Raw genomic sequence first — 54,537 nt, 5'->3', positions numbered from 1 at the left:
CCCGTCGTCGGTCCAGGCGGTAATTTCCAGACACGCCGGCAGGCTGTCGCGTTCAATCGCGAGCGAGTGATAGCGGGTGCAGGTGAGGGGGTTGGGCAAGCCGCGGAACACGCCGACGTCCTTGTGATGCACCGGCGAGGTCTTGCCGTGCATGAGCTTCTGCGCATGCACGATGCGCCCGCCGAAGGCCGCACCGATGCTCTGGTGGCCGAGGCAGACACCGAGGATGGGGAGCTTGCCGGCGAACGCCTTGATGGCCGGCACCGAGATGCCGGCCTCCGCCGGAGAGCACGGCCCGGGCGAGATGACGAGCTGGTCGGGCTTCATCGCCTCGATCTGTTCGAGGGTGATCTCGTCGTTGCGATACACCTTCACCGTGGCGCCCAGTTCACCGAAGTACTGCACCAGGTTGTAGGTGAAGCTGTCGTAGTTGTCGATCATCAGCAGCATGTCATCGCCCTCACTTCACCTCGGTGTCCAGGCCACCTTCGGCCATCTCGGCGGCACGCAGCATGGCGCGCGCCTTGCTCTGGGTTTCCTGCCATTCGGCATCGGGGTCGGAATCGGCAACGATGCCGGCGCCCGCTTGCACATGGATCTGGCCATCCTTGATGACCGCGGTGCGGATCGCGATCGCGAGGTCCATGTCGCCGTGGAAACCCAGGTAGCCGACCGCGCCGGCGTAGATGCCGCGCTTGACCGGCTCGAGCTCGTCGATGATCTCCATCGCCCGCACCTTGGGCGCGCCCGACACCGTGCCCGCCGGGAAGGTGGCGCGCAGCACGGCCAGCGCGTTGAGGCCGTCCTTGAGCTTGCCCTCGACATTGGAGACGATGTGCATCACATGCGAATAGCGCTCGATGGTGAAGCGCTCGGTGACCCTCACCGTACCGGTCTGCGACACGCGGCCGGCATCGTTGCGGCCGAGGTCGAGCAACTGGACGTGCTCCGCAATCTCCTTCGCATCGGCCAGCAGGTCCTTCTCCAGCGCCACGTCCTCGGCCACCGTGGCGCCCCGCTTGCGCGTGCCTGCGATCGGACGCACGGTGACGACGTCGTCCTCGAGCCGCGTCAGGATCTCGGGCGAGGCGCCGACGACGTGGAAATCCTCAAAGTTGAAATAGAACATGTAGGGCGAGGGATTCAGCGAGCGGATCGCGCGGTACAGCGCCATCGGGCTCGCCGCGTAGGGCTTGCTCATGCGCTGCGACAGCACGACCTGCATCACGTCGCCATCGACGATGTACTGCTTGGCACGGCGCACGGCGTCCTTGAACGCATCCTCGCCGAAGCTCGATACCGCAGTCGCGGGCTCGGCGCGCGAATCCTCGGGCACCTGCACCGGCGCACGCAGGCGGGCCAGCAGCTCGCGAAGGCGCTTCTGCGCACGCTTGAAGGCGCCAGGGACCTCCGGCTCGGCATACACGACCAGGGTCAGCTTGCCGCTGAGGTTGTCGACGATGGCGACTTCCTCGGACAGCAGCAGCAGGATGTCGGGCGTGCCGACGGGGTCGGGCTTGTCGGTCTTGGCCAGCTTGGGCTCGATGTAGCGCACCGTGTCGTAGCCGAAGCAGCCGACCAGGCCGCCGGCGAAGCGCGGCAGGTGCTCGCGCGGCGGCACCTTGATGCGGTTCATGAACTCGGCGACGAAGTTGAGCGGATCACCGTAGTCGCGGCGCTCGACCAGGCGGTTGCCGGTGAGCAGCAGCGCCGAGCGGTCATAGACCTCGATGCGGGTCGGCGACGACAGGCCGATGAAGGAATAGCGGCCGAAGCGTTCGCCGCCCTGCACCGACTCGAGAAGATAGGTGTAGGGCTCGTTGGCAAGCTTCAGGTAGATGGACAGCGGCGTGTCGAGATCGGCAAAGGTCTCGAGCGTGACCGGAATGCGGTTGTAGCCCTCGGCGGCCAGGGCATTGAATTCTTGTTCGAGCATGGAGGCTCCACGTGAGTCGGTTCGAGCGGACGGTGCTGCAGCGGGCGGGATGGCCGGCGCGCCTTGGCGCACGGGACCCCGCTGGGGGGAATCGCGTTCAGTGGCCCAAAGGCCAACGCCAGCCACCGTGCCAGCCGGGCTGGACGGTGGAGAGGGCGGTGAGGAAGCGATCCCGGGGTGCGAGCATCACGATGTCGATCTGTAGTGGAGTATGCCGACAGACCCGCACTTATGCGGTAACGATATGATCGAGGGCCTGAAGTGCGTTCGATAGTAGCCCATCGCATTCGATGGTGTCCACCGGCACGCCTTCGCTGTAACCATAGGTGACCAGCAGCACCGGCATGCCTGCACCCTGCGCCGCCAGCGCGTCGTTGGCGGAGTCGCCGATCATCAGCGCTTCGGTCGGCGCCACGCCAAGTCGCTCGCACGCCAGGCGCACGGTCGCCGGATCCGGCTTCTTCACCGGCAGCGTGTCACCGCTGACGACGGTGTCGAAATGCGTGGCGATACCCATGCGCTCGAGCAGTGGCAACGTGAAGGCCTCGGCCTTGTTGGTGACGACCGCCAGCCGGATGTCGCGCCCGCGCAAGGCCTGCAGGGTTTCGATCACGCCGGGGTAGATCGCGGTGCGCGCGCCATTGACCACCGCATAGTGGCGGCGGAAGACCGCCACCGCGGTCTCGATCTCGGCCTCGGTCGCACGCGTGCCCTCGGTCATGCAGCGCCGCACGAGATTGGGAATGCCTTTGCCGACGAAGCTGTGGACCTCTTCCTGGCTGCGTGCCGGCCGGCCGAGTTCGGCCAGCATGAGGTTGGCGGCGTCGGCCAGGTCGGCGATGGTGTCGAGCAAGGTGCCGTCGAGGTCGAACAACACGGCCCGCGGCGCGAAGCGCGCGCTGGCGCTCATGCCGCCACCCTGGCCAGCTCGCCCCGCAGCGCGCCGATGATGGAATCGTAGCGGTTGGGATCGCTGTCCTTGCCAGCGCCGAACACCGCCGAGCCGGCGACGAAGGTGTCTGCGCCGGCGCGGGCGATCTCGGCGATGTTGTCGGTCTTCACCCCGCCGTCGATCTCGAGCAGGATGCGCCGCCCGGTGCGCGCCGCGTAGGCGTCGAGCTTCTCGCGCGCCAGACGCAGCTTGTTGAGCGTCTCGGGGATGAACTTCTGCCCGCCGAAACCGGGGTTCACACTCATCAGCAGCACCACGTCGAGCTTGTCCATGACGTGGTCCATGTGGTGCAGCGGCGTGGCCGGATTGAACACCAGCCCGGCCTGGCAGCCGGCATCGCGGATCAGGCCCAGGCTGCGGTCGATGTGCTCCGAGGCCTCGGGGTGAAAGGTGATGACGTTGGCGCCGGCCTTGGCGAAGTCGGGAATGATGCGGTCGACCGGCTTCACCATCAGATGCACGTCGATGGGCGCGGTGGTGTGCGGCCGGATCGCCTCGCACACCAGGGGGCCGATGGTGAGATTGGGGACGTAGTGGTTGTCCATCACGTCGAAGTGGATCCAGTCGGCGCCTGCGGCGATGACGTTGCGCACTTCCTCGCCGAGACGGGCGAAGTCGGCGGACAGCAGGCTGGGGGCGATGCGGTACATGGGCAGTCTCCGGAAGGCGGGGTCAGCACCGGATTCTAACCGCCTGACGCGCCTGCGCGGGCAAGCGTGGCAGGCGGACGCAGTTCAGCGCACGCAGACCTTGCGCACCTGCTTCATGTCGGTGATGCCGGCCAGCACCTTCTCCATGCCGTCCTGGCGCAAGGTGCGCATGCCTTCGGCAAGTGCCTCGCCGAGGATCTGGTCGACGCGCCCGCGCTCCTGGATCAGGCGCTTGATCTGTGCCGAGCCGAGCATCAGCTCGTGCAGGCCCACCCGCCCCTTGTAGCCGTGGTTGCACTCGCCGCAGCCGACCGGGCGGTAGAGCGTGAAATGCCCGGCCTGATCCGCGAAGCTCTTGCGCCAGCGTTGCAGGACCTCGGCACGCGCCGCGGCAGGGTCGGCCTGGAAGCGGGGCGTCAGGTGCATGTCCTCGCAGTACTCCTCGAGCAGCAGACGCACCTCGTCGTCGTCGGGACGATAGGCCTCACGGCATTTCAGGCACAGGCGCTTGGCCAGGCGCTGGGCAAGCACGCCGATCAGCGCGTCGGCGAAGTTGAACGGGTCCATGCCCATGTCGAGCAGACGCACGACGGACTCGGGGGCACTGTTGGTGTGCAGGGTCGAGAACACCAGGTGGCCGGTGAGCGAAGCTTCGATGCCGACCGCCACCGTCTCGTGGTCGCGCATCTCGCCCACCATGATCACGTCCGGGTCGGCACGCAGGAAGGCGCGCATCATGGTCGCGAAGTCGATGCCCGCCTTGCGGTTGACCTGCACCTGACGCAGGCCGCGCTGCGTGATCTCGACCGGGTCTTCGACGGTCCAGATCTTGGTGTCGGGCGTGTTGATGTAGCTGAGGATCGAGTGCAGGGTCGTCGTCTTGCCCGAGCCGGTGGGGCCGCAGACGAAGAAGATGCCGTAGGGCTTGTTGATCGCTTCCTTGAGCCGTTCGAGGTTGAACGACATCAGCCCGAGCTGATCCATCGGAATCGGCTCATTGCTCGCGAGGAGGCGCATCACGACATCTTCGAGCCCGCCCTGCGTGGGCAGCGTCGCCACGCGCAGCTCGATGTCGAGCGGCGCGAACTTGCGGAACTTGATCTTGCCGTCCTGGGGCTTTCGCCGCTCGGAGATGTCGAGATCGCACATGATCTTGATGCGCGTCACGAGCGGATTGCGGTAGCTGGCCGGCACCTCGATGTAGGGCACGAGCGAGCCGTCCTTGCGGAAGCGGATCAGCGTCTTCTCCCTGCCCGGCCGCGGCTCGATGTGGATGTCCGAAGCCCCCTGGCGGTAAGCCTCGATGATGATGCGATTGACCAGCTTGACGAGCTCGTTGTCGGCCGCGGCCGAGACGTCGTCGCCGACCGCGCCCGGCTCGTCGTCACGTTCGTCCATGTCGGACAGGATGTCGCTGACCGAACCGTCGTCGATCGACTCACCGAAGTACTGCTCCACCGTCTGCGCGAACTCGCGCGCCGAGGTCACCCTGTAGCTGAGCCGCTTCTTCGACAACACGTTCTGTGCCACGCACGAACTGCGCACCTGCTCGGGATCGACGCACAGGATCACGACCCCGTCACCGTTCTCCTCGTAGGGAAGCCACAGGCTCTGCTGGACGTAGTCACGCTTGATGTTGCGCAGCAGGTCCATCGGCTTGACGTGATTGGGCAGGAAGGGCTGGTAGGGCACACCGAAGTAGCGGGCCGCGGCCTCGCCAAGCTCGGCCACGCTCAGGCCGAGCACGTCGATGAGGATCGTCTCGGTATTGAGGTCGCCGGTGCGCGCTTCGCGGATGACCTGCCGCAGTTCCTCGGCCGTGATACGCCCGTCGGCCACCAGCGCATCGAAGCGCGACCGCAGGCGCGCCGGTTTCTCGGCATGGCGCGCGAACGCGACGCCGAGCGTCTGCGTCAGGCCCAGCAGCCCCTCTTCGGCCACGTTGCTGAACGCGCCTCCGCTCTGGCTGTTGATGAGCTGGATGACGCCGATGACGCGCTCGCTGTCCGGGTCTCGGATCGGCGCCACGAGCATCTGGCGGGAGCGAAAACCGGTACTGGCGTCCACCTCGCGCTTGAAGTGAAGACTGGGCGAGATGGCGGCCAGCTCGGCCTGGTCATACACGTCGGCAATGTTGACCGGCCTGCCGGTCAGGGCGACAAAGCCGGCGATGCTGCTGTCGGCCACCGGGAGACGAATGCTCTGCACCGAGTCCAGGCCCGTCTTGACGCGCGTGACGATCGTCGTGCCCTTGTCCTCCAGGGTGTAGATCGTCAGCCGCTGCGCCTCGAACAGGGCACACAGATCTGCGGACAGTTCGAGGATGATCTCGTCGACGTCGTTGCTGGCATGGATGCGATTGGTGACGACCTGCAGCCCCTTGAAGAAGGCCAGGCGACGTGACACCGCACTACCTTGCTGCAGCTTGCCAATGGTCGCCGCCAACGGACCGGTAGCCTCCTGGGCAGCTTTCGCCTGCGCGGCGGATTGCTGCGGATCGTCGTGCAACTGCGTCATTCGCGAAGTCCCGAATCAGAAATAGAGCTCCTGCCCCATTTGCAGGCGCCTGGGCTTGAGCCGTGGAGCCCCCGCCTCGATCTGCGCAATGATACGCAGGTCCGCGCCAGGTTTCAGGTGGGTGATGTGGACTTCGGGCGTGACGTGCACTTCCTCGAGCATGGCCAGCAACATGCTCGGGCACAGATGACGGCTCGCGACCGCGAGACCGTGCTGCTCGTCGGCGAACGCCGTTTCGACGATGAGATGACGCAGCGCCGGTTGGGCGTTTATCGCGGCGATCAGTTCGGGACAATAGGCGGTATCACCGGAGAACACGAGCTGCCCGTCGCCGCTGTCGAGGGCATAGGCGACGGCGGGCACCGTGTGCTGCGCGGGCAGCGCCTTGATCACGCGCCCACCCAACGAGATGCTCTCACCCAGCTTCATCGGCTGGAAGCGCATGAAGGGGTGATGACGGTCCGGAATCGCTGAGAAATCCGGCCACACGAGCCAGTTGAACACATGCGAGTGCAGGATGCGGATCGTCTCCGGCGTCGCATGCACCGTGACCGGAAGGCTGCGCGCATCGCCGACCGAGTCAATCAGCAAGGGCAGGCAGGCGATGTGATCGAGATGCGCATGGGTCAGGAAGACGTGGTCGATGCGTCTCATCGCGTCGAGCGAAAGCTCGCCCGCACCTGTCCCGCAGTCGATGAGGATGTCCTCGTCGACGAGGAACGACGTGGTGCGCGCCTGCGCCCCGCCGATTCCGCCGCTGCACCCCAACACCTTCAGTTTCATGAGCTGTCGCCGCGAAACGACCCTGCTGGATCGCGCGGCATTGGTTCCCCGTTACGTCTGCGGGAAACTTATCACCCCAGCCCCTGTGCCGGTAGGCAAAAAATCACGCTGCGGGCGGCACGCGCCGGTCATTTTCAGGCCCGCAGGAAGAATTCCATCTTGACTCCCGCGAGCTCGATGATGTCGTGATCCTTGAGCAGGCAGGCCTGGGCATCGATTGGCGCGCCGTTTACGAGCGGAAAGCTGGCACCTTCGACGTGCGTGATGAAGTAGCCATGGGGGCGCCGCGTGATGACCGCGACCTGCTTGCCCGGTTTGCCGAGGGTCGTCAGCGACTTCGTCAGTTCGAGCTCGCGGCCGGCATTGGCCCCACTGAGCACCTGGATGATCCCTAGGCGCTCGCCGGCTGCAGCAAGCGCCTTTTCGGCACGCTCGAGCGCGCCCGCGGCCACCACCTGCGTGTCACTCCCCTTCTCGCCCGCGGGGCGCGCACCGACATCGGTAGCCGTCAGCGGCAACTCGAAGGGCTTGATCGCGGCCGTCTCGATCATTTCTGAAGCGGCGAGGCCTGGCTGCGTGACATCGACGATGTACTTCAAACGGTACTTGCCGAGCTCGATGACATCGTTGTGGTGAAGGACATGCTTCTTGACGGGCTGACCATTCACGTAGGTGCCGTTCGTGCTGTTCTGATCTTCCAGAAAAGCGTCCTTGAGGATGCAGGTAATCACGGCGTGCTGTCCGCTGATGGCCAGATTGTCGATCTGGATATCGTTGTTCGGCTTGCGCCCGATCGAGGTCCGCTCCTTGTTGAGCTCGATTTCCTTGAGGACGAGACCGTCCATGCTGAGGATCAACTTCGGCATTGCCCCTACCCGTCGATTTGGTTTGCCGCAGATGCTGCGGAATTCTCACGACATTCTAACGCGGCGCCTCCACTTGGCGGGAGGCGAAAAAAAAGCGCCGGATGCACCGGCGCTTTCTCGGGTCGAGAAGGACTCGAAGGGTCAGAGCATTGCCTTGAGCAGCTTGCCCATTTCCGACGGGTTGCGCGTCACCTTGAAGCCGCACTCTTCCATGATGGCGAGCTTGGCATCGGCAGTGTCGGCGCCACCGGAGATCAGTGCGCCGGCGTGACCCATGCGCTTGCCGGCCGGCGCGGTGACACCGGCGATGAAGCCGACGATCGGCTTCTTCATGTTGGCCTTGCACCACATCGCGGCTTCGGCTTCGTCCGGACCGCCGATCTCGCCGATCATGATCACCGCATCGGTGTCCGGATCGTCGTTGAACATGCGCATCACGTCGATGTGCTTCAGACCGTTGATGGGGTCGCCGCCGATGCCGACCGCCGAGGACTGGCCGAGGCCGATCTCGGTGAGCTGCGCCACGGCTTCATAGGTCAGCGTACCGGAACGCGACACCACGCCGATGCGGCCCTTGCGGTGGATGTGGCCGGGCATGATGCCGATCTTGATCTCGTCGGGCGTGATCAGGCCGGGGCAGTTCGGGCCGAGCAGCAGGGTTTCCTTGCCGCCCTTGGCGACCTTCTGCTTCATCTTGTTGCGCACCATCAGCATGTCGCGGACGGGGATGCCTTCGGTGATGCAGATCGCCAGATCGAGATCGGCTTCGCAGGCCTCCCAGATGGCGTCGGCAGCGCCCGCCGGCGGCACGTAGATGACCGACACGGTGGCGCCGGTTTCAGCAGCGGCTTCCTTGACCGAGGCGTAGATGGGGATGTCGAAGATCTTCTCGCCCGCCTTCTTCGGGTTCACACCGGCGACGAAGCAGTTCTTGCCGTTCGCGTACTCCTGGCACTTCTCGGTGTGGAACTGACCGGTCTTGCCAGTGATGCCCTGGGTGATGACCTTGGTGTCTTTGTTGATCAGGATGGACATTCAAACTCTCCTTACTTGACCGCAGCGACGATCTTGGTCGCAGCTTCCGCCATGGTGTCGGCGGTGATGATCGGCAGGCCCGATTCGGCGAGGATCTTCTTGCCGAGCTCTTCGTTGGTGCCCTTCATGCGCACCACGAGCGGGACGGAGAGGTGAACTTCCTTGGCCGCCGCGACCACGCCGGTAGCGATGGTGTCGCAACGCATGATGCCGCCGAAGATGTTGACCAGGATGCCCTTGACCTTGGGGTTCTTGAGCATGATCTTGAAGGCTTCGGTGACCTTCTCGGTGGTCGCGCCACCGCCGACGTCGAGGAAGTTGGCCGGCTCGGCGCCGAACAGCTTGATCGTGTCCATGGTGGCCATCGCCAGACCGGCGCCGTTGACCAGGCAGCCGATGTTGCCGTCGAGGCTGATGTAGGCGAGGTCGAACTTGGAGGCTTCGATCTCGTCGGCGTCCTCTTCGTCGAAGTCGCGGAAGTCGACGATCTCCGGGTGGCGGTAGAGGGCGTTGGAGTCGAAGTTGAACTTGGCGTCCAGGGCCTTGATGTTGCCGTTGCCTTCGAGGATCAGCGGGTTGATTTCCGCCAGCGAGGCATCGGTTTCCATGTAGCAGGTGTACAGGCGCTTGAGCGTATCGACCGCCTTGGCCACCGACGCCTCGGGCACGCCGATGCCGCGGGCCAGGGTCTCGGCCTGCGCGTCGGTCAGGCCGACGAGCGGATCGACGAACTCCTTGAGGATCTTCTCGGGGGTGCTGTGGGCGACCTCCTCGATGTCCATGCCGCCCTCGGAAGAGGCCATGATGGCGACTTTCTGCGTGGCGCGGTCGGTCAGTGCGGCGACGTAATATTCCTTCTGGATGTCGGCGCCTTCCTCGATCAGGAGGTTGCGGACCTTCTGGCCTTCGGGGCCAGTCTGGTGGGTGACCAGTTGCATGCCGAGGATGTCGTTGGCGTACTGGCGCACTTCATCCAGGGAGCGGGCCAGCTTGACGCCACCACCCTTGCCGCGACCACCCGCGTGAATCTGGGCCTTCACCACCCAGATCTTGCCGCCAAGCTCTTCGGCCGCCTTGACCGCCGCATCGACGGAAACGCAATGGAAGCCGCGCGGCGTGACGACGCCATACTTCCTCAGTAGTTCTTTTGCCTGATACTCATGAATCTTCATGGTTGCCCTTCGATCGAAGCCGCGACGGCGAGCCCGTCGCGAACAGGTTGATGGCATGCTTAGGAGCGCAGATGCTCAGCGACAGGCGTCGTCTCCCTCGACCGCCACCCACCGCCGCCGACAGGAAAGCCGGCCTGAACTTCCGGCTGGCACGCACGAGTACGTGTTTACCGCAAGACTCCATAATTATAACCAGTTTTGCGCAGTGCACAGTGCCCGCTCAACGGGCCGCTCAGGCGGTCTCGTCCTGCCCGCGGTACCACTTCGGGTAGTAGCGCCGCACGGCTTCACCCGCGGTGTCGAGCGCATGACAGCGGTCGAGTTGTGGCGGCTTGCCGGCGCTGTCATCCGTGTCGCGGCTGAAGGTGGCCACAGTCTGGATGGCGGCAGTGGGCAGCGACTGCAGCATCTCGGTCATGTGCGAGCAGCCCAGCGTTTCGCCGAACATCTCATTGACCGTGCGGCGGAACCCACGCACGAGATTGAGCCCCACCAGCCTCGCGTAACGCGGCCCGATCGTGTCGCAGTTGCCCGGATAGGGCACCTCGTCCGAACAGGCGACCGCCTCGACGATGTTGAAGGCCGCATCGAAAGTAACGCGCACCCGCATCAGATGCACGGGCACGCCCGCCGGGCGCATACCCGAGGCGATCGGATAATCGACGTCCTTGACGTCCGTCAGCGACGCCTCGAGGTCGTAGAGACCATCCTCTCGCAGGAAGCCCTCGACCTCGATGCGACGAGTGTGAAAGCGCCGACGAGGCGCCGTGGGAACAGGTAGCGGCATCTTCGTTTCGCGTACGGTGGCGTATGGGGCAGTTGATCTTAACCGATTGCAGACACCTTAAGGAATGTCGAAGCCCCCTTGCAAATCCCCGGCGCAGCACACCATAGTTCACGCCGCGCGTGGCGCGCGGCACACAAGCCTGCCGCATATGCTGGAAGCCACGACCGGACTCTGCTAAAAGCAAGCTATCGCATCCAGACCGCCGGAAGTGCGGACAATGAGAACAACACCGATACGCACCGCAGTGGCGCTAGCCACCACCCTCATGTTTTCATCGCCCAGCGTCCTCGCGTCGGTGTTGGGCGACGTCGTGTCGCTGTCGCCCATCGGCGAGCCACTACGCGCCGAGATCCGCATCGTCGGCGGGTTCGACCAAGAGACCGCAAATTGCCTGCGCATTGGCGCCGCCGGGGATGACGCGGGCGACCTGCCCTGGGTCGCCGGCGCGCGACTGTCCGTGATTGGCGGCGCCAGTCCGCGTGTCGCGGTGACCACTTCCCGCGCCATCAACGAGCCCGTCGTGCGCGTGGCCTTGGAGGACGTGTGCGAGAACCGCCTGCGGCGCGAGTACACCCTGCTCCTGCCCTATCCGGTCTCGACGCCGGCAGCGCCCGCTTCACCCGTACAACAAACCTCGAGGCCAGCCCCGGCGAAGAACCCCCCAGGCACCGGGCGCACCTGGACCACCGCGCCGGGAGAATCGCTCGACTCGCTCGCACATTCGCTGTATCCCGACGATGCCGCGGCCCGGCGTCGTTTCATGCGCGCAACGGCGGCGGCCAACCCTGGCCTGTTCGAGCAAGCCGGCTCGCAAGCCCTTCCCCTTCCGGCTGGCACCACACTGGCGGTACCCGACTTGCGCACCCTTTCCAGCGGTGCGCCAGCAAAGCGGACGGACAAACCGCGCGCCGCACAAGCGCAGACGCCCGCCGCCTCCAGGCCACCCGGCCCAGCAGCGGGAACGCCTGCTGTCGCAGCGGCACAACCGCCGCGGAGCGACACCCGCGACCGCGTCATCGTCGAGAGCGACAAACCGACAGCCGCTCCCGCCGGGGCGGCAGCAACGGCATCCGGCGAAGCGCCCGGCTCCAGGGCGTCGGAACTGCTCGAACGCGAGCGCAAGCTCGCTGCGGCGATCGATCGCAGCATCATCGCCGAGATGGAGTTGCTGGCACGCATCAAGGAACTGGAAGAGGCTCGCGATCGGCTGCAGGCCCGCATCGAGGCACTTGACCAGGCCGCGATGCAAGCAAGCGCGCCAGCAGTCCCCGCTGCCACATCGCCGGGCACTCCAGAAGACGCGCCCGCGAGCAGCCCGGATCATCGCGACACGTATCTGATTGCAGGGCTGGCCATAGCAGCCCTCGCGCTTGCCATGGCGCTGCGCCGTCGCCGTCCGACATCACCGGGACTCGCGACCGCGACCGCGCCCACGGCTCGCGACGATCAGCCGCCAGCGCCCGCCCAGCCTGCCAGCCCTGTACACGAACGCAACGCTGTCGCCGTCGACGCGCCAACACCACAAGCCTCGCCCCGGCGCTACGACGAAGGCATCGACTGGAGCACTTCGACCCTCCTCCCCATCGGAGGTTACGCAGTCGACCACCCCTCGGACGACGCAGGCGAGGAGCACCGGTCAGCCGTGGAACTTGCCGAGATCATGGTGAGCTTCGGCCGACTGCACGGTGCTGCGGACACGCTCGCCGAATTCATTCGCGGCAACCCGAAGCAAGCCGTCACCCCCTGGCTGAAACTGCTCGAAGTCTATCGAGCCGCAGGTTTGCGGGAGGACTTCGGTGCCGTCGCACGCGAGCTGAACAAGACCTTCAACGTCCTCGCCGTAACCTGGGACAACTACGACGCCATCAGACACAACGCGATCCAGCTCGAAGACATACCGCACATCGCCACACGCGTGCAGCAGCTGTGGGGCACCCGCGAGTGCCAGGCCTACCTGCAGCACCTGCTGCGCGACAATCGTGACGGTTCCCGTGCCGGGTTCCCGTTCACGGTCATCGACGACATCCTGATGCTGTCGGCCGTGCTCGAGCAGGAGCTGGGCACCTACCGCGCAGCGCCGACCCAAGCCTGAGGCAGGCCGGCGCTGCGCGCTCACACCGGATTCGGCAGATCGATGAAGTCGGCCGCGAGACCGAGGCTGTCGCCGAGATAAGCCGCGATCGCGCGAGCACCATAGCGCTCGGTCGCATGATGACCGGCCGCGATGTAGGGCACGCCTGACTCACGGGCAAGATGAACGGTCTGCTCCGAGATCTCGCCCGACACGTAGAGATCCGCACCGGCCGCAATGGCCTGCTCGAAGAAGCCCTGGGCGCCGCCGGTGCACCACGCCACCCGTCTCACCTTGCGCGCGCCGTCACCGACGAGCAGCGGGTCACGCCCCAGCCGCGCCGCGATCGAGCGCCCAAGTTGCTCGGCCGACTCTGGCGCGTCCGATTCGGCGGGCCGACCGATCCAGCCCAGCTCCTGATCGGCGAAGCGGCCGTCCGGCCGCCATCCCATCAAGCGCCCCAGCTGCGCGTTGTTACCGAGTTCCGGATGCAGATCGAGCGGCAGATGATAGGCAATCAGGCTGATGTCATTGGCGAGCAAGGTCTTGAGCCGCTGGCGCCGGATGCCATTGACCCGCCCATCTTCGCCTTTCCAGAAGTAGCCGTGATGCACGAACACCGCGTCATATCCGCCGGCAACGGCATGATCGAGCAAGTGCTGGCTCGCCGTCACACCGCACAGCACGCGGCGCACCTCGCCCCGTCCTTCCACTTGCAAACCGTTTGGGCAATAATCCTTCACGCGTGAAGCGTCGAGCAGGGCGTCGAGACGCTCGATGAGCTCGATGAGTTGCATGCTCCCTCCATTCCCTTCCGGGGTCCGACGGGCATCCTTGCGACGGAGGCCCGGACACCCTCAGCCATTCGAGTTCATCATTATGCGCCGTCTGTGGCTCATCTTCGCCCAGGCCGTGACCATCAGCGTCGCGGGGCTCTTCGTCCTGAGTACACTCAAACCCGAGTGGCTCCGCGACACGGCACCCGCATCGGTAGTGGCCATCCTCGAAGCCCCGAGCGCAGACGGAGAACGACCTCCCGCAGCAGGCTCCTATGCGGCGGCAGCGCAGCGCTCGATGCCGGCGGTCGTGCACATTTTCACCAGCAAGGCCGGCGTCGCCCCGGGCCACCCGCTACTCGACGATCCGGTGTTCCGGCACTTCTTCGGCGAACGGCCGAACAACGGCCCCAGCCAGCGCCAGTCCGGACTGGGATCGGGCGTGATCGTGAGCCCGGACGGCTACATCATCACCAACAACCACGTCATCGAGACGGCCGACCAGATTGAGATCGCGCTCAACGACGGGCGCAAGTTCGGCGCTCGGCTGATCGGACGCGACCCGGAAACCGACCTCGCGGTGCTCAAGATCGACACCGATGGCCAATTGCCGGTGATCACGCTTGCAGCGAGCGATGCGCTGAGCGTCGGCGACGTCGTCCTGGCGATCGGCAACCCCTTCGGCGTTGGCCAGACCGTCACGATGGGCATCGTCTCGGCGCTTGGCCGCAGCCAGCTCGGGATCAATACGTTCGAGAATTACATCCAGACCGACGCGGCAATCAACCCGGGCAACTCGGGCGGCGCCCTCGTCGACAACGGCGGCAACCTGGTGGGGATCAATACGGCGATCTATTCGCGCTCGGGCGGCTCGCTCGGCATCGGCTTCGCCATTCCCGTGTCGATCGCGCGCAACGTGCTCGAGCAGATCGTCGCCACCGGCGAGGTCACGCGTGGCTGGGTCGGGGTGGAAATTCAGGACATCACGCCGGAACTGGCGGAGTCGTTCGGCCTTGCCGACACCCGCGGCGCGCTGATTGCAGGCGTGCTGCGCGCCAGCCCGGCAGACCGCGCCGGCATCAAGCCGGGCGACGTGCTGATCGCCGTCGGCGGCGAAACCGTGCGCGACCCCAAGGCCATGCTGGATCTGGTGGCAGCCCTGCCGCCGGGACGCCGCGCAAGCTTCCTCGTGCGCCGCGGCGATCGGGAGGTTGAACTGACGGTGGAAGTGGGCCGACGCCCAACGCCGGCGCCCAGCCGCTGAGCCCTTTCCCGGGAAGCGCGATCAACCCTTGTCGCTACGCTCGCTGGCTTCGATCCGGTCGAGTTCGCGGTCCATGTCCTCGATGGACGGCGCGACGTAGGCGCTTTCGGCTGCAGCAGGCACAGGCTTCGACATCCAGCCCGCCAGGATGATGCCCAGTTCGTACAGCAGACACATCGGGATTGCGAGCATGAGCTGCGAGATCACGTCGGGCGGCGTCACGATCGCTGCAATCACGAACGCACCGACGATGACGTAGGGACGAACCTCCTTGAGCTTGGCGACATCGACGATGCCCGCCTTGACGAGCAGGATGACCGCCACCGGCACCTCGAAGGTCACGCCGAAAGCGATGAACATCGACATCACGAAGGACAGGTATTGCTCGATATCCGGCGCTGGCACGATGCTCTTCGGCGCGAATTCGGCGATGAACTTGAATACCATGCCGAACACGAAGAAGTAGCAGAAGGCCATGCCGATGATGAAGAGCAGTGTGCTACCCGCGACCAGCGGGAGCGCCATGCGCTTCTCGTGTGCATACAGGCCTGGGGCGATGAAGGCCCAGGCCTGAAAGAGCACCCAGGGCAGCGCCAGCACGAAGGCGACCATCATGGTGACCTTCACCGGCACGAAGAAGGGCGTCACGACGCCCGTGGCGATCATGTGCGTACCCTCGGGCAAGGTGTCCATCATCGGCTTGGCGAGGATGTCGTAAATGTCTCCCGCCCAGGGCATCAGGCAGACGAAGACAACCACCACGACCAACAATGCACGGATCAGGCGATCGCGCAGCTCGACCAGGTGGGAGATAAAGGTTTCCTGTTGAGTGCTCATGCCTTGGTCTTGTCAGCCGCCCCTGCCGCAGCAGCCTGACCGGCTGCCGGATCGAGTCCGAGTTCGAGTTGCGCATCGGCCGGCCCAGCCGGCGCGGACGCCGTCTGCCCGAGCAGCTGCGACGCGGCTACCGCACCGGCCGCCGACGCCGGCGCGTCGGGCAGCATCGAGCGAACCTCGCTTGCCGTGCGATTCACCTCGGACTCGACACCGGCCGCTCCCGCGCGCACCGACGACTCGAGTTCCTGCGCCTGCTGCTTGACCTGTTCCTGCAGCTTCTTCAGTTCTTCGAGCTGCATTTCGCGCTGGATGTCCGACTTCACGTCGGACACATAGCGCTGGACGCGCCCGAGGAGATGACCGGCCGTGCGTGCGACCTTGGGCAGCCGCTCGGGGCCGACCACGACGAGCATCACCACGCCGATGACGATGAGTTCCGAAAAGCCGAAGTCGAACATGTTCTGCCGCTTGAGATGCGGTCACGCCGCAGCATGCCGCACGAAAACGAAGGGGCGCTCCAGTCAGGGCGCCCCTCCTACTTCGAGACGCGAAGCTCAGGAAGCGGTCTTGTCGACCTTCTCCCGCGCCTCACCCTCGATCGTCTGACCGCCCGCAATCTTCTGCTGGGAGGCATCGGCGGCATTCTCGCCTTCCTTCATGCCGTCCTTGAAACCCTTGACCGCACCACCGAGGTCCGAACCGATGTTGCGCAGCTTCTTCGTTCCGAACACCAGCAGGACGATGACCAGAACGATCAGCCAGTGCCAGATGCTGAATGAACCCATACCGCTCTCCTTAACGCTTCAACATGGGCGGCAGGGGATTGGGGCCACCCACAATGTGAAGGTGCAGATGATACACCTCCTGCAACCCAACCCTTCCGGTATTCACGATGGTCCGGAAGCCATCCGTACACCCCTGTTCGCGCGCGATCCTGCCCGCTGCAACCATGAGACGCCCCATGGCCGCCTCGTCTTCCTCATCGAGGTGTGCCATCGAGTCGACATGCACCTTCGGGACCACCAGCACGTGCACCGGCGCAACCGGATTGATGTCATGGAAGGCGAAGACATGCTCGTCCTCGTAGACCTTCTTCGACGGGATCTCGCCGCGGACGATGCGACAAAAGATGCAGTCGCTCATGAGTCCGCCTGCTGTGCCGTACGCGACTTCTTCTCGTCGATGCCCGACACGCCCTCGCGGCGGCGGAACTCGGCCAGCACGTCCTCGACCGACAGCCCGTGATGCGCCAACAGCACCATCGAGTGGAACCACAGGTCCGTGACCTCCCAGACCAGGTGCAGCATGTCCTTGTCCTTGGCGGCCATGATCGTCTCGGCGGCCTCTTCCGCCACCTTCTTGCAGATGGTGTCGGTACCCTTGGCGTACAGGCTGGAGACATAGGAAGAATCGGGGTCGGCCTTCTTGCGCGCGACCAGTGTATCGGACACGCGACGCAGCACTTCGATATCGATCACTTGTAGATCTCCTGCGGGTCTTTCAAAACCGGTTCGACAGCCTCCCAGCGGCCATCGTCGAAATACTTCTGGAAGAAGCAGCTGTGGCGCCCGGTATGGCAGGCGATGCCGCCGACCTGCTCGATCTTGAGCAAGACCACGTCGTTGTCGCAGTCGATGCGGATGTCGAGCACCTTTTGCACATGGCCGGACTCCTCGCCCTTGTGCCAAAGCTTACGCCGCGAACGTGACCAGTAGATGGCTTCGCCCGTCTCGGCGGTGCGCTGCAGCGCCTCACGGTTCATCCACGCGAACATCAGCACATCGCCACTCGACGCTTCCTGCGCGACCACCGGCACCAGGCCATGCTCGTCCCACTTGACCTCGTTCAGCCAGCGCGTGTCCTCGCTCACAGTCTCACCTCGATGCCGCGCGCGCGCATCAACTCCTTCGCCTCACGCACCGTGTGCTGCCCAAAATGGAAGATGCTTGCGGCCAGCACCGCGTCCGCACGCCCCTCGGAGACGCCCTCGGCCAGATGCTCGAGGGTACCGACACCACCACTGGCGATGACCGGAATGCGCACGGCGTCCGACACTGCGCGCGTCAGCGCGAGATCGAAGCCGCTCTTGGTGCCGTCGCGATCCATGCTGGTCAGCAGGATCTCGCCCGCACCCAGCGATTCAACCTTGCGTGCCCAGTCGATGGCATCGAGACCGGTATTCTTGCGACCGCCATGAGTGAATACCTCCCACTTGCCCGGCGCCGTCTGCTTGGCGTCGATCGCCACGACGATGCATTGGCTGCCAACCTTGCTCGAGGCATCGTGCACCAGTTGCGGGTTATTGACCGCCGCGGTGTTCATGCTGACCTTGTCCGCGCCGGCATTCAGCAGCCTGCGCACGTCGTCGACCACGCGCACGCCGCCACCCACGGTGAGGGGAATGAACACCTGCTCGGCGACCTGCTCGACGACATGCAGGATGATGTCGCGATCGTCGGAACTCGCCGTGATGTCGAGGAAGGTCAGTTCGTCGGCGCCCTGCTCGTCGTAGCGGCGGGCGATCTCGACCGGGTCACCCGCGTCCCGCAGCTCGACGAAATTGACACCCTTGACGACGCGCCCGGCACTCACGTCCAGGCAGGGAATGATACGTTTGGCCAGCATCAGCAGCGCTCGGCGGCGAGGTTCATTCGGACACCCCGTTGAGTTCGTCGGCACGAGCCTGGGCCGCGGCGAAATCGAGCGTACCCTCGTAGATGGCGCGCCCGGTGATTGCCCCCATCACGCCCTCGTCCTCGACTGCGCAGAGCGCGTCGATGTCGCGCAGGTCGGTGATGCCGCCACTGGCGATGACCGGGATGCGGAGCGCGCGCGCCAGACGTACCGTGGCTTCGATGTTCACGCCGGACAGCATGCCGTCGCGCCCGATATCGGTGTAGATCACCGACTCGACGCCGTAGTCCTCGAACTTCTTCGCCAGATCGACGACGTCGTGGCCGGTGAGTTTGGACCAGCCATCGACCGCGACCTTCCCGTCCTTGGCATCGAGGCCCACGATGATGTGCCCGGGGAAGGCGCCACAGGCGTCATGCAGGAAGCCCGGATTCTTCACCGCGGCAGTGCCGATGATCACGTAGCTGATGCCGTTGTCCAGGTAATGCTCGATGGTGTCGAGGTCGCGGATGCCCCCACCCAACTGCACCGGGATGTCGTCGCCGACCACGTCGGTGATCGCGCGGATGGCCGCACCGTTCTTGGGCTTTCCGGCGAAGGCGCCGTTCAGGTCCACCAGGTGCAGGCGACGGGCGCCAGCGTCGATCCAGTGGCGCGCCATGGCACCGGGATCTTCGGAAAACACCGTAGCGTCCTCCATTTCGCCTTGCTTGAGGCGAACACACTGACCGTCCTTGAGGTCGATGGCGGGAATGAGCAGCATACCGGTATCTGAAGTAGTGGAACGGGGATGTGGGGCGGCAGCGCTCAGGGCTGCCAGCGGATGAAGTTGGCCAGCAGCCGGAGTCCGGCAGCCGCGCTCTTTTCGGGGTGGAACTGGGCCGCGAAGATATTAGCCCGCGCTACCGCACTGGTAAAGCGAACGCCATAATCGGTCTCGGCCGCGGTCAGCGCCGGATCGGCCGGCGCAACGAAATAGCTGTGCACGAAGTAGAAGCGCTCACCGTCCGGGATGCCGTCCCACATCGGGTGCGCACCCCGCTGCCAGACCTCGTTCCAGCCCATGTGCGGCACCTTCAGCCGGCCGCCATCGGCCGCCCGCATCTTCGCCTCGGGAAAGCGTACGACATCGCCGGACAGGATGCCCAATCCGGGGACGTCGCCTTCGGCACTGTGCTCGAACAGCATCTGCTGGCCGATGCAGATGCCCAGAAAGGGCTTGCCCGCAGCGGCATCCACAACGGCCTGGCGCAGGCCGCGTGCATCGAGTTCGCGCATGCAGTCGGGCATGGCGCCCTGACCGGGGAACACGACCCGCTCCGCAGCCGCAACGCGCGCCGGCTCGGAGGTGATGAAGACGTCGTGGCCGGGTGCCACATGCTCGATCGCCTTGGCGACCGAGCGCAGGTTGCCCATGCCGTAATCGATGATGGCCACGGTGGTCATCGGCTTGACTCGCTATCGAACAGGAGGGCGGCCGTCGAATACGGCCGCGAGGAAAAGTCGCTCAGAGCGCGCCCTTCGTGGAGGGGATGGTGCCGGCTGCGCGCTCGTCGGCCTCGGCAGCCATGCGCAGCGCGCGTGCGAATGCCTTGAACACCGTCTCGCACTGATGATGCGCATTTTCACCGCGCAGGTTGTCGATGTGGAGCGTGACACCGGCGTGATTGACGAAACCCTGAAAGAACTCGCGCGCCAGGTCGACATCGAAATTGCCGATGCGGGCCCGCGTGTAGGCGACGAAGTAATGCAGCCCCGGCCGACCGGAAAAGTCCACCACCACGCGCGACAGTGCCTCGTCCAGCGGCACATAGGCATGACCGTAACGGCGCAGGCCCTTCTTGTCGCCGATTGCCTTGGCAAAGGCCTGGCCCAGCGCAATGCCGACATCCTCGACAGTGTGATGGTCGTCGATATGCGTGTCGCCCTCGCAGTGGATGTCGAGGTCGATCAGGCCATGGCGGACGATCTGATCGAGCATGTGGTCGAAAAAGGGAACGCCCGTATCGAGCTTGCCCTTGCCCGTGCCATCGAGATTGATGCGCACTGAGATCTTCGTCTCGAGGGTATTGCGAGTGACTTCGGCTTGCCGCATGACTGGCTGATGGCTCCAGGGTGACAGGTGCCGGGCATGATAACATCGCCCGGCAAATTGACTGCAACGCACGGACTCTGGCGTAGACCAGCGCCACGCCATTGCGTTGCCGACCTGCCACCCGATCCCCTGCTCGCCTTCCTTTTGCAGACGAAATCATGAGCCGCTTCTGGAGCGCCGTCGTACACGGCCTGACCCCCTACGTCCCGGGCGAACAGCCCAAGCTCGACAACCTGGTCAAGCTCAACACCAACGAGCACCCCTATGGCCCCTCGCCCAAGGCGCTTGAGGCGATCCGGGCGGCGACGGGTGATTCCCTGCGCCTCTATCCCGACCCGAACGCGGACGCCCTCAAGGCCGCGCTCGCCAGACGCCACGGCCTTCAGCCAAAAAAGATCTTCGTTGGCAACGGCTCCGACGAGGTGCTCGCGCACGCATTCATGGCGCTGCTCAAACAGGATCGTCCGCTGTGGTTCCCCGACATCAGCTACAGCTTCTACCCGGTCTACTGCGGGCTGTACGACATCGCACACCGCATGATCCCGCTGGCGGAGGACTTCTCGATCCGGGCCGATGACTATCTTCCGCAGGGGGGCGAACGCCCGGGCGCGATCATTTTCCCGAACCCCAACGCGCCGACCGGCCGCCTGCTGCCGCTGGCCGCGGTCGAGTGCATCGTCGCCGGCAACCCGGACGCGGTGGTGCTGGTGGACGAGGCCTATGTGGACTTTGGCGGCGAGAGCGCGATCGGTCTGATCGACAGGTATCCGAACCTGCTCGTGGTGCATACCTTCTCGAAGAGCCGCTCGCTCGCTGGCCTGCGAGTCGGTTTTGCCGCGGGGCATGCGGACCTGATCGAGGCGCTGGAGCGGGTCAAGAACAGCTTCAATTCCTACCCGCTCGACCGGCTGGCGATTGCGGGCGCGGTGGCGTCGGTCGAGGATGAGGCGTTCTTCCAGGAGAGTTGCCGCAAGGTCATCGCAACGCGCGAGAAGCTGGTGGCCGACATGCGGGCGCTGGGCTTCGAGGTGCTGCCCTCGGCAGCAAACTTCATCTTCGCCCGCCATCCGCAGCGCGATGGGGCCGAGCTCACTGCCGAGTTGCGCAAGCGCGCGATCATCGTGCGCCACTTCAAGGCGGCGCGGATCGATCAGTTCATGCGGATCACGATCGGCACCGACGAGCAGTGCGGCATTCTGGTCGGGGCACTGAAGGACATTCTCGGCCGCTGAGACACCTCGGCGCGTCTCGGCGGCTTGGCTCCAACCCGCCGGACGTGCCTGGGGCATCCGTTCTGCCGGCTGCGGAACTCGCCTTCGCTGCGCTCGGCTCAGACAGTCCTCGCCGGCGCCACGGATACCCCATTCACACCCGGCTCATCGCCACGCGGGCGTCGAGCCCGTCGACTTCAGACCTTCAGCCGCATCTCGGCGGAGCGGGCGTGCGCCTGCAAGCCCTCGCCGTGCGCGAGGATCGAAGCGACCTTGCCGAGGTGCTGGGCACCGGCTTGCGAGATATTCACGATGCTGGTGCGCTTCTGGAAGTCGTAGGTGCCCAGCGGCGACGAGAAGCGCGCGCTGCGCATGGTCGGCAGCACGTGGTTGGGGCCGGCGCAATAGTCACCCAGCGCTTCCACTGCCCAATGGCCAACAAAGATCGCGCCGGCATGGCGGATGTGGTCGATCCAGGATTCGGCATCATCCAGCGACAACTCGAGGTGCTCGGGCGCGATGCGGTTGGCGAGCGCGCAGGCTTGCTCGAGGCTGTCGACATGGATCAGGGCGCCGCGGTTGGCGAGCGATTTGGCGATGGTCTCGCGGCGCGGCATGGTCGGCAGCAGGCGGTCGATCGCCGCATGCACCGCGTCGATGAAACCCGCGTCGGTGCACAGCAGGATGGATTGAGCCAGCTCGTCGTGCTCGGCCTGGGCGAAGAGATCCATCGCAACCCAGTCGGCATGACCGGAGCCGTCGGAGATGATCAGCACTTCCGACGGGCCGGCGACCATGTCGATGCCGACAGTGCCGAACACACGGCGCTTGGCCTCGGCGACGTAGGCGTTGCCGGGACCGACGATCTTGTCCACCTGCGGAATGGTCTGCGTGCCATAGGCAAGTGCTGCAACCGCCTGCGCACCGCCGATGGTGAACACGCGGTCGACACCCGTGATTGCCGCGGCCGCCAGCACCAGGGGATTCTTCTCGCCGCGCGGCGTCGGCACGACCATGATCAACTCGCCGACGCCGGCGACCTTGGCCGGGATGGCGTTCATCAGCACCGAACTGGGATACGAGGCGCGTCCGCCCGGCACATAGAGTCCGACGCGATCGAGCGGCGTGACCTTCTGCCCTAGCCGCGTGCCATCGGCCTCGGTGAACTCCCAGGACTCGCCCTTCTGCCGCTCGTGGTAGACACGCACACGGTCCGCGGCGATGGTCAGCGCCTCGCGCTGCTCCGACGACAGGCTGTCGAGCGCAGAGTGAAGCTCGGCTTTGGGCAGTTCCAGCGCACCCATCGAATGCACATCCAGACCGTCGAAGCGGCGGGTGAACTCGACCACGGCGGCGTCGCCTGTGGTGCGCACCGCGCGAAGAATTTCGGTCACCGCGGTATCGATGCGCTCGTCCGCCTCGGACTCGAAGGCAAGCAACGCATCCAGAGTGGAAAGGAATTCGGGTTCGCGCGCATCGAGGCGGCGGATGGGCGTCTGGCTCATGAAAAAATCCTTACGGTTTGACCGCACCGGCAAAGGCGTCGAGCACCGGCTGCAGCAGTTCGCGCTTGAGCTTGAGCGAGGCCTGATTGACGATCAGACGCGAGCTGATCGGCATGATTTCCTCGACCTCTTCCAGATTGTTCGCACGCAGCGTCCCTCCGGTCGACACCAGATCGACGATGGCATCGGCCAGCCCGACCAGGGGCGCCAGTTCCATGGAGCCGTAGAGCTTGATCAGATCCACATGCATGCCCTTGCCGGCGAAGTGCGCCTTGGCCGCGCTGATGTACTTGGTGGCGACGCGGATGCGTCCGCCCGGTCGCGTCGCAGCGGCGTAATCAAAGCCTTTCTGCACCGCAACACAAAGGCGGCACTTCGCGATCTCGAGGTCCAGCGGCTGGTACAGGCCGGCGCCACCATGCTCGACGAGCACATCCCTGCCGGCTATGCCGAGGTCGGCCGCACCGTATTGCACGTAAGTCGGCGTGTCGCTGGCACGCACGATGACCAGGCGCACGTCGGGCCGGTTGGTACTGATGATCAGTTTGCGCGAGGTCTCGGGGTTGTCGGTAGGCACGATGCCCGCGGCAGCGAGCAACGGCAGCGTCTCTTCGAAGATGCGCCCCTTGGACAGGGCAAGCGTGATGCTGGACACGTGAAAAGCCTTGAGCTGAGTGAGCCATCATTGTAACCCGGCGCTGCTTCTGTTAACCTTCGGCCTATCTGGCTGAACCGCAGGTGGCGGTTCGGCCTTTTCTTTTGTTTCGCCGCAGCGTCGGCGTGCACCTCAAGCAGGAAACCCGCACCATGAAACCGTCGATCATCGTCTCCAGCAGCGACCTCGAGCGCCTCGAGGGTCTGCTCACCCTCCCCGCCTTCCGCAGCCGCGGCGACCTCGACGGCCTGCGCGAGGAACTCGAGCGCGCCGACGTGCGCGAGCCCGAGGACATGCCGGCCGACGTCATCACGATGAACAGCCGTGCCCGCTTCGTCGAGGAAGGCACGGGCCGTGAATACGAACTGACGCTGGCCTATCCCAAGGACGCCAACGCCGAGGCTCATCGGGTGTCGATCTTCTCGCCCGCGGGCAGCGCCCTGCTGGGTCTCTCGGCAGGCCAGTCGATCGACTGGGGAGGCATGGACGGGAAGTCAATCCGTCTCAAGGTGATCGAGGTCACCTGGCAACCTGAGGCGAACGGTCAGTTCGAACTCTGAGCCTGAGCCGGGCTGGAGCAAGCGCACGCCGCATCGCAGCCCGGCGCTAAGGCCCCGTACCGCAGCGGACGAGCCCGACGATCGGGCTCTTCAGCAGAAGTGGCAGCGGCAGTTGCGTCCGCCCGCCACCACCCGCGTCTTCGCACTTCAGACCAGGCGCCACACAGGGCGCCCGGCTTTCACGTCAGACGCCTGACCTTGGCGCCGAGCGCAGCGAGCTTGTCCTCCAGGCGTTCGTAGCCGCGATCGAGGTGATAGATGCGCTCGATCGTCGTTTCGCCTTCGGCCACCAGGCCGGCCACGACCAGGCTCGCCGAAGCACGCAGGTCGGTCGCCATCACCGTCGCCCCTTCCAGTCTCGCAACCCCCTGCACCACCGCCGTGTTGCCATCGATGCGGATATCGGCGCCCAGGCGCTGCAGTTCGACCGCATGCATGAAGCGGTTTTCGAAGATGGTCTCGCGGATCATTGCCACGCCATTGGCCACGCAGTTGATCGCCATGAACTGCGCCTGCATGTCTGTCGGGAAGGCCGGGTAAGGCGCGGTGCGCAGGCTGACGGCATTGAGCCGCGCAGGCGCCGACAGGCTGATCGCGTCGCGCTCGGACACCACCTCGCAGCCGGCATCCATCAGCTTGTCGATCACCGCGTCCAGATAGCAGGACGAAGTGCCGGTCAGGCGTACCGAACCACCCGTGACGGCCGCCGCACACAGGTAGGTGCCGGTCTCGATGCGGTCGGGCATGATGCGATGGGTCGCGCCATGCAGGCGCTCGACACCGCGGATACGAATCACGTCGCTGCCGGCACCGGAGATCTGCGCGCCCATCGCCACCAGGCAGTTGGCCAGATCGACCACCTCCGGCTCGCGCGCGGCATTCTCGATCACCGTCTCGCCATCGGCGAGGACAGCGGCCATCATCAGGTTCTCCGTACCGGTCACCGTCACCATGTCGGTGAACAGGCGTGCGCCCTTCAGGCGTGGCACGGTGGCATGCACATAGCCATGCTCGACGCGAACCTCTGCACCCATTGCCTGCAGGCCCTTGATGTGCTGATCCACAGGTCGCGCTCCGATCGCGCAGCCACCGGGAAGCGACACCCGCGCCTCGCCGCAGCGCGCCACAAGCGGGCCGAGCACCAGGATGGAGGCGCGCATCGTCTTGACCATCTCATAGGGCGCGACCGGGTTGTTCAACCCCGATGCATCCAGCGTGACGGTATCGCCCGCACGCTCGACCTTGACGCCCATCTGACCGAGCAGCGCCAGCAAGGTGCCGATGTCCTTCAGTTGCGGCACATTGGTGAAGATCACCGGTTCAGCCGTCAGCAGGGCGGCACACAGGATGGGCAACGCAGCATTCTTGGCGCCGGAAATGGCGACTTCGCCCGACAGTCGGGCGCCGCCTTCGATCAGCAATTTATCCATGAAACGCTCACATCCCCAGTTCGCCGCGACCCTCTTCCCACTGCGCGGGGGTGAAGGTCTGCAACTGCAGCGCGTGGATCTCGTTGCCCATCAGGCGGCCGAGCGTGGCATACACCGCCTGGTGCTGGCGCACGCGCGGCTTGCCCTCGAAGGTGGCACTGACGACGACGCCGGTGAAATGCACACCGTCCTCCCCCTCGATGGCAACGAATTCGCAGGGCAGGCCCTGCTCGATCAGACGCTTGATCTCACTTGCTTCAAACATGATTCATCCTTTTACGCCCGCAGCTTGTAGCCCCGCGCGAGCATCGCGAGGGTCAGCGCAGCGAGCGACACGAAACACAGCGACACGACCCCGAGCGAGAGCCAGGGCGAGGTGTCGGATTGGCCGAAGAAACCGTAGCGGAACCCGTCGATCATGAAGAAGAACGGGTTGAAATGCGACACGTCCTGCCAGACCTGCGGCAGCGAGTGGATGGAGTAGAAGACGCCCGACAGCATGGTCAGCGGCATGATCAGGAAATTCTGGAACGCGGCGAGCTGATCGAACTTGTCCGCCCAGATGCCCGCAATCACACCAAACGATCCCAGGATCACGCCGCCCATCACTGCGAACGTCAGCACCCACAACGGCTTGGCGATGCTCAGGTCCACGAAGGGCATCGCCACCAGCAGCACGCCAGCGCCGACGAAGAGCCCGCGCAGAGTCGAGGCAACCACATAGGCCGCATAAAACTCACGATAGGACAGCGGCGGCAGCAGCACAAAGATGATGTTGCCGGTGATCTTGCTCTGGATCAGCGAAGACGAGCTGTTGGCAAAGGCATTCTGCAGCACCGACATCATGACCAGGCCCGGCACCAGGAAACTGGTGTAGGCCACGTCGCCGTAGACGGTGACATGGCGGTCGAGCACATGCGAGAAGATCAGCAGGAACAGCAGGGCATTGAGCACCGGCGCCGCGACGGTCTGGAAGCTGACCTTCCAGAAACGCAGCACCTCCTTGTACAACAGCGTGCGAAAACCGGTCAGCGGCGAATCGACCGGCATCGGCTCGATACGGGGCGCCGGCCTGCCAGGCGCGGACTTGTGCGTCTCAGGCACGATGCATGACCTCCACGAACACCCGCTCGAGATCGGGCTCTCCCAGCTGCATTTCGCGCAAACCGGCACCCGATTCACGCAAGCTTGCGAGCCGGCTCTCGACCTCGCCATAACTGTCGAAGCCGAACTCCACCCAGCCGTCCTCGGCCGCCAGGCCACCGAGCACAAGCGCCGCATCGAGGTTATCGACGCGCACCCGCAGGCTGTGGGTGGCGAAGCGGCGCAGCAGGTTGCCGGTGGTATCCAGCGCAACGACCTTGCCTGCCTTGAGCATGGCGATGCGGCCGCACAAGGCTTCGGCTTCCTCGAGGTAATGCGTCGTCAGCACGATGGTGTGACCGTCGCGATTGAGCTTGCGCACGAACTGCCAAAGCCCCTGGCGCAACTCGACGTCGACACCTGCCGTAGGCTCGTCCAGCACGATGACCGGCGGCCGGTGCACCAGCGCCTGCGCCACCAGCACGCGGCGCTTCATGCCGCCCGACAGGGTGCGCATGTTGGCGCTGGCCTTGTGCGTCAGGTCGAGGCTGGCGAGGATCTCGTCGATCCAGTCGTCATTGCCACGGATGCCGAAGTAGCCTGACTGGATGCGCAACAACTCGCGCACCGAGAAGAAGGGGTCGAACACCAGTTCCTGCGGCACCACGCCGAGATTGCGGCGGGCGTTGCGGTAATCACCCGCCACGTCGTGCCCCATGATCTCGAGCGAGCCGCTGTCGGGCCGAACCAGACCGGCAAGCGCGGAGATCAGCGTGGTCTTGCCCGCGCCGTTCGGGCCAAGGAGGCCGAAGAACTCGCCCTGCGCAATCTCGAGGTCGACGCCACCCAGCGCCCTCAGCGAACCATACTGCTTGGTGACGGCACTGACGCGAATGGCCGGTATCGTCATGCCTTCGGCTCCAGGGGCAGGAGCGTGTCGATGTCGTAGAGCGCCGCGAGACTGATCAGCGCCGCGGGCAGGTTGCGCAGCACGACACGCTGGCCGGCTGCACGTGCAGCACGCAGCCAGTCGAGGATGAGCGCGAGCGCTGCCGAGTCGGCCGCCGTCACCGCAGCGAAATCGACGGCCAACGGCGCCTCGGCCGCAAGGCGCCGCCCCTCCTCCAGCACCGCCGCCGCGCTCAGCATGGTGAGCGCGCCATGCGGCGCGAACACCTTCGTCACGTCGCTCATGAACGCTGCTGCTCCGCCTCGAGCGATCGATTCTTGTCCTCGAGCGACTTGATCAGGCCGTCAACGCCACCGCTGCGGATCTCCTGCGTGAAGCTGCTGCGGTAGTTCGTGACCAGGCTGACCCCCGCGACGATGACGTCGAACACTTTCCAACCGGCATCGGACTTCTCGAGCATGTAATCGATGCCAATCGGCTGGGCGCCGCTCTGGCGCACCTCGGTACGGACCTGCACCCGCTTGTCCGTCGCGGCGAAGCGCGTGGGCTTGAAGTCGATGGTCTGGTCGCGGTACTGGGTCAGCGCATTGGAGTAGGTGCGCACGAGCAAGGTGCGGAAAGCCTCGGTCAGGCGCGCCTGCTGCGCAGGCGAAGCATCGCGCCAGTCGCGGCCGACGGCCAGCATGGTCATGCGGCGGAAGTCGAAGTGCGGCAGCACCTTGGCGTCGACCAGCTCGATGACACGATGCACGTCGCCCGCCTGGATCGCCTTGTCGGCGCGCACGATCTCGAGCACCTCGTTGGTCACGTCACGCACCAGCGCATCGGGCGCCTGCTGCGCCGACGCCTGCGCGGCCGGCAGCAGCCCGGCGAGCATAAAAAAGGCAAGTGCAATCAGTCTCTTGAAAGTCATGTCAGTTACCGGTTCGGATGCTTGAATCAGCCAGTTTGTCGCCACCCATGCGGTTCAGTTCCAATCGCTCGACGGCTGCGGTCGCAGCCATGTCGAGCTCCTCGCCCAACTCGGGCGCCCTGCGCGCGTCGAAATTCTCGTACTCGCGCGTCACATTGCCGTCGGAAACCTTGTAACGACGTTGTTCAAGGTAGAAGTCGCGCGTGTAGGCGTACTTGTCGATGGTGGCCTCGTCCACGGTCTTCTCGGCACCGAGGAAGGTCGAGCGGACATGCGTGATGCGCAGCGCGGTGTAACTGTTACGCGTGGGCACGTGATCGATATTGAGCGGACTCTGGCCCGCCCGGTCGGCAGGCAGCGCGACGGCGTCGCGCACGGTGCGCGAACCGAACAGGGGCAGCACGATATAGGCGCCTTCACCCACACCCCAGCGCCCCAGCGTCTGGCCAAGGTCCTCGTCGTGCTTCGGCAAGCCCATTTCGGTGGCGACATCGAGCACACCCAGCAGGCCGAAGGTGGAGTTCACGAAGAAACGCATCAGGTCGGACATTCCGTCCGCACCCTTGCCCTGCATCAGGTTGTTGAGGCCGATCCACGGATCCTCGAGGTTGCCGATGAAGTTGCCCACGCCGGTGCGCACGAACTGCGGCAACACGAACTCGTAGGCCTGCGCCGCAGGCTTCACGACCACCTTGTCGAGTTGCTCGTTGAAGCTGAACATGGCCCGGTTGTATCCCTCGAGCGGATCATCCGGGTTGGCGGTCGTGGCACAGCCGGACAGTACGCTGACCGACAGGGCCGCCACGGCAAGGGGTTTGCGCGAAAGTTTCGCCACTGCATTCATCGTTGTTTTCTCCACGGCAGGCCCGCAAGCCTTACTGGGCAGCCGGCTCGGCTGCCTTGTCGAACAGGAACTGGCCGATCAGCTTCTCGAGGACGACGGCCGACTGCGTGATGAGCACGCGGTCGCCGTCCTTCAGTGGCTCGATGTCGGCACCGGCATCGAGCCCGATGTACTGTTCGCCGAGCAGCCCCGAAGTCAGGATCGATGCCGAGGTATCGGCCGGGAATTCGAAGCGCTTGTCGATCTCCATCTGCACGACCGCGCGATAGGTCTCGGTATCGAAGCGGATCGACTGCACGCGGCCGACCAGCACGCCGGCACTCTTGACCGGCGCCCTGACCTTCAGGCCGCCGATATTGTCGAACGGCGCCTCGATGCGATAGGTCTCACGGCCATCGAGACCCGAAAAATTGCCAACCTTCATCGCCAGGAACACCAGCGCGGCAAAGCCGATGGCGACGAAAATGCCGACCCACAGGTCGAGCGCGGTACGACTCATCATTGACCCCGGAACATGAAAGAGGTGAGCACGAAATCGAGCGCGAGGATGGCCAGCGCCGATGTGACGACAGTACGCGTGATGGCGCGCGAAACGCCTTCCGCCGTGGGCTCGCAGTCGTAGCCCTCGAACACGGCGATGAGCGACACCACGGTGCCGAATACGAAGGACTTGATCACACCGTTCATCACGTCGTATTCGAATTCGACCGCTGCCTGCATCTGCGACCAGAAGGCGCCGTCATCAACGCCGATGACCACCACCGTGATCAGCCAGCCTCCGAAGATTCCCATCGCCGAGAACAGCGCGGCGAGAAGCGGCATCGACAACACGCCACCCCAGAAGCGCGGAGCGACCACGCGTGCGATCGGATTGACCGCCATCATGTCCATCGCCTTCAGTTGCTCTGTCGCTTTCATGAGGCCGATTTCGGCAGTGATCGCCGAGCCCGCGCGGCTGGCGAACAGCAGGGCGGCAATCACCGGACCGAGCTCGCGCAACAGGGACAAGGCCACCATCACGCCAACGGCGTCGGCCGAACCATAGCGCTGCAGGATGTCGTAGCCCTGCAGGCCGAGCACCAGCCCGACGAAGAGGCCCGAGACGATGATGATCAGCAGCGACAGGACGCCGCTGAAGTAAAGCTCGCGAATCGTCAGGTGAATGCGGCGCACCGACTGGCCCGACGCCAGCAGCAGGGCGAACAGGAAGCGGGTGATGAACCCCAGGCGCCAGACGCCGTCGATGGTCAGCTTGCCGATGTGACGCAGCCCGCCAACGATACCGCCGAAAAAGGCGTTCATGGACGCACTCCCTGCAGCAGGCTGTCGATCGGCGGCGCCGGGTAATGGAAAGGCACGGGTCCATCGGCCTCCGCATTGACGAACTGATGCACGAAGGGATCGGACGAGGCCCGGATCTCGTCGGGCGTACCCTGCGCGACGATCCGCCCCTCGGAAACGAAGTAGATGTAGTCCACGATCTCGAGCGACTCATGCACGTCGTGCGTGACCATGACCGAACTGGCGCCAAGCGCGTCGTTCAGGCGCCGGATCAACTGCCCGACGATGCCGAGCGAAATGGGGTCCAGCCCGGCAAAGGGCTCGTCGTAGAGGATCAGCATCGGGTCCAGCGCCACCGCACGGGCAAGCGCGACCCGACGCGCCATGCCGCCCGACAGCTCACCCGGGCGCAACGAGGCCGCGCCGCGCAAACCCACCGCCTGCAGCTTCATCAACACCAGGTCGGAGATCATCGAAGGCGGCAGATTGGTGTGCTCACGCAACGGAAAGGCCACGTTGTCGAACACACTGATGTCGGTGAATAGCGCACCGAACTGAAACAGCATGCCCATCCGGCGACGCATTGCGTAGAGGTCGGAACGCCCCATCTTGCCCACGTCGCGCCCATCGACCTCGACCACACCCGAGCTCGCCTTGAGCTGCCCGCCAATCAGGCGCAGCAGCGTGGTCTTGCCACAACCGCTGCCGCCCATGATCGCCACGACCTGGCCACGATGCACGCTCAGGTCGATACCACGCAGCACCGACCGCTCACCGTAGGCGAAGCGGACGTCGCGAAGGGAAACGAGGGGAGCGCCGTGCTCGGCTGTGATCACAAGAGGCCCTGCAGCTGGATTCGAACCATGCATTCTAACAGAGGAGAAAGATCGCTCCCGGCACGGTGCTGCAACGCAACAGCCAACTATTGCACGGAAGCACTCACATCGCATCGCCCGACAGATCGTCGAGCAATTCTAAACGCATATTTCATTTCTCTTGAAATGCATTTAGCATTGGCACATGCCCGCACACCAGCACGCCGCTCGACTCGCCCTGTACGCCCTTTGCGTCGGACTCGCTGGCGGCGCCTGCACGACGCTGCCGCCCGCACCGACGCCAGGCGGACATCTGACGGCTGGACACTCACTCCCGCCACAGACTGCTCCCCACGCTGCGGCCGCGTCGCCAGCTGATCCGCCGGCACCGGCGAGCACCCGGCCCGCGGCGCCGCAGCGGGCGCACCCGCTCCGGCGCGACGAAACCTATTCGGTCGCGGTGCATGATCTCCCGGTCACCCAACTCCTGCTCGCCATCGGCCGCGATGCGCGCCTGAACCTCGACCTGCATCCCGGACTCGAGGGACGCGTCACGCTCAACGCTATCGACCAGCCGCTCGACCGCCTGCTTGCCCGCATCGCCCAACTGGCGCCGATCCGCTACACGCTCGCCGGCGACCATCTCAGCGTGCGACCGGACACCCCGTTCCTGCGCAGCTACGTGCTCGACTACGTCAACCTCAGCCGCAGCATGAGGGGGACCGTCGCCACCAGCACGCAGATCGCAACCGGGGCCAGCAGCGGGGCCAACGGCCCGAACGGCGCCGGCAACACCTCCGTGACTCAGATCGAGACGCGCTCGACGAACGACTTCTGGGAGGTGCTGCAGTCGAACATCCGCGCCATCCTGTCCGACCCGGCGGGCGGCGCGTCCCCGTGCAAGGCCGACAGCGCCATTTGCCCGGACATCATGCTCAACCCGGGCAGCGGGATCGTCATGGTGCGCGCGACCGCACGCCAGCACGAACAGCTGAGCGCCTTTCTTGGCGATGTCCAGGCGGCCGCGCGCCGCCAGGTGCTGATCGAGGCGACGATCGTCGAGGTCACGCTGGCAGACGGCTATCGGCAGGGCATCGACTGGACGCGGCTCGGCCTGCCCGGCTGGCATGTCGCGCCGCGGGGCAGCAACGATGGCGCGGCCGCGGGATCACCCACCCTGAGCTACCTGTCCGGCAGCTTCGACATCAAGGTGGAACTCCTCGAGACTTTCGGCACGGTCAAGGTGCTGTCCAGCCCGCGGCTGTCGGTGCTCAACAACCAGACGGCGATGCTCAAGGTCGTCGAGGAATATGTTTACTTCCTCGTTGACGCCTCCACGACCGAATATGGCGACAGCGAGCGCGAGAAGATCACCGCGACCACGACACCGCAATCGGTCTCGGTGGGCATGGTGATGTCGGTGACACCGCAGATCAGCGCCGGCGGCGAGATCACGCTGAACATCCGCCCGACCATCTCCGGCATCGCCGGCTTCAAGGACGACCCCAACCCCTCGCTGCGCAACATCCCCAACCGCGTGCCGCAGATCCGTACGCGTGAGATCGAGTCCATGCTGCGCCTTCGCAGCGGTCAGATCGCCGTGCTCGGGGGGCTCATGGAAGACCGCGTCGATCACGACACCGGCCGAATCCCGCTGCTCGGCGACGTCCCGCTGCTGGGTGAGCTGTTCACCCGCCGCGACAACACCGCGCGCCGGACCGAGCTGCTGATCTTCCTGCGCCCACTGCTGATCGACGACCCGAGCACTAACGCCGATTACGCACCCTATGTCGGCCAGCTGCCTGACGCCGACTTCCTCGTCAGCACCCCATCGCCTGGCCAGCGCAATCACCCATCCATACCCCTACGTCCCGAGCTTCCCGTCCTGCCCAGCCAGCCATGAACGCACCCGTCCTCATTGGCCAGATCCTCACCGCGGCGCGCCTGATCGGCGACGACCAGCTACGCATCGCCTTGCACGAGCAGCAGCGGCGCCAACGCCCGCTCGGACGCTTGCTGGTCGAACTCGGCTTCGTCAGCGACACCGCGCTGCGCGACGCACTCGCTGCGCACTACGGGCACACGAGCGTCGACCTCGGCGACACCCTCGCCGACCCCAACGCCCTTGCACGCGTGCCGCGAGCGCTGGCGCAACGGCATCGCCTGTTGCCGCTGCACTATGACCATGCGTCGCAGACGCTGACCATCGCCGCGGCCAGTGCGGACGACATCGTCGCCCAGGATCGGCTGCGCGCCGAGCTTGGGCCACAGGTTCGAATCGCGCTGCGCCTGGCGGCCGACGCCGAGCTGTCGCGTGCGATCGACCGCCACTACGGCCAGCCTGCAACGATCGACGACATCGTGCACGAGATCGAGCAGCGCGACGCGCGCAGCGCCCTTCTGGGGCCTGCAGCGACGACCGACGGGAACTCGATTGTGCGTCTGGTCGACGCGATGCTTGCAGACGCCGCTGCACGCGGCGCCTCCGACCTCCACTTCGAACCCGAGGCCGGCTTCCTGCGCATCCGTCAGCGCGTCGACGGCACGCTGCGCCAGGTGCGCGCACTGCACAAATCGTTCTGGCCGGAACTGGCTGTCCGCCTCAAGGTAATGGCCGGGCTCGACATCGCCGAGTCACGCTGCCCTCAGGATGGACGCATCTCGATCACGCTGGCCGGCCGCCCGATCGACTTCCGCGTCGCCACCCAGCCCACCCTGCACGGCGAAAACATCGTGCTGCGCGTCCTCGATCGCGAGAAGGGCATCGTACCGCTCGACGCCCTGGGGCTGACCGACGGCCAACGCACGACCCTCGACCGCATCCTTGCCCGCCCCGAAGGCCTGACACTGGTCGTCGGCCCCACCGGCAGCGGCAAGACCACGACGCTGTATTCGATCCTGAATCACCTGAACGTCGAGGCGGTGAACATCATGACGCTGGAGGATCCGGTGGAATATCCGCTCGCCCAGCTGCGTCAGACCTCGGTCGGCGAGGCCTCGCGCCTGGACTTCGCCGACGGCGTGCGTGCGCTGCTGCGCCAGGATCCCGACATCCTCCTGATCGGCGAGATCCGCGACACCGACACCGCACGCATGGCACTGCGCGCCACGCTCACGGGGCATCGCGTGTTCTCGACCCTGCATGCCAACTCGGCCGCCGGCACGCTGCAGCGGCTTGTCGACATCGGCCTACGTGCGGACATGCTGGCCGGGAGTCTCGCCGGCATCATCGCGCAACGCCTGGTACGCCGACTGTGCCCCGACTGCCGGTCCGAGGCTGCGGCAAGCGCGGACGCCTGCAGGCTGCTTGGGCTGTCCCCCGCCACCCCGCCCCGAATCTTCCATCCCGTCGGCTGCCCTGCATGCGACTTCCGTGGCTACCGCGGGCGTCTGGCGATCATGGAGCTGGTCAGGATCGACCCTGCGCTCGACGAACTCATCCACGAGGGCGCCAGCCTCGGCCGACTGCGGGCCGCACTGCGCGCCGGCGGACACGCGAGCCTCGCCGACGACGGCATCCGGCGCGTGCTCGACGGCAGTACCTCGCTGGCCGAGTTGAGCCGCGTCATCGACCTCGCCGCGCATGCGGACGAACGGGGAGTCGCCGCATGAACCTCCATCGCTATCGCGCCATGGCAGCCGACGGCCGTCGGGTGCGGGGCGAACTCGACGCCGCCGACCTGCTCGATCTCGAACAGCGCCTGCAGACGATGGGCCTGGTGCTGATCAATGGCGAACCCGTCCGTCTACGCTGGCGGACGCGCGCCAAGGTACCGCGTCGGGAGCTGATCCATTTCTGCTTCCACTTCGAACAACTCCTCGCCGCAGGCGTCCCGCCCTTCGAGGCGCTGACGGCCATGCGGAACGCCACGACACACGCGCGCACCCGTGCCCTCATCGGCATGCTGCTCGCCGATGTCGAGCGCGGACGCCCCCTGTCCGAGGCGATCGCGCGCCAGGAAGGCGTGTTCGCCCCTGCGCTGGTCGCGCTGATCAAGGCGGGCGAGCATGCAGGCCGGCTGAGCGAGGCCGTCCGCGAAATCGGCGCGGTACTGGAGCGGGAGGAGGCACTCGTCGCACACGCCAGGCGCGTCGCAATCTACCCGGCGATCGTCGCCGCGCTGATTCTGGCCGCGCTCGTCGTGGCACTGGTTCAGGTCGTGCCCGAGATGGAAAAGCTCTTCCGCAGCAGCGGCGAACAATTGCCGCTGCAGACGCAACTGCTGCTTGCCCTGTCCGCGCTCGTCACCCGCCATGGCTGGCTGATGCTGCTGGGCGCAGGCAGCCTGGCCGCCGCCCTGCAATGGCAACTCGCCCATTCCGAGCCGGCTCGCGTGCACGCTCACCGCCTGCTGCTGTCGCTACCGCTTGTCGGCGGCATCCTGCGCGACATCGGGCTCGCCCGCTTCGCCAGCACCCTCGCCAGTCTCTATGCCGCCGGCGTCCCCGTGATCGATGCCTTGCGCATCTCACAAGACACCACGGGCAATCTCGCCCTGCGCGCCGCCTTGCACGACGTGACGCGGCAGGTGGAACAAGGCCGCCCGCTTTCCGCAGCGTTCGAGACGGCGAGCCGCTTTCCCGCATTGCTCACCCGGATGGCCCAGGTCGGCGAACAGACCGGCGCGCTCGACCGTGCCCTCGAGAACATCGCCCTGCTGTGCCGGCGCGATGTGGAGATCGCCATCGGCCGCCTGCAGGCGGCCATCGAACCCGGGCTCACCGTCATGCTGGGCGCCCTGCTGCTGTGGGTCGCCAGCGCCATCCTCGGCCCGATCTACGGCCTCATCACCCGCCTTCCGCTCTGACCCATGAGCCGCCTGCTTCTACGCATCGATTCACTCGGCCTGGAGGCATGGCAAATGCATGGCCATAGGCCTGAATGCGCTGAACGCTTTGCGCCTCACCAGACGACGGACTTCGCCCGCTGGGTCGCGGGACGCCCGCGCGGCTCGCGCTTCCGCGTCCTGGTCGATCTCGGTGAAGAAGCCCATGAGACCGAGGTCCTGCCACGGGTCCGCGGGGCGGATCGCCGCGCGCTCATCGCCCGCAGGCTTGCGCAATGGTTTCCTCAACCGATCTGGGCCCGTGCCGACACGCTGCCGGACAAGCCCCGCCAGCGCGGCGCAGCTACCGAACGCGTGCTCTTCAGCGGCCTCACCCGGCCGGAGCGGATCGCCCCCTGGATCGACGCCCTGCAATCGGCGCGCGCACACATCGAATGCACCATCCCGGCGAGCGCACTGCTGGCCGCCTGCAGCGGGCTCGCCGACGGCTTGCTCGTCAGCTTCAGCCGGGCTGGCATGCGTGTGACGCTGATCGCCGAAGGGCGTGCCCGCCTGTCCCGCCTCGTCGAAGACTACCCGTCAGGCGCAGCCGCGCAGAACGCCGAGTGGCTGCTCGAGATCGCACGCACCGCACGCTACGCAAGCACGGTCGTCGGCGGAACCGCACAGCCCTTGGTCAGCATCATCGCCCCTGAAGCGGTGCTGCCACCCCTCTTTACATCCTCGTCTGCCGCTGCGCACGGACTCGAACTGCACTGGCTCGATCCCGTATCGTTCGGCATCGCCGCCACGGAAGGCCAGGACCTGGACTGCACTCGTCTTCTGCTCCACTGGCTGGATAAGGCCTCGCCCCGACTGGGCTGGCAGACACCCATGCCTCCGGGCCTCATGTCAGGACCGAGGCGCCTGCTTGTCGGCGCCTCGGCTGCCCTCTGCGTGGCCGGCATGGCGGCGGCGATGCTGAACTGGCAGAACGCATCACGATTGACGCAGGCGCGCACGGCGCTTGAAGCCTCACTGGGCGCGAAGCGTGCGTTGGTCGCGCGCATCGAGGCCTCCATTCCCCCGCTGCCCGCCACGGCCGACCTCATCCAGGCAAGCGTCGAGCAGTTCGAGCAGGCCGCACACCTGCGCGTCCCGACCCGGGCCCTCCTGGAACACATCTCCCACGCCCTCGAGGACAGCCCCTCCGCCAGTCTGGATTCGCTCTCGTGGGCGCAGGAAGCGCCCGATGCCCTCATCACGCTGACGCTCATGCACGCCGCGCCCCAGGACCTCGAAGCGATCGCCCAGCGGCTCGAGCGCCTGGGCCCGTTGGAAATCGAGTCCGGGCGTCCGGATGGACGATCCGTGATCTCCGTGCGGACCGCGCTCGACACGCTTGGCCGTGAACGCCCATGAAGGCGGCCGAATCACGCCAGGCCGAGCTTGCGCGATTCGCTGCGCCTGGGCTTGCCGTGGGCGGACTCGTCGTGGCGGCAGCCTTGCTGATCGGCTCGATCGCCAGGGTCGACGAGGCGGCGTCCGTCCTCGACCGCGTTCGTCGTGCGGATGCGCAGATCGACGCCGAACTGCAGTCGATCTCCGCACGCGCCGACGCGACGCGGCGCACCGCGGAACACTGGCAGGCACTTGAAGCGCTGGCGCGCACGCCCGGCCCGCAGTCCTGGTCACTCGCGCTACAGGAAGCGGTCGAGCGGCTCGGCAGGGAGAGCATGCCCGTCCGCATCCTCTCGACGTCCTCCTCGCCTCCACAACCGCCGGCCGGCAAGCCGGCCTCGCTCCTGCTCCACAGCGAGATCACCGCCCGCTTCGCCCTCCGCCACGAGGGCCACGTGCCGCGCCTGCTCGACGTCATCGAATCCACGCCCCATGTCCGCGTGCGCGCCTGCAGGCTGGAACGCGTGGTCAGCCAGGCTCCGGCCCGCATCACGGCGGACTGCCGCCTCTCCTGGCTGAGCGTCGCCCTGCCTGCTATCGCCAAGACGCCATGAGCACGGTCAGTCCGCGTCCCGTTTCCGTCTGCGCTCTCACGCTCCTGCTCGCATTCTGGGGGACGAGCGTGGCGGCCGCCGATCTGGGTCGCCTGTTCCATACCCCGGCGGAGCGTCACGCCCTCGACCAGCCCCGCGAAACGGTCGTCGACCACGGTGAGCCGGACGCGGCCCCCGTGTCCCGTCGCATCGACGGGCTCCTGCGCAGCAGCACCGGGCGGGCCACGATCTGGCTCGATGCCGAACCGCTCGCACCGGCTCCGCTCTTTCGGCTCGCGCCCTATCCGGCGCTCGAGCTCATCCCTCAGCCCGCATCGCAGCTGCGACTGCACGTCGGCGACAGCTGGCCGCCGTCCGCCCGGTCCGCCGACAGCAGCCTGCCGCGGCTCCACGTCCAGCGCCACCGCGACACCCTCCGATGAGCGCCCGCCGCCCCTGCCATCGTGTCGCCGGCAACGGCCTGCTCGCAGTCCTGCTCCTGAGCGCACTCCTGTCGGCCGCCGGCCTGCTCGCACAGGGCGAACTGCGCATCCTTGCCGAATCGCGCGCGCAGGCACGCAGCGTCGAAGCGCTCTCTCAAGCACGCGAGGCCCTGATCGGCTATGCGATCAGCTACGCCGAGCGCCACCCTGGCGAAGGCCATGGTCATCTGCCCTGCCCCGATGCAGGCAACAGCGGCTCGAGCACGCTGGGCGCCTGCGGCGCACGCAGCATCCCGAGCCTTGGCCGCCTGCCATGGCGAACCCTGGCACTGCCGGAACTGCGCGACGGATGGCACGAATGCCTGTGGTATGCCGTCGCCGGCAGTGTCAAGAACAACCCGAAACCGCTGGTACTGAACTGGGACAGTCCCGGCCAGTTCGGACTTTTCGACCGTGCCGGGCGGCAGATAGCGGTGGCCGGGCCGGACAGCCTCGCAATCGCCGTCATCATCGCGCCCGGCGCGGCACTGACAGGCCAGATCCGCATCAACACCGGCGCGGGACCTTGCCCGGGCAGCGCATCGGCGATCGACGACCTACCCGCCTTCCTCGACGGCGGCAACAGCCTCGTCGTTCCGAGCAACTTCCGCCAGGGTGGCACGGCAGACCTGGCCGGCAACGACGTGCTTGCCTGGATCGGCATCGACGACATCCATGATGCCTTGCGCCGCCGCCACGACCATGCGGACCGGATCGAGCAGATCGGCGCACGCGCCGCAACCGCGCTCGACGCCGCACTGGCCAGCCCCGACTTCATCGCGACCCATCTCACGGCCGCAGCCGGCGGCCTGGTGGCGACCGGCCCCCTGCCGCTGTCGACCGTACTTGCGCTCCCCGGCGAGCATGCAGTCGCACACAACAACTGGCGCGACCAATTCCGCATCGCTGCCTGCATCGATGGCACTCCCTGTGTGACGGTCCATGACACGGACAGCGACACCCTCCACCTTTGCCGGGCTGCGCTGCTCTTCGGTGGCGAGCGCATCCGCGAAGGTCCCGACCGCCAGCGGCGCACGACCACTGCCGAACGCGAGGACGCCGCGCAGTATCTCGAAGGCGACAACGCGCACAACTACGCAAGCGGCATTCCCCGATTCGCGGGTGCGCCCCTGTTCCGCACCATCGACCCCCGCCTGCCCGCCACCCAGGACGTCGTCCGATGCATTCCCTGAATAGCCCCCCTCCGCAGTCAGCGCCCGGCACCTGCACGCCCTGTCCTGCTCAAGGCGGATTCACCCTCGCCGAGCTCGCAATCGTGCTGGTGATCCTGTCGCTTCTGGCCGGCGGACTGATGGTGCCGCTAGGCGCACGCATCGAGGCACGCGACCGTCAGCTCACCGTTGACCGCCTGCGCGACATCCAGCAGGCGCTCATCGGGTTCGCCATCATCCACGGCCGCCTGCCCTGTCCCAGCACCGAGGACGCCCCTGGCGCGCCCGGCTACGGGATCGAGGACAGCCCGCCCTGCAACACCGCCCGCGAGGGCCGGCTGCCGTGGCTGACCCTCGGGCTGTCGGCCACCGATGCCTGGGGACTGACACGCAGGAGCCCCGGCGACCACTGGGGCGGACACTGGCACTACCGGGTCGACCGCGCCTTCGCCGACACCGTCATCAGCGCGGCGACCGCCCCGACCGACGACCTGCAGATCCGCGCCCACGACGGCAGCCGCATCACCGTCACCGACTCGCAGGCGGTCGCGATCATCTATTCGACGGGCCCGAACCGCCGCGCCGACGGACTCAACGCCAGTTACTCCTCCACCTATCAGGCTGGCGAAAGCATCCCCGACTACGACGACCTCCTCGTCTGGATCGGCCGCCCGCTGCTGATCGCACGCATGGCGCAGGCCGGTCGCCTCTGACATCCGCCTTCCACCCTCCACAGGAGACACCCATGCAATCCCGCCAACAAGGCTTCACCCTCGTCGAAATCGCCGTCGTGCTGCTCATCGTCGGCCTGCTGCTCGGGGGCGTACTCAAGGGGCAGGAGCTGATCGACAGCGCCAAGGTCAAGAACCTTGCGCAGGACTTCCGCAGCATCCCTGCCCTGATCCACGCCTACCAGGACCGCTTCCGGGCACTGCCCGGCGATGACGCCCGTGCGCGCCTTCACCTGTGCCCGGGCGGCAGCGAGTGCACTGCGCTGGGCAACGGCAACGGGATCATCGACGGCGCCTGGAACGATACCGCCGACAGCGACGCCTTCCGCTTCTGGCAACACGTCAGGTTGGCCAACCTCGCCAGCGGCAGCACCGACACCGGCAGCGCGAGCTACCTTCCGCGCAACGCACTCGGCGGCCGTCTGGGCGTGCAGCGTGCCGGCACCCTGCTCGGCATCGGTGGCGGCATCCTGACGTGCTCGGCAAGCATCCCGGGCAAGCTGGTCCGCCAGCTCGACATCGCACTCGACGACGGCGATCCGGCGACCGGCTCGATGCGCGCCGGCAGCGACGCGGGCGGCACGCTCACCGCCATCTCGGCCGACGCCCCGCTCGACGACGCGGCAAGCTACACGGTGTGCGCCAGCCTGTAACGCCAGCTTGCTCGGACATGCGCTCGAACCTGTCCTGCCACGCCCGAGCCGTCCCGCCCCGACATTCGCTTGTAGCCCGCCTGCGCCAGCACGGCGGGCATTCACCACGGTCGGGCGAATTCCCGGACAGCGGGCCGGCGGTCGACTGGTATAGAATCGCGAGTCATTGCTGCAGAGCGCCATTCGCCCGGTTGCGCGCTCCTGGCGCCCGATGCAGCCCTTCACAGCACGGATTCGACCACCTCGATGAGTTCCACCGCCGACAGCCCGACCCTCGCCCTTGCACGCCGCGTGCTCCGCATCGAAGCCGCCGCGGTATCGGCCCTGGCCGACCGCCTGGGAGAGGAATTCGAGCGCGCGGTCGCACTCATCCTGCAGCGCCACGGCCGTGTCATCGTGACCGGGATCGGCAAGTCGGGGCACATCGGTCGCAAGCTCGCGGCCACGCTTGCCAGTACGGGCACGCCAGCCTATTTCGTACACGCCGCCGAGGCGGCACACGGCGATCTCGGCATGATCACGCCGGAGGATGTCGTGATCGCGCTGTCGAACTCCGGCACCAGCGAGGAAGTGCTGACCATCGTGCCGCTGGTGAAGCGGCAGGGTGCGAAGCTGATCTCGATCACCGGCCGCCCCGAGTCGCCGCTTGCGCAACAGGCCGACGTCCATCTCGAGGCCGCGGTCGCCGAGGAAGCCTGCCCGCTGAACCTCGCACCCACCGCGAGCACCACGGCCACGCTGGCGCTTGGAGATGCGCTCGCCGTCGCACTGCTGGACGCGCGCGGCTTCGGCGCCGACGACTTTGCCCGCTCACACCCCGGGGGCGCACTCGGTCGCCGCCTGCTGACCCATGTCCGCGATGTCATGCGCCCGGCCGGAACGGTACCGACCGTTGTCCCCGACGCACCGCTGACGGAGGCCCTGCTGGCGATGACGGCCGGCGGCATGGGCATGACCGCGATCACTGACGAAGACGCGAAGCCGATCGGCATCTTCACCGACGGCGACCTGCGTCGAGCACTCGAGCGCGGCTGCGACGTGCGCAGCGCCCGACTGGCCGACGTGATGACCCGCAACCCGCGCTCGATCGGACCGGATGCGCTCGCCGTCGAGGCCGCCGAGCTGATGGAGCGCATGCGCATCAGCCAGTTGCTGGTCGTCGGCAAGGAGGGTTGCCTCGCAGGCGCCCTGACGACGCATGACCTGATGCTCGCGAAGGTGATCTGAGCCGTGAACACCTACCGCCTGTACCCGATCATCGTCCTCGCCCTACTGGCCGGCGCGTCCGTCTGGCTCGAGCGGGTCACGCGGATCGACGATCCCGTGGGGAGCCAGGCGGAACAGACTGGCCCCGACTTCATCGCCGAGCACACGCGCGTGGTCGGTTTCGCCGCCGACGGGTCGCAGCGCTATGAACTGTTCGCCGACCGCATGACGCACTTCCCGCAGGGGGACATCACGCGACTCGAGCAACCGCGCCTGCGCATGATCAACCAGGGGCGGGAAACCCGTATCACGGCGATGCAGGCCGAAGTCTCGCCCGGCGGCGAACAGGTCGACATGCGGGGCGAGGTCAAGGTGCGCCGCCCCGGCGCAGCCGACGACCCGGCGCTCGCCCTCGACTCCGAAACCCTCACGGTGTGGCCGGACTCGTACCGCGCGCTCACCGACTCCCCCGTGGTCCTGACCCGGGGCAACACGCGTGCCGACGCCCTCGGCATGCGCGCCGACAACCTTTTCGGCACCCTCGAACTGCTCGGCCAGGTGCGCGTCAACATGCCTCGCCGCCAAGGATCCGCTTCATGAACGCCCGACTCGTCTCCGCTCCGCTCGCAATCGCCCTCGCCACCCTGTTCGCCATGAGTCCGCCCGCGTTCGCCGAGCGCTCCGATCGTGACCAGCCGGTCAACATCGAAGCCGACAACATGACTGTCGACGACCGCAACAAGGTGCACGTTTTCGAGGGCGGCGTGGTCCTCACCCAGGGCAGCCTGGTCATCAGGGGCGACAAGCTGGTCGTCACCCAGGATGCCGCCGGCTTCCAGAACGGCGTCGCCACCGCCAGCGGCGGCAAGCTCGCGACCTTCCGCCAGAAACGCGAAGGCACCAACGAGTTCGTCGACGGCGAAGCCGAGCGCATCGAGTACGACAGCCGCAATGAGCGGGCCCGCCTCTTCAACCGCGCGCGTGTCACCAGCGGCGGCGACGAGGTGCGCGGTGCCTACATCGAATACGACGCGATCACCGAAAACTACCTCGCCACCAATGCGCCGGGCGGCGGCAAGCCCGCCGCCAGTGGCGACACCCGCGTCCGCGCCGTGATTCAGCCCAAGAACGACAACAAGCCCGCCGCTGCGCAATAGCGGTATTTCCTGCAACACCACTGGAGTCAGCATGAGCTTCGAACTCATCATTGCCGAAACCCGCGGCCGCGTCGGCCTGATCACCCTGAACCGTCCCAAGGCCCTGAACGCGCTGAACGATCAGGTCATGGACGAGATTGGCGCCGCGCTCGACGGCTTCGAGGCCGACGACAACATCGGTGCCATCGTCATCACCGGTTCCGAGAAGGCCTTCGCCGCCGGCGCCGACATCGGTGCCATGGCGAGCTTCTCGTACATGGACGCCTACAAGGGCGACTACATCAGCCGCAACTGGGAACGTGTCAAGACCTGTCGCAAGCCGATCATCGCGGCCGTTGCGGGTTTTGCGCTCGGCGGTGGCTGCGAGCTGGCGATGATGTGCGACATCATCATCGCGGCCGATTCGGCGAAGTTCGGCCAGCCGGAGGTCAAGCTCGGCATTCTCCCCGGCGCTGGCGGAACCCAGCGCCTGCCGCGTGCGGTCGGCAAGGCCAAGGCGATGGACCTGTGCCTGACCGCCCGCTTCATGGACGCCACCGAAGCCGAGAAGGCGGGTCTGGTCTCGCGTGTGGTCCCGGCCGACACGCTCGTCGACGAGGCGCTCGCCGCGGCGGAAACGATCGCCGGTTTCTCGCTGCCGGTGGTCATGATGATCAAGGAATCGGTCAACCGCGCCTTCGAAAGCAGCCTGAACGAAGGCCTGCTGTTCGAGCGCCGCGTGTTCCACTCGGCCTTCGCCCTCAACGACCAGAAGGAAGGCATGGCCGCCTTCGTCGAGAAACGCAAGGCCAATTTCCGCCACGACTGACGCAGCGCCGCATCCGCCGGAACGGCCGCCCTCGGGCGGCCGTTCTATTTTGTGCGCCGATCGCTGCGCCGCGGAACGACTTCGTCATGTCTCTGTAAGGCAGCCTTGGCAGACTCCATGCCGGAGATACGGGGATGCGCACCGGCGAAAGACTTCAGGCGCAGCAAGAGACACAGGGATAGATTGAAGTTATCGAACCAACATTGTGCAATGCACAACATTTTCTTGACTTGAATGACGACCCCCCTATAATCCAAACCATGCTGCATCGCAACATCGCGGCAGATCGAACCCGATGTTCCTGCACTGACCACCATTCGAGGAGATTCAAATGTCCGCTTTCGTCACCCCCGAGCAGTTCGCCGCCACCAACAAGGCCAACGTCGAGACCCTGCTGACCCTGGCTAACGCCGCCTTCGCCAGCGCCGAGCGCCTGGCTGCCCTGAACCTGAACACCGCCCGCTCGATCCTGGAAGACGGCGTTGCCAACACCAAGGCTCTGCTGGCCGTCAAGGACGTGCAGGAACTGGTGAACCTGCAGGCTTCGCTGACCCAGCCGATCGTCGAGAAGGCCGTCGCCTACGCCCGCAGCGTCTACGAGATCACCTCGCAGAGCCAGGAAGAAGTGTCGAAGGTCCTGGAAGGCCAGGTTGCCGAGCTGAACAAGGGCGTCGCCACCGCGCTGGACAAGGCTGCCAAGTCGGCTCCGGCCGGTTCGGACGTGGCCGTCGCCGCCGTCAAGTCGGCCATCGCCGCCGCCAACAGCGCCTACGACAGCATGAGCAAGGCCGCAAAGCAGGTCGCCGAGATCGCCGAAGCCAACGTGGCCGCCGCGACCAACGCCACCGTCAAGGCCGTCAGCACCACCGCCAAGACCAGCGCCAAGAAGGCCGCCTAAGTCCAGACGGTTCGAGCTTCACGAAACGGCCCCGCAGTGCGGGGCCGTTTTGTGTCTACGGCGCCGACGAGACACGCCGGGCTGCGCTCGCGCAGCCTTAGTCGTACTTGATGTAGCGGAAACGGGGGTCGTCACCGGGCGTGCCTTCCAGCACGCCGCCCTCGCGCCCGGGTTGCCACTGCACCACGTCCTCGATCTTCTTCGCCAGCGCAAAGTCGCGCCCGGTCACGCCCTTGGACGAATGGGTCGTGAGCTTCACGATCACGAAGGCATAGGACACGGTCAGGTCCGGGTGATGCCAGGCGGCCTCGGCCAGATGGCCGATGGTGTTGACCACCATCAGCGTGCCCTTCCAGCCTTCGGTCCGGTACTTGCGCCGGATCCAGCCATTCTCGAGATACCAGTGGGGCAGTTCCGCCGCCAGACGGCCGCGGATATCGTCATCGGAAATCACCGGCAAGCGGTCGCTCATCGTGGTCTCCTGGGGGATCGGACTTTCACTTTAGTCATGCGACCGGCCGATTGCCACGTCCCCCGCTCGCCAACGCAGCGTCACTCGGGCGACGAGACGTCCTCTGCAGTTCCCCGTCCAGCGGTATCGCCAGCACCCGCGTAGTGATGGGGGAACAGGCGGCGCATCTCGTTCTCGATCCACGCCTCGGCGCGCTGGTTGATGTCGTCGGCCTTGACGCCCTTGACCTCGATCACCGGCCCGATGCTGACGACGATCTCCCCCGGGCGCTTGATGAAGGCGTTGCGCCGCCAGAACTCGCCCGCGTTGTGCGCCACCGGCACCACCGGCACGCCGGCACGCTTGGCCAGGATCGCCCCGCCCGGCTTGTAGCGTCGCACCGCACCGGGCGCGACGCGCGTGCCTTCCGGAAACACCACGACCCACAGGCCTTCCTTGAGGCGCTCACGCCCCTGCTCCACCACCTGCGCCATCGCATCCTTGCCCGCCGCACGGTCGATCGCGATGCCCGGGATCATGCCGAGCGCCCAGCCGAAGAAGGGCACACGCAGCAGTTCGCGCTTGAGCACGTAACACAGCGGCGGAAAGATCTGCTGCAACGCGATCGTTTCCCACGCCGACTGGTGCTTCGACAGCACCACCGCGGGCCCGGCCGGGATGTTGTCGGCACCGATGATGCGGTAGCGTATCCCCAGCACATGCCTGATCACCCACATCATGATCGGCACCCACGTCGTGATCAGGCGATGGCGCGTCATCGGCGGCAGCCAGAAGATCAGCGTCGCGAACAGGGCGTAGGGCACCGTGATCAGCGTGAGCACGATGGCAAAGAGGACGGAGCGGATCAGATGCACGATGAAGCTCGCAGTGAGACGGGGAAGGCGCCGTGCGGAACGTCGCCGGGGTCAGGCGGTCAGGGCCGCCGCGACGGCATCGAGATCCGGAAAGATCTTCGTGCCCGGCGGCAGTTCGGGGTCCTCGCGCGTCTTCATGCCCTTGCCGGTCAGCACCAGGTAGGGTTCGCAGCCCATGCTCACGCCCGCCTGCAGGTCGCGCAGGCTGTCGCCGACGCAGGGCACGCCCGTCAGATCGACGTTGAAGCGCTCCGCGATCTGCTGGAAAAGCCCGGACTTGGGCTTGCGGCACTCGCAGGTCGAGTCGGCCGCATGCGGACAGAAGAAGATCGCATCGAGCCGACCGCCGACCTGCGCGAGGCTGCGCACCATCTTGTCGTTGATCGCATTCAGCGTGTCCATGCCGAACAGCCCGCGTCCGACGCCCGACTGGTTGGACGCGACGACCACCCGCCAGCCCCACTGGTTGAGGCGCGCAATGGCCTCGAGCGCCCCCGGAATGGGCTTCCATTCATCGGGCGACTTGATGAACTGATCCGAGTCGGCGTTGATCACGCCGTCGCGGTCGAGAATGATGAGCTTCATCGGCATGGTCGTGGTTCCGGCATTGCGGAACGCGCCCCGCCCAGCGGCGGAGCGCGCGCGGGTCAGGCCGACAGACGGGAGATGTCCGCCACCTGGTTCATCAGGCCGGCAAGCTGGGCCAGCAGCGCGAGTCGGTTCTGGCGGGTGAGCGGCTCCTCGGCCATCACCATGACGTCCTCGAAGAACTGGTCAACCGCTGCGCGCAGACCGGCCAGCGCACACAGCGCATCGGTGTAGTCCTCGTTGGCGACGTGCGAGCGCACCAGCGGCGCGACCTCGACCACCTGGTGGAACAGCACCTTCTCGGCCTCTTCCTGCAGCAGCGCGAGATCGGGCTCACCGGGCGCGGCCTCGGCCTTCTTCAGGATATTCACGATGCGCTTGTTGGCGGCAGCCAGCGCCTCGGCCTCGGGCAGGGCGCGGAAGGCTTCCACCGCGGCGAGCTTGGCCGGCACCAGGTCGATGCGTGCGGGCTTCAAGGCGAGCACGGCGTCGATCACGGCGCCGTCGCGACCGCTCTCCCGCAGCAGGTTCCTGAGGCGCTCGAACATGAAGTCCTGCAGCTGCGCGGCGAAGCCTTCGGCGGTGAGCAGGCCGGGCTTGAAGCCGGCGGCGGCCGTATCGATGAGCTTCGGCAATTCGAGCGGCAGCGGCGCCTCGATCAGGATGCGCAGCACGCCGAGCGCGGCGCGACGCAGCGCGAACGGGTCCTTGTCGCCGGTGGGCACCATGCCGATGCCGAAGAAGCCGACCAGGGCGTCGAGCTTGTCGGCCAGCGCCACCGCCGCGGCGACATTGCCGGCCGGCAAGGCATCGCCGGCAAAGCGCGGCTGGTAGTGGGCCTGGATGGCGTCCGCCACCACCAGCCCTTCGCCGTCGGCGAGCGCGTAGTAGCGCCCCATGATGCCCTGCAACTCGGGGAACTCGCCCACCATGTCGGTGACGAGGTCGGCCTTGGCCAGGCGCGCGGCGCGCTTCGCCGCGGCAACGTCGCCGTGGAGCTGCGCGGCGATCGCACCGGCCAGCGCCTCGAGACGCTCGACGCGCTCGAGCTGGCTGCCGAGCTTGTTGTGATAGACCACCGGCGCGAGGCGCGGCAGGCGGGCCTCGAGCGTCTGCTTCTTGTCCTGCTCGAAGAAGAAGCGCGCATCCGACAGGCGCGGCCGCACCACGCGGGCGTTGCCGGCGACGATGTTGGTCGGGTCTGCCACCTGCATGTTGGAGACGATGAGGAAGCGGTTCAGCAGCTTGCCGGCGCCATCGAAGAGCGGGAAATACTTCTGGTTGGCGCGCATCGTCAGGATCAGGCACTCCTGCGGCACGGCGAGGAACTCGGCCTCGAACTCGCCCACATACACCGTCGGATGCTCGACCAGCGCCGCGACCTCGTCGAGCAGGTCGGCATATTCGTTGAGCAGCGCGCCCTGCTTCGCGGCCTCGGCGAGCAGCTGGCGCTCGATGTTGGCGCGGCGCTCGGCGAAGTTGGGAATGACCTTGCCCTCGGCGAGCAGCGTGGGCTCGTAGGCATCCGCGGTCGCGATGTCGATGTCGCCGCGACTCATGAAGCGGTGGCCACGCGTGGTGCGCCCCGAGTCGAGGTCGAGCACGCGGCCCGGCACCACCTCGGCACCGTGCAGGAAGGTGAGCTTGTGCACCGGGCGCACGAAGGTGGCGTCGCCGTCGCCCCAGCGCATGACCTTGGGAATCGGCAGCGCCTTGATCGCGTCCTGCACGATCGCCGACAGCACGTCGGCGAGCCTGGCGCCCGGCACCAAGGCGGTGTGGAACAGCGCCTCGGCCTTGCCGTCCATGCGGCGCTCGAAGCCAGTGACGGCGTCCACGGGGATGCCCTTGGCTTCCATCTTCTTCAGCAGCGCCGGCGTCGGCTTACCCTCGGCGTCGAGCGCCACGGACACCGGCATCAGCTTCTCGGTGACCTCCTTGGCTGCGGCCTCCGAGGCCACCTGCGCCACCGTCACTGCCAGCCGGCGGGGGCTGGCGAAGGTGCGGAAGGCGGCGTCGGCAGGCGCCAGGCCCTTGGCCTTGAGGCCGTCGGCGATTCTGGTGGCGAAAGTCTCGCCCAGGCGCGGCAGGGCCTTGGGCGGCAGCTCTTCGGTGAGCAGTTCAACGAGCAGGGTCGCGCTGGTCATCACGCGGCCTCCTTGGTGGTGTTCAGCATCGGGAAGCCGAGGGCTTCGCGGGATTCGAAATAAGCCTGGGCGACGGCGCGCGACAGGTTGCGGATGCGGCCGATGTAGGCGGCGCGCTCGGTCACCGAGATGGCACCACGGGCATCGAGCAGGTTGAAGGTGTGCGCGGCCTTCAGCACCATCTCGTAGGCCGGCAACGCGAGGCCGACTTCCATCACGCGCTTGGCTTCGGACTCGTAGTTGTTGAACAGCGAGAACAGGAAGTCGACGTTGCTGTGCTCGAAGTTGAAGGTCGACTGCTCGACCTCGTTCTGGTGATAGACGTCGCCGTAGGTCACCTTGCGCCCGTCCGGCGCGATCGACCACACCAGGTCATAGACGTTCTCCACGCCCTGCAGGTACATCGCGAGGCGCTCGATGCCGTAGGTGATCTCGCCCAGCACCGGCTTGCAATCCAGGCCACCGACCTGCTGGAAGTAGGTGAACTGGGTGACTTCCATGCCGTCCAGCCACACTTCCCAGCCCAGGCCCCAGGCGCCGAGCGTGGGGTTCTCCCAGTCGTCCTCGACGAAGCGGATGTCGTGCACCATCGGGTCGATGCCGAGCGCGCGCAGGCTGTCGAGGTAGAGTTCCTGGATGTTCAGCGGCGAGGGCTTGAGCACCACCTGGAACTGGTAGTAATGCTGCAGGCGGTTGGGGTTCTCGCCGTAGCGGCCGTCCTTGGGGCGGCGCGACGGCTGCACGTAGGCGGCGTTCCAGGGTTCGGGACCGATCGCGCGCAGGAAGGTGGCGGTGTGGCTGGTGCCGGCACCGACCTCGAGGTCGTAGGGCTGCAGCAGCACGCAGCCGCGCTCGCCCCAGAAGTGCTGGAGCGTGAGGATGACTTGCTGGAAGGTCGGTTTCACGAGTCTGGATTCGGTGGTCATGGTCTCGGGCGGCCCATTGGCCGCGCTGCGCACGCAAAGACGGGGATTTTACCGGTATCCGGCACGACGCGCGCGCCGCAGACCGATCAGCACCAGCACGAACACGGCCGCGGCCAGCGCAAGTCGGTCTCCCCAACGCGCATAGGGCGTGAGGCCGGCGTAGCCCTGCACGCTCGCATGCAACACACCGCGCTCGAACTCGGGCAGCACCGCGGTCACGCTGCCGTCGGGCATCACGAGCGCGGTCATGCCGGTATTGGTCGAGCGCAGCATCGGCCTGCCGGTCTCGAGCGCACGCACCCGCGCGATCTGCAGGTGCTGAGGCTGGGCGAAGGAGTCGCCGTACCAGGCGAGATTGGAGATGTTCAGCAGCAGGGTGGCCTGCGGCAGCGCGCGGATGATCTCGGCGCCGAACAGATCCTCGTAGCAGATGTTGAGCGCGACCTGCTGGCCATCCAGCACCATTGGCGCCTGATCGGGCGCACCCCGCGTCTGGTCGGACATCGGGATGCTGGCGAACTGGTAGAACCAGCCGAACAGCGGCGGCGAGTACTCGCCGAAGGGCACGAGGTGCTGCTTCGCGTAGTGCTGGACCGGTGCCGTACCGAGGCTGATCGCCGCGTTGTAGATGTGGCCGCCATCGTCACGCCGGAACGCACCCAGCACCACGTCGCCGCCCGCCTCCTGCGCCAGGCGCGCGAGCGCCTCCAGATAGCCTTCGGGCAGGCGATCGAGCAGCGTCGGCAGCGTCGTCTCCGGCAGCACCAGGATGGCCGGCGGATCAGGACGCAGGAAAGCGTCGCGAACGAGGTCCAGGTTGACCTGGAGCACATCGGCAAAACGTTCGGGATCCCACTTCAGGCCCTGTTCGAAATTCGTCTGCGCCAGCGCGATGCGCACCGGCTCGCCGACCGGCGTGGTCCAGGCGCGCATCGACAGCAGGGCTCCGCCGCCCAGCACGGCGACGCAGATCAGCGCCGGCCGCCACAGACCACGAACGCGCCGCCAGTCGGCCAGCCCTAGCCAGGCGGCGACGAAAGCCAGCAGGCCGCCCACCCCATACACACCGATCACCGGCAGGTAGCCCGCGAGCGGGCTGGGCACGGTCTGCGAATAGCCCACCGCAAGCCACGGAAAACCGGTGAATGCGACGCCGCGCAGCCATTCGCCGAGCAGCCATGACGCGCCGAACAGCGCGCTCCCGGCGAGTGGCGCACGGCCCAGGCCGAGGCTGCGCAGGCGTACGAAGAGCGCCCCGACCAGCGCCGGATAGAGCGCAAGGTAAGCGCAGAACAGTGCGATCGCCAGTCCGGCCAGGGGGGCGGGCATGCCGCCGTAACGGTTGAGCGCGACATAGAGCCAGGACACGCCGGCAAGGAAGGCGCCCCAGCCCCACGCGAACCCGAGCCAGAAACCCTCGCGCGTGCGCTCCACGTCGCGCAGCAAGCGGGCCAGCACGGCCAGGCACAGGAACATGAGCGGGAACCACGCAATGGGCTCGAACGCCATGACGCCCGCGCCCCCCGCGAGCAGCGCCAGCCCCACGCGCCAGCGCATCACTCGGCGGCCGCTTCGGGCTGGGGCAGCCGCTCGACCAGCAGCGAGTGCAGGCGCCGGCTGTCGGCGCGCAGGATCTGGAACTTCACGCCATCGAGCTCGATCGTCTCGCCGCGATGTGGCAGGCGGCCGAACTGCCGGATCAGCAGGCCGCCGACGGTGTCGTACTCATCGTCGCCGAACTGCGTGGCGAAGGCCTTGTTGAAGGCCTCGATCTCGGTCGTCGCCTTCACGCGGTAGCGGCCGTTGTAGGCCAGACGAATGTTGTCGCCGAGCTCGTCAAGGTCGTATTCATCCTCGATGTCGCCGACGATCTGCTCCAGCACGTCCTCGATCGTCACCAGGCCGGCGACGCCGCCGTACTCATCGACAACGATCGCCATGTGGTTGTGGCTGACGCGGAACTCGCGCAAAAGCACGTTGAGGCGCTTGGACTCGGGGATGAAGACGGCGGGACGCAGCATGCCGCGCAGGTCGAACTCCCGTCCGGCGAAATAGCGCAGCAGGTCCTTGGCCAGCAGGATGCCGACCACGTCGTCCTTGCCCTCGCCGATCGCGGGGAAACGCGAATGCCCCTTGTCGACGACGAAACCGGCGATCTCCTCGACCGGCGTGTCGAGACTCACGCAGTCCATCTGCGCGCGCGGCACCATGACATCGTGCACCTGCATGTCGGACACCTGCAGCGCGCCTTCGATGATCGACAACGCGTCGGCATCGATCAGGTCGCGCTCGAAGGCCGCATGCAGCAGCGCGAGCAGGTCTTCACGGTCTTCCGGCTCGCGTGAAAGCAGGGCCGAGATACGGTCGATCAGCGACGGTTTTGCAGGACTGTCCATGTCGGGGGAACGAAACTCCGCCTGCGGCGCCCGCCATGCCGGCAGCACGCCGCACGAACTCAGGCGTACGGGTCGGCGTAGCCCAGACCGCGGAGGATTTCCGTTTCGAGTTTTTCCATTACCTGGGCATCGACCTCGTTCTCGTGGTCATAGCCCTGAAGGTGCAACATACCATGCACCACGAGGTGGGCGAAGTGTGCGTCCAGCGTCTTGCCCTGCTCGGCCGCTTCGCGCACGACGACCGGCACGCACAGCACGAGGTCGCCCGCCAACGGCAGGTCTGCGGTACCGGGCAGTTCTTCCCCTTCGCCGTAGGCGAAGGTGAGGACGTTGGTGGCGTAGTCCTTGCCGCGAAACTCGTGATTGAGCTTGCGCCCCTCCGCCTCGCCCACCAGTCGCACCGCCACCTCGGCATCACGCTGCAGCGCAGCCTGGGCCCAACGGCGGATCTGGTGCTTCTTGGGCGCACTGGCCTTGTCCACGCCCTCGAGCGCCTTCTGCACCGCCAGTGTCAGCAGCGGCGGATTCTCACCCTGCGGCAGGTCGATCGGCTCGACCGGCAGCAGGTCGTGATGCACGTCGACACGCAGCGTCATCAGGTTGCAGGCGCCGGGCTGCAGCGACAGCATCGGCACGGCCGCCTCGCTGTCGGTCTCGGCCTCGATCTCGAGGTCGCCCCAGGCGCGTTCGGGAAAGGCAAGCAGCAGCTTGCGGCCGTCGCCCAGGTCGATCTCAAGGCGTTCGGCCTTGATGCGGGTCGCCTTGCCATCGGCATCGATGGCGACGATCTTCGGGCTGCTTGCCGCGGGATTACTCGCCGCTTTCGGCATTCGGGTCTCCCTCATTCTTCTGTTGCTGGGCGCGCGCTGCGGCCTTGGCACGCTCCACGCGCGCAGCCTCGTTGTCATAAGCTTCCACGATGCGTGCGACAAGCGGATGACGAACCACGTCTTCCTTGCGGAACTCGGTGAACGCGATCCCGCGCACCTCGCCCAGCACCTCGCGCGCTTCCTTCAGGCCGCTGCGCTGGCCGCGCGCCAGGTCGACCTGGGTCAGGTCGCCGGTGACCACGGCCTTGGCACCGAAGCCGATGCGGGTGAGGAACATCTTCATCTGCTCGGGCGTGGTGTTCTGTGCCTCGTCGAGGATGATGAAGGCGTTGTTGAGCGTGCGTCCGCGCATGAAGGCGAGCGGCGCGATCTCGATCAGGCTGCGCTCGAACAGCTTGCCCACGCGGTCGAAGCCCATCAGGTCGTAGAGCGCGTCATACAGTGGCCGCAGATAGGGGTCGACCTTCTGCGCCAGATCGCCGGGCAGGAAGCCCAGGCGCTCGCCGGCCTCGACCGCGGGCCGGGTCAGGATGATGCGCTCGACCAGGTCGCGCTCGAAGGCATCGACCGCGCTCGCCACCGCCAGATAGGTCTTGCCGGTGCCGGCAGGGCCGATGCCGAAGGTGATGTCGTGATCCTGGATGTTCTTCAGGTACTCCACCTGGCGCGGCGTGCGCCCGTGAAGTTCGGTGCGGCGCGTCATCAGAACCGGTGCGGGTGCCACGGCCTCGCCCTTGTTCGCGATCTCGATCAGGCCGAGCTGCACGTCGTCGAGCGACAGATCGTTCTCCGCGCGCGCGTAGAAGTGCTTCAGCGCCATCTCGCCACGCAGCACCTGGGCCGGATGACCATGCAGCGTGAACTGCTCGCCGCGG

The 54,537-nt window shown here is 66.3% G+C and carries 60 protein-coding genes (2 of these 60 only partly in view); 18 read left to right on the top strand and 42 right to left on the bottom strand.

Translation table 11 applies throughout. From position 1 onward, the window contains the following. The 10 genes from C664_RS04885 to C664_RS04840 all read right to left on the bottom strand — a co-directional run. Positions 1–450 carry the 5' portion of an aminodeoxychorismate/anthranilate synthase component II gene (locus tag C664_RS04885; RefSeq protein WP_004254080.1) on the bottom strand. The gene continues 138 nt to the left of window position 1, outside the view, so the window shows 450 of its 588 coding nt (coding positions 1–450); it begins with the start codon at positions 448–450; the stop codon falls past the left edge of the window. 10 nt (positions 451–460) lie between these two features. Then, the gene (trpE, locus tag C664_RS04880) at positions 461–1,936 is read right to left on the bottom strand and encodes an anthranilate synthase component I (RefSeq protein ID WP_004254078.1); all 1,476 of its coding nucleotides are present in this window, start codon (positions 1,934–1,936) and stop codon (positions 461–463) included. 229 nt (positions 1,937–2,165) lie between these two features. Further along, positions 2,166–2,846: a phosphoglycolate phosphatase gene (locus C664_RS04875; RefSeq protein ID WP_004254075.1), complete on the bottom strand. Its 681-nt coding sequence runs from the start codon at positions 2,844–2,846 to the stop codon at positions 2,166–2,168. Next, positions 2,843–3,538: a ribulose-phosphate 3-epimerase gene (gene rpe, locus C664_RS04870; RefSeq protein WP_004254073.1), complete on the bottom strand. Its 696-nt coding sequence runs from the start codon at positions 3,536–3,538 to the stop codon at positions 2,843–2,845. Before rpe ends, C664_RS04875 begins: the two co-directional genes overlap by 4 nt. A gap of 84 nt (positions 3,539–3,622) precedes the next feature. Further along, positions 3,623–6,055, bottom strand: a complete 2,433-nt coding sequence (locus tag C664_RS04865; RefSeq protein ID WP_004254071.1) for a GspE/PulE family protein — start codon at positions 6,053–6,055, stop codon at positions 3,623–3,625. 15 nt (positions 6,056–6,070) lie between these two features. Further along, the gene (locus tag C664_RS04860; RefSeq protein ID WP_004254067.1) at positions 6,071–6,838 is read right to left on the bottom strand and encodes a 3',5'-cyclic-nucleotide phosphodiesterase; all 768 of its coding nucleotides are present in this window, start codon (positions 6,836–6,838) and stop codon (positions 6,071–6,073) included. A gap of 134 nt (positions 6,839–6,972) precedes the next feature. Continuing rightward, a complete protein-coding gene (locus C664_RS04855) occupies positions 6,973–7,704 on the bottom strand; it encodes an FHA domain-containing protein (RefSeq protein ID WP_004254064.1) in 732 nt (243 codons plus the stop codon). A gap of 141 nt (positions 7,705–7,845) precedes the next feature. Continuing rightward, entirely contained in the window at positions 7,846–8,739 is an 894-nt protein-coding gene (gene sucD, locus C664_RS04850) for a succinate--CoA ligase subunit alpha (RefSeq protein ID WP_004254060.1), read from the bottom strand. Positions 8,740–8,750: 11 nt separating this feature from the next. Then, a complete protein-coding gene (gene sucC / locus C664_RS04845; protein WP_004254057.1) occupies positions 8,751–9,911 on the bottom strand; it encodes an ADP-forming succinate--CoA ligase subunit beta in 1,161 nt (386 codons plus the stop codon). Between the two features lie 232 nt (positions 9,912–10,143). Continuing rightward, entirely contained in the window at positions 10,144–10,698 is a 555-nt protein-coding gene (locus C664_RS04840) for a DUF2889 domain-containing protein (RefSeq protein ID WP_004254055.1), read from the bottom strand. A gap of 265 nt (positions 10,699–10,963) precedes the next feature. On the opposite strand from C664_RS04840, the gene C664_RS04835 reads away from it, so the two are divergent. Then, positions 10,964–12,790, top strand: coding sequence for a type IV pilus assembly protein FimV (locus tag C664_RS04835; RefSeq protein WP_004254052.1), 1,827 nt, complete (start codon positions 10,964–10,966; stop codon positions 12,788–12,790). A 20-nt stretch (positions 12,791–12,810) separates the two neighbouring features. On the opposite strand, the gene C664_RS04830 is transcribed toward C664_RS04835, so the two are convergent. Continuing rightward, a complete protein-coding gene (locus C664_RS04830; protein WP_004254050.1) occupies positions 12,811–13,566 on the bottom strand; it encodes a Nif3-like dinuclear metal center hexameric protein in 756 nt (251 codons plus the stop codon). Between the two features lie 82 nt (positions 13,567–13,648). Here C664_RS04830 and C664_RS04825 point away from each other — a divergent pair, with 82 nt between their 5' ends. After that, entirely contained in the window at positions 13,649–14,809 is a 1,161-nt protein-coding gene (locus tag C664_RS04825; RefSeq protein ID WP_004254047.1) for a Do family serine endopeptidase, read from the top strand. Between the two features lie 21 nt (positions 14,810–14,830). Here the strand turns inward: C664_RS04825 and tatC are convergent, their stop codons facing one another. The 10 genes from tatC to hisB all read right to left on the bottom strand — a co-directional run bounded on the left by tatC (position 14,831) and on the right by hisB (position 20,375). Continuing rightward, a complete protein-coding gene (tatC, locus tag C664_RS04820) occupies positions 14,831–15,646 on the bottom strand; it encodes a twin-arginine translocase subunit TatC (RefSeq protein ID WP_004254044.1) in 816 nt (271 codons plus the stop codon). Then, positions 15,643–16,104, bottom strand: coding sequence for a Sec-independent protein translocase protein TatB (gene tatB / locus C664_RS04815; protein ID WP_004254043.1), 462 nt, complete (start codon positions 16,102–16,104; stop codon positions 15,643–15,645). The genes tatC and tatB overlap by 4 nt, the downstream gene beginning before the upstream one ends. A gap of 96 nt (positions 16,105–16,200) precedes the next feature. Then, positions 16,201–16,431, bottom strand: a complete 231-nt coding sequence (gene tatA, locus C664_RS04810; RefSeq protein ID WP_004254039.1) for a Sec-independent protein translocase subunit TatA — start codon at positions 16,429–16,431, stop codon at positions 16,201–16,203. A gap of 10 nt (positions 16,432–16,441) precedes the next feature. Then, on the bottom strand, positions 16,442–16,789 hold the full coding sequence (locus tag C664_RS04805; protein WP_004254036.1) for a histidine triad nucleotide-binding protein: 348 nt from the start codon (positions 16,787–16,789) through the stop codon (positions 16,442–16,444). Beyond that, complete coding sequence (locus C664_RS04800) at positions 16,786–17,124, bottom strand: phosphoribosyl-ATP diphosphatase (protein ID WP_004254026.1); 339 nt, start codon at positions 17,122–17,124, stop codon at positions 16,786–16,788. Before C664_RS04800 ends, C664_RS04805 begins: the two co-directional genes overlap by 4 nt. Then, positions 17,121–17,516, bottom strand: a complete 396-nt coding sequence (gene hisI / locus C664_RS04795) for a phosphoribosyl-AMP cyclohydrolase (protein ID WP_004254025.1) — start codon at positions 17,514–17,516, stop codon at positions 17,121–17,123. Before hisI ends, C664_RS04800 begins: the two co-directional genes overlap by 4 nt. Then, positions 17,513–18,271 (bottom strand): imidazole glycerol phosphate synthase subunit HisF, encoded by a 759-nt coding sequence (gene hisF, locus C664_RS04790; protein WP_004254021.1) that lies wholly within the window; start codon positions 18,269–18,271, stop codon positions 17,513–17,515. The genes hisI and hisF overlap by 4 nt, the downstream gene beginning before the upstream one ends. Positions 18,272–18,293: 22 nt before the next feature. Then, on the bottom strand, positions 18,294–19,043 hold the full coding sequence (gene hisA / locus C664_RS04785; protein WP_004254018.1) for a 1-(5-phosphoribosyl)-5-[(5-phosphoribosylamino)methylideneamino]imidazole-4-carboxamide isomerase: 750 nt from the start codon (positions 19,041–19,043) through the stop codon (positions 18,294–18,296). A 44-nt stretch (positions 19,044–19,087) separates the two neighbouring features. After that, entirely contained in the window at positions 19,088–19,726 is a 639-nt protein-coding gene (gene hisH / locus C664_RS04780; protein ID WP_004254015.1) for an imidazole glycerol phosphate synthase subunit HisH, read from the bottom strand. A 61-nt stretch (positions 19,727–19,787) separates the two neighbouring features. Beyond that, complete coding sequence (gene hisB / locus C664_RS04775; protein WP_004254005.1) at positions 19,788–20,375, bottom strand: imidazoleglycerol-phosphate dehydratase HisB; 588 nt, start codon at positions 20,373–20,375, stop codon at positions 19,788–19,790. Positions 20,376–20,533: 158 nt separating this feature from the next. Here hisB and hisC point away from each other — a divergent pair, with 158 nt between their 5' ends. Beyond that, positions 20,534–21,607 (top strand): histidinol-phosphate transaminase, encoded by a 1,074-nt coding sequence (gene hisC, locus C664_RS04770; protein WP_004254003.1) that lies wholly within the window; start codon positions 20,534–20,536, stop codon positions 21,605–21,607. 176 nt (positions 21,608–21,783) lie between these two features. Here the strand turns inward: hisC and hisD are convergent, their stop codons facing one another. Then, on the bottom strand, positions 21,784–23,091 hold the full coding sequence (gene hisD, locus C664_RS04765; RefSeq protein WP_004254000.1) for a histidinol dehydrogenase: 1,308 nt from the start codon (positions 23,089–23,091) through the stop codon (positions 21,784–21,786). 10 nt (positions 23,092–23,101) lie between these two features. Then, positions 23,102–23,746 (bottom strand): ATP phosphoribosyltransferase, encoded by a 645-nt coding sequence (hisG, locus tag C664_RS04760; protein WP_004253998.1) that lies wholly within the window; start codon positions 23,744–23,746, stop codon positions 23,102–23,104. A 152-nt stretch (positions 23,747–23,898) separates the two neighbouring features. On the opposite strand from hisG, the gene rnk reads away from it, so the two are divergent. Then, positions 23,899–24,306 carry a nucleoside diphosphate kinase regulator gene (gene rnk / locus C664_RS04755; RefSeq protein WP_004253996.1) on the top strand — a complete coding sequence of 136 codons (408 nt, stop codon included), beginning with the start codon at positions 23,899–23,901 and terminating at the stop codon, positions 24,304–24,306. Between the two features lie 179 nt (positions 24,307–24,485). Here rnk and murA read toward each other — a convergent pair whose 3' ends face one another. From murA to C664_RS04705, 10 genes are read right to left on the bottom strand one after another with little or no spacing between them, the layout of a single operon-like run. Continuing rightward, positions 24,486–25,736, bottom strand: coding sequence for a UDP-N-acetylglucosamine 1-carboxyvinyltransferase (murA, locus tag C664_RS04750; protein ID WP_004253994.1), 1,251 nt, complete (start codon positions 25,734–25,736; stop codon positions 24,486–24,488). 7 nt (positions 25,737–25,743) lie between these two features. Next, complete coding sequence (locus C664_RS04745; RefSeq protein ID WP_004253992.1) at positions 25,744–26,001, bottom strand: BolA family protein; 258 nt, start codon at positions 25,999–26,001, stop codon at positions 25,744–25,746. An 11-nt stretch (positions 26,002–26,012) separates the two neighbouring features. Then, the gene (locus C664_RS04740) at positions 26,013–26,786 is read right to left on the bottom strand and encodes an ABC transporter permease (protein WP_004253990.1); all 774 of its coding nucleotides are present in this window, start codon (positions 26,784–26,786) and stop codon (positions 26,013–26,015) included. A 46-nt stretch (positions 26,787–26,832) separates the two neighbouring features. Next, the gene (locus tag C664_RS04735; protein WP_004253988.1) at positions 26,833–27,729 is read right to left on the bottom strand and encodes an ABC transporter ATP-binding protein; all 897 of its coding nucleotides are present in this window, start codon (positions 27,727–27,729) and stop codon (positions 26,833–26,835) included. Continuing rightward, positions 27,726–28,013, bottom strand: a complete 288-nt coding sequence (locus tag C664_RS04730; protein WP_004253986.1) for an STAS domain-containing protein — start codon at positions 28,011–28,013, stop codon at positions 27,726–27,728. The genes C664_RS04735 and C664_RS04730 overlap by 4 nt, the downstream gene beginning before the upstream one ends. After that, positions 28,010–28,642 (bottom strand): MlaC/ttg2D family ABC transporter substrate-binding protein, encoded by a 633-nt coding sequence (locus C664_RS04725; protein ID WP_004253984.1) that lies wholly within the window; start codon positions 28,640–28,642, stop codon positions 28,010–28,012. Before C664_RS04725 ends, C664_RS04730 begins: the two co-directional genes overlap by 4 nt. Before the next feature lies 1 nt (position 28,643). Beyond that, positions 28,644–29,486 (bottom strand): MlaA family lipoprotein, encoded by an 843-nt coding sequence (locus C664_RS04720; RefSeq protein WP_004253982.1) that lies wholly within the window; start codon positions 29,484–29,486, stop codon positions 28,644–28,646. A gap of 31 nt (positions 29,487–29,517) precedes the next feature. Then, positions 29,518–29,985: an outer membrane lipid asymmetry maintenance protein MlaD gene (mlaD, locus tag C664_RS04715; protein WP_004253980.1), complete on the bottom strand. Its 468-nt coding sequence runs from the start codon at positions 29,983–29,985 to the stop codon at positions 29,518–29,520. Then, positions 29,985–30,788: a lipid asymmetry maintenance ABC transporter permease subunit MlaE gene (mlaE, locus tag C664_RS04710; RefSeq protein WP_004253979.1), complete on the bottom strand. Its 804-nt coding sequence runs from the start codon at positions 30,786–30,788 to the stop codon at positions 29,985–29,987. The genes mlaD and mlaE overlap by 1 nt, the downstream gene beginning before the upstream one ends. Further along, entirely contained in the window at positions 30,785–31,636 is an 852-nt protein-coding gene (locus tag C664_RS04705; protein ID WP_051019113.1) for an ABC transporter ATP-binding protein, read from the bottom strand. The genes mlaE and C664_RS04705 overlap by 4 nt, the downstream gene beginning before the upstream one ends. A 406-nt stretch (positions 31,637–32,042) precedes the next feature. Here C664_RS04705 and C664_RS04700 point away from each other — a divergent pair, with 406 nt between their 5' ends. The 14 genes from C664_RS04700 to C664_RS04635 all read left to right on the top strand — a co-directional run bounded on the left by C664_RS04700 (position 32,043) and on the right by C664_RS04635 (position 45,449). Beyond that, entirely contained in the window at positions 32,043–33,485 is a 1,443-nt protein-coding gene (locus tag C664_RS04700) for a pilus (MSHA type) biogenesis protein MshL (protein WP_004253977.1), read from the top strand. Beyond that, entirely contained in the window at positions 33,482–35,194 is a 1,713-nt protein-coding gene (locus tag C664_RS04695) for a GspE/PulE family protein (protein ID WP_004253976.1), read from the top strand. Before C664_RS04700 ends, C664_RS04695 begins: the two co-directional genes overlap by 4 nt. Beyond that, complete coding sequence (locus C664_RS04690; protein WP_004253975.1) at positions 35,191–36,390, top strand: type II secretion system F family protein; 1,200 nt, start codon at positions 35,191–35,193, stop codon at positions 36,388–36,390. Before C664_RS04695 ends, C664_RS04690 begins: the two co-directional genes overlap by 4 nt. A 3-nt stretch (positions 36,391–36,393) precedes the next feature. Further along, a complete protein-coding gene (locus C664_RS04685) occupies positions 36,394–37,770 on the top strand; it encodes a hypothetical protein (RefSeq protein ID WP_004253974.1) in 1,377 nt (458 codons plus the stop codon). After that, a complete protein-coding gene (locus C664_RS04680) occupies positions 37,767–38,363 on the top strand; it encodes a hypothetical protein (protein ID WP_004253973.1) in 597 nt (198 codons plus the stop codon). The genes C664_RS04685 and C664_RS04680 overlap by 4 nt, the downstream gene beginning before the upstream one ends. Further along, positions 38,360–38,785 carry a hypothetical protein gene (locus C664_RS04675; RefSeq protein WP_004253972.1) on the top strand — a complete coding sequence of 142 codons (426 nt, stop codon included), beginning with the start codon at positions 38,360–38,362 and terminating at the stop codon, positions 38,783–38,785. Before C664_RS04680 ends, C664_RS04675 begins: the two co-directional genes overlap by 4 nt. Next, entirely contained in the window at positions 38,782–40,017 is a 1,236-nt protein-coding gene (locus C664_RS04670; protein ID WP_004253970.1) for a hypothetical protein, read from the top strand. Before C664_RS04675 ends, C664_RS04670 begins: the two co-directional genes overlap by 4 nt. Further along, positions 40,005–40,709, top strand: a complete 705-nt coding sequence (locus tag C664_RS04665) for a type II secretion system protein (protein ID WP_083483047.1) — start codon at positions 40,005–40,007, stop codon at positions 40,707–40,709. The genes C664_RS04670 and C664_RS04665 overlap by 13 nt, the downstream gene beginning before the upstream one ends. 32 nt (positions 40,710–40,741) lie before the next feature. Further along, entirely contained in the window at positions 40,742–41,380 is a 639-nt protein-coding gene (locus C664_RS04660) for a prepilin-type N-terminal cleavage/methylation domain-containing protein (protein WP_004253967.1), read from the top strand. 246 nt (positions 41,381–41,626) lie between these two features. Continuing rightward, a complete protein-coding gene (locus C664_RS04655) occupies positions 41,627–42,607 on the top strand; it encodes a KpsF/GutQ family sugar-phosphate isomerase (protein WP_004253966.1) in 981 nt (326 codons plus the stop codon). 3 nt (positions 42,608–42,610) lie between these two features. Then, a complete protein-coding gene (gene lptC / locus C664_RS04650; RefSeq protein WP_004253963.1) occupies positions 42,611–43,186 on the top strand; it encodes an LPS export ABC transporter periplasmic protein LptC in 576 nt (191 codons plus the stop codon). Then, entirely contained in the window at positions 43,183–43,743 is a 561-nt protein-coding gene (lptA, locus tag C664_RS04645; protein ID WP_004253960.1) for a lipopolysaccharide transport periplasmic protein LptA, read from the top strand. The genes lptC and lptA overlap by 4 nt, the downstream gene beginning before the upstream one ends. Positions 43,744–43,774: 31 nt before the next feature. After that, on the top strand, positions 43,775–44,551 hold the full coding sequence (locus C664_RS04640; protein WP_004253959.1) for an enoyl-CoA hydratase: 777 nt from the start codon (positions 43,775–43,777) through the stop codon (positions 44,549–44,551). Positions 44,552–44,882: 331 nt separating this feature from the next. Further along, positions 44,883–45,449, top strand: a complete 567-nt coding sequence (locus tag C664_RS04635) for a phasin family protein (RefSeq protein ID WP_004253957.1) — start codon at positions 44,883–44,885, stop codon at positions 45,447–45,449. A gap of 97 nt (positions 45,450–45,546) precedes the next feature. On the opposite strand, the gene C664_RS04630 is transcribed toward C664_RS04635, so the two are convergent. The 9 genes from C664_RS04630 to C664_RS04590 form a co-directional block, all read right to left on the bottom strand. Continuing rightward, positions 45,547–45,921: a 4a-hydroxytetrahydrobiopterin dehydratase gene (locus tag C664_RS04630; protein WP_004253955.1), complete on the bottom strand. Its 375-nt coding sequence runs from the start codon at positions 45,919–45,921 to the stop codon at positions 45,547–45,549. Between the two features lie 80 nt (positions 45,922–46,001). Next, positions 46,002–46,775, bottom strand: a complete 774-nt coding sequence (locus tag C664_RS04625; RefSeq protein ID WP_004253953.1) for a lysophospholipid acyltransferase family protein — start codon at positions 46,773–46,775, stop codon at positions 46,002–46,004. 51 nt (positions 46,776–46,826) lie between these two features. Further along, positions 46,827–47,360: a D-glycero-beta-D-manno-heptose 1,7-bisphosphate 7-phosphatase gene (gene gmhB, locus C664_RS04620; protein ID WP_004253952.1), complete on the bottom strand. Its 534-nt coding sequence runs from the start codon at positions 47,358–47,360 to the stop codon at positions 46,827–46,829. Positions 47,361–47,422: 62 nt separating this feature from the next. Further along, a complete protein-coding gene (glyS, locus tag C664_RS04615; protein ID WP_004253950.1) occupies positions 47,423–49,510 on the bottom strand; it encodes a glycine--tRNA ligase subunit beta in 2,088 nt (695 codons plus the stop codon). Next, positions 49,510–50,436, bottom strand: coding sequence for a glycine--tRNA ligase subunit alpha (gene glyQ / locus C664_RS04610; RefSeq protein ID WP_004253948.1), 927 nt, complete (start codon positions 50,434–50,436; stop codon positions 49,510–49,512). The genes glyS and glyQ overlap by 1 nt, the downstream gene beginning before the upstream one ends. 48 nt (positions 50,437–50,484) lie before the next feature. Next, positions 50,485–51,993, bottom strand: a complete 1,509-nt coding sequence (gene lnt, locus C664_RS04605; RefSeq protein WP_004253946.1) for an apolipoprotein N-acyltransferase — start codon at positions 51,991–51,993, stop codon at positions 50,485–50,487. Further along, on the bottom strand, positions 51,993–52,832 hold the full coding sequence (locus C664_RS04600) for an HlyC/CorC family transporter (RefSeq protein WP_004253945.1): 840 nt from the start codon (positions 52,830–52,832) through the stop codon (positions 51,993–51,995). The genes lnt and C664_RS04600 overlap by 1 nt, the downstream gene beginning before the upstream one ends. 59 nt (positions 52,833–52,891) lie before the next feature. Further along, positions 52,892–53,662, bottom strand: a complete 771-nt coding sequence (gene ybeY / locus C664_RS04595; RefSeq protein ID WP_004253943.1) for an rRNA maturation RNase YbeY — start codon at positions 53,660–53,662, stop codon at positions 52,892–52,894. Beyond that, on the bottom strand, positions 53,643–54,537 hold the 3' portion of the coding sequence (locus C664_RS04590; RefSeq protein ID WP_004253942.1) for a PhoH family protein. Its footprint extends 122 nt past the window's final position; 895 of the gene's 1,017 nt are visible here — the last part of the coding sequence; the start codon falls outside the window, past its right edge — the gene reads right to left on this strand; the stop codon is at positions 53,643–53,645. Before C664_RS04590 ends, ybeY begins: the two co-directional genes overlap by 20 nt.

Origin of the sequence: Thauera sp. 63 (assembly GCF_000310165.2) — a bacterium.
Taxonomy (GTDB): domain Bacteria; phylum Pseudomonadota; class Gammaproteobacteria; order Burkholderiales; family Rhodocyclaceae; genus Thauera; species Thauera humireducens.
This window is presented reverse-complemented; position numbering and strand designations above follow the sequence as displayed.

What these genes read in the sequence shown, in the direction of transcription:
- trpE (WP_004254078.1), bottom strand. Translation starts at nt 1,936, where the DNA reads ATGCTCGAACAAGAATTCAATGCCCTGGCCGCCGAGGGCTACAACCGC.
- C664_RS04875 (WP_004254075.1), bottom strand. Translation starts at nt 2,846, where the DNA reads ATGAGCGCCAGCGCGCGCTTCGCGCCGCGGGCCGTGTTGTTCGACCTC.
- rpe (WP_004254073.1), bottom strand. Translation starts at nt 3,538, where the DNA reads ATGTACCGCATCGCCCCCAGCCTGCTGTCCGCCGACTTCGCCCGTCTC.
- C664_RS04865 (WP_004254071.1), bottom strand. Translation starts at nt 6,055, where the DNA reads ATGACGCAGTTGCACGACGATCCGCAGCAATCCGCCGCGCAGGCGAAA.
- C664_RS04860 (WP_004254067.1), bottom strand. Translation starts at nt 6,838, where the DNA reads ATGAAACTGAAGGTGTTGGGGTGCAGCGGCGGAATCGGCGGGGCGCAG.
- C664_RS04855 (WP_004254064.1), bottom strand. Translation starts at nt 7,704, where the DNA reads ATGCCGAAGTTGATCCTCAGCATGGACGGTCTCGTCCTCAAGGAAATC.
- sucD (WP_004254060.1), bottom strand. Translation starts at nt 8,739, where the DNA reads ATGTCCATCCTGATCAACAAAGACACCAAGGTCATCACCCAGGGCATC.
- sucC (WP_004254057.1), bottom strand. Translation starts at nt 9,911, where the DNA reads ATGAAGATTCATGAGTATCAGGCAAAAGAACTACTGAGGAAGTATGGC.
- C664_RS04840 (WP_004254055.1), bottom strand. Translation starts at nt 10,698, where the DNA reads ATGCCGCTACCTGTTCCCACGGCGCCTCGTCGGCGCTTTCACACTCGT.
- C664_RS04835 (WP_004254052.1), top strand. Translation starts at nt 10,964, where the DNA reads ATGTTTTCATCGCCCAGCGTCCTCGCGTCGGTGTTGGGCGACGTCGTG.
- C664_RS04830 (WP_004254050.1), bottom strand. Translation starts at nt 13,566, where the DNA reads ATGCAACTCATCGAGCTCATCGAGCGTCTCGACGCCCTGCTCGACGCT.
- C664_RS04825 (WP_004254047.1), top strand. Translation starts at nt 13,649, where the DNA reads ATGCGCCGTCTGTGGCTCATCTTCGCCCAGGCCGTGACCATCAGCGTC.
- tatC (WP_004254044.1), bottom strand. Translation starts at nt 15,646, where the DNA reads ATGAGCACTCAACAGGAAACCTTTATCTCCCACCTGGTCGAGCTGCGC.
- tatB (WP_004254043.1), bottom strand. Translation starts at nt 16,104, where the DNA reads ATGTTCGACTTCGGCTTTTCGGAACTCATCGTCATCGGCGTGGTGATG.
- tatA (WP_004254039.1), bottom strand. Translation starts at nt 16,431, where the DNA reads ATGGGTTCATTCAGCATCTGGCACTGGCTGATCGTTCTGGTCATCGTC.
- C664_RS04805 (WP_004254036.1), bottom strand. Translation starts at nt 16,789, where the DNA reads ATGAGCGACTGCATCTTTTGTCGCATCGTCCGCGGCGAGATCCCGTCG.
- hisF (WP_004254021.1), bottom strand. Translation starts at nt 18,271, where the DNA reads ATGCTGGCCAAACGTATCATTCCCTGCCTGGACGTGAGTGCCGGGCGC.
- hisA (WP_004254018.1), bottom strand. Translation starts at nt 19,043, where the DNA reads ATGCTGCTCATTCCCGCCATCGACCTCAAGGACGGTCAGTGTGTTCGC.
- hisH (WP_004254015.1), bottom strand. Translation starts at nt 19,726, where the DNA reads ATGACCACCGTGGCCATCATCGATTACGGCATGGGCAACCTGCGCTCG.
- hisB (WP_004254005.1), bottom strand. Translation starts at nt 20,375, where the DNA reads ATGCGGCAAGCCGAAGTCACTCGCAATACCCTCGAGACGAAGATCTCA.
- hisC (WP_004254003.1), top strand. Translation starts at nt 20,534, where the DNA reads ATGAGCCGCTTCTGGAGCGCCGTCGTACACGGCCTGACCCCCTACGTC.
- hisD (WP_004254000.1), bottom strand. Translation starts at nt 23,091, where the DNA reads ATGAGCCAGACGCCCATCCGCCGCCTCGATGCGCGCGAACCCGAATTC.
- rnk (WP_004253996.1), top strand. Translation starts at nt 23,899, where the DNA reads ATGAAACCGTCGATCATCGTCTCCAGCAGCGACCTCGAGCGCCTCGAG.
- murA (WP_004253994.1), bottom strand. Translation starts at nt 25,736, where the DNA reads ATGGATAAATTGCTGATCGAAGGCGGCGCCCGACTGTCGGGCGAAGTC.
- C664_RS04745 (WP_004253992.1), bottom strand. Translation starts at nt 26,001, where the DNA reads ATGTTTGAAGCAAGTGAGATCAAGCGTCTGATCGAGCAGGGCCTGCCC.
- C664_RS04740 (WP_004253990.1), bottom strand. Translation starts at nt 26,786, where the DNA reads ATGCCGGTCGATTCGCCGCTGACCGGTTTTCGCACGCTGTTGTACAAG.
- C664_RS04735 (WP_004253988.1), bottom strand. Translation starts at nt 27,729, where the DNA reads ATGACGATACCGGCCATTCGCGTCAGTGCCGTCACCAAGCAGTATGGT.
- C664_RS04730 (WP_004253986.1), bottom strand. Translation starts at nt 28,013, where the DNA reads ATGAGCGACGTGACGAAGGTGTTCGCGCCGCATGGCGCGCTCACCATG.
- C664_RS04725 (WP_004253984.1), bottom strand. Translation starts at nt 28,642, where the DNA reads ATGACTTTCAAGAGACTGATTGCACTTGCCTTTTTTATGCTCGCCGGG.
- C664_RS04720 (WP_004253982.1), bottom strand. Translation starts at nt 29,486, where the DNA reads ATGAATGCAGTGGCGAAACTTTCGCGCAAACCCCTTGCCGTGGCGGCC.
- mlaD (WP_004253980.1), bottom strand. Translation starts at nt 29,985, where the DNA reads ATGAGTCGTACCGCGCTCGACCTGTGGGTCGGCATTTTCGTCGCCATC.
- mlaE (WP_004253979.1), bottom strand. Translation starts at nt 30,788, where the DNA reads ATGAACGCCTTTTTCGGCGGTATCGTTGGCGGGCTGCGTCACATCGGC.
- C664_RS04705 (WP_051019113.1), bottom strand. Translation starts at nt 31,636, where the DNA reads ATGCATGGTTCGAATCCAGCTGCAGGGCCTCTTGTGATCACAGCCGAG.
- C664_RS04695 (WP_004253976.1), top strand. Translation starts at nt 33,482, where the DNA reads ATGAACGCACCCGTCCTCATTGGCCAGATCCTCACCGCGGCGCGCCTG.
- C664_RS04690 (WP_004253975.1), top strand. Translation starts at nt 35,191, where the DNA reads ATGAACCTCCATCGCTATCGCGCCATGGCAGCCGACGGCCGTCGGGTG.
- C664_RS04685 (WP_004253974.1), top strand. Translation starts at nt 36,394, where the DNA reads ATGAGCCGCCTGCTTCTACGCATCGATTCACTCGGCCTGGAGGCATGG.
- C664_RS04680 (WP_004253973.1), top strand. Translation starts at nt 37,767, where the DNA reads ATGAAGGCGGCCGAATCACGCCAGGCCGAGCTTGCGCGATTCGCTGCG.
- C664_RS04675 (WP_004253972.1), top strand. Translation starts at nt 38,360, where the DNA reads ATGAGCACGGTCAGTCCGCGTCCCGTTTCCGTCTGCGCTCTCACGCTC.
- C664_RS04670 (WP_004253970.1), top strand. Translation starts at nt 38,782, where the DNA reads ATGAGCGCCCGCCGCCCCTGCCATCGTGTCGCCGGCAACGGCCTGCTC.
- C664_RS04665 (WP_083483047.1), top strand. Translation starts at nt 40,005, where the DNA reads ATGCATTCCCTGAATAGCCCCCCTCCGCAGTCAGCGCCCGGCACCTGC.
- C664_RS04660 (WP_004253967.1), top strand. Translation starts at nt 40,742, where the DNA reads ATGCAATCCCGCCAACAAGGCTTCACCCTCGTCGAAATCGCCGTCGTG.
- C664_RS04655 (WP_004253966.1), top strand. Translation starts at nt 41,627, where the DNA reads ATGAGTTCCACCGCCGACAGCCCGACCCTCGCCCTTGCACGCCGCGTG.
- lptA (WP_004253960.1), top strand. Translation starts at nt 43,183, where the DNA reads ATGAACGCCCGACTCGTCTCCGCTCCGCTCGCAATCGCCCTCGCCACC.
- C664_RS04640 (WP_004253959.1), top strand. Translation starts at nt 43,775, where the DNA reads ATGAGCTTCGAACTCATCATTGCCGAAACCCGCGGCCGCGTCGGCCTG.
- C664_RS04635 (WP_004253957.1), top strand. Translation starts at nt 44,883, where the DNA reads ATGTCCGCTTTCGTCACCCCCGAGCAGTTCGCCGCCACCAACAAGGCC.
- C664_RS04630 (WP_004253955.1), bottom strand. Translation starts at nt 45,921, where the DNA reads ATGAGCGACCGCTTGCCGGTGATTTCCGATGACGATATCCGCGGCCGT.
- gmhB (WP_004253952.1), bottom strand. Translation starts at nt 47,360, where the DNA reads ATGAAGCTCATCATTCTCGACCGCGACGGCGTGATCAACGCCGACTCG.
- glyS (WP_004253950.1), bottom strand. Translation starts at nt 49,510, where the DNA reads ATGACCAGCGCGACCCTGCTCGTTGAACTGCTCACCGAAGAGCTGCCG.
- glyQ (WP_004253948.1), bottom strand. Translation starts at nt 50,436, where the DNA reads ATGACCACCGAATCCAGACTCGTGAAACCGACCTTCCAGCAAGTCATC.
- lnt (WP_004253946.1), bottom strand. Translation starts at nt 51,993, where the DNA reads ATGCGCTGGCGCGTGGGGCTGGCGCTGCTCGCGGGGGGCGCGGGCGTC.
- C664_RS04600 (WP_004253945.1), bottom strand. Translation starts at nt 52,832, where the DNA reads ATGGACAGTCCTGCAAAACCGTCGCTGATCGACCGTATCTCGGCCCTG.
- ybeY (WP_004253943.1), bottom strand. Translation starts at nt 53,662, where the DNA reads ATGCCGAAAGCGGCGAGTAATCCCGCGGCAAGCAGCCCGAAGATCGTC.